Below are 57,671 nucleotides of genomic sequence, written 5' to 3' on the forward strand. Positions count from 1 at the left end.
GGAGCACCCGGTCGACACTGAAGTCGACGGTCTCGAGCAGCGCCTCGATGCAGCGCTCGAGGCCCGGCAGGTCGTCGTAGACCGGGACGACGATGGTGACCGGCCGCCGCGCCGCGCTCACCGGCGGACCAGCTTCCGGACCACGGCACCCGGCTGCGCCAGCATCCGGCCGACCGCGCCGCTGCGGGTCCGCACGCGGTTCGCGAGGAGGCCGACCGCGGCACGGGCGCTCGTCGCACCGAGCGACGCGTACGCGCCGGGCAACTCGAACCAGTACCGCGCCGCCTGGGGGAGTCGGTAGCCCTCCGTGCCGACCAGGGCGGACAGGCGGGCGATCGCGGCCGCGTTGTCGTGACCGGCACCGAGGACCGACGTGAGCCGGTCCCGGGCAGCCGCACCGTGCCTCCCGGCCGAGTCGGGGTCGGCGGCGTAGGCCGCCAGGGCGTCCGCGAGGGCCGTCGTGTCGTCCGCGTCGACGAGCGCGCCGGTGGTGCCGGGCTCGATGAGCTCGGCGCTGCCGCCGGTGCGGGTGGCGACCACGGGCTTGCCGAGCGTCATGTACTCGGCCGTGGTGCGACCGAACGCCTCGATGGTCGACGGTGTGACGCAGACGTCGGCGGCCTCGATGAACGGCGCGGGCGCGGCCTGCTCGCCGGCGAACACCACGCGGTCCGCGACGCCGAGCGCGCGGGCGCGGTCGCTGAGGCGCTGGTCCTCGCCCGGGTGCTTCCACCCGCCGACGAAGCAGACGCTCGCCGCGATGCCGCGTTCGTGCAGCCGGCCGAGGGCGTCGATGACGCGGTGCTGGCCCTTCGACTCCTCGACCCGGCCGACGACCGTGATCCGGAGGCCGGGCTCGGCCTGCGGGAACGGCGTCACCGCGGGGGAGTCGGACCGGGTGGTGAGCAGCCGCTCGGTGTCGACGGTCGGGTAGGCGACCGAGAGCTTGTCGGCCGGGATGTACTGCGCGAGGTGCGTGCGCATCGCCTCGGAGTTCGTGACGACGGCACCCGCCATGAGGCCGATGTCGCCGAGGACGCCCGCGCGTCCGGTCTGGAAGTGGAGGCCGTGGTCGAGGTCGCCGTACTCGCGGACGAACCACGCCTGCGGGATCCCGAGCACGGCGGCGGCGAAGGACGCCCACGGGGCGACGAGGGTGTTCGTGACGACGAGGTCGGGGCGCTCGCGCTCGTACAGGCGGATGATCGCGTTCACGGCGGCGTAGTCGACGGTCGCGAAGGCGGCGCGTTCCGCGGCGGGGGCCGGCTGGGGGCTCGGGAGGGCCCAGCCGCGGTACCGGAACGCGGCGTACTCCCAGCCACGCTCGTCCAGCGCGGCGGTGAACTTCCCGCGTGGCGCCTTCGTGACGAAGGTGGGACGCATCGACGGGTCAGCGGCCTGCCAGTCCTCGACGAACCTGAGCAGGCTCCGCTCCGCGCCCCCGAGGCTCACAGGCGCCGTCGAATGATTGACGAAGCTGATGAGCACCGTGACAGCCTACGCGTTCACCGAGGCTTCTTCATGCAGCCACATGAACGGACTTGCAGGCGTGGCACCCAGGGTCCGGTGCGGGCTGTGCGAGAATACCTCGTCACCCTACCGATCAGGAGCGCGGTCGAACGCGCCCCGGAGGAGCCTTCGCCCCAAGCATGTCCTACCTGAACGAGCTCGTGTCGTCACGGGAACTCTTGGCGAACCTCACAGCACGAGAGGTGAAGGGCAAGTACCGCCGCACCGTCTTCGGTCAGCTGTGGTCGCTCATCAACCCGTTGGCGACGATGCTGATCTACACCATCGTCTACTCGTTCATCTTCCGGGCGAGGCTCGAGGTCGGCGACCCCAGCGGGCTGAACATCTATCCCCTCTGGCTCATGTGCGGCCTGCTGCCGTGGATCTTCGCCAGGAACGTCATCAACTCCGGCATGACCTCGATCGTGTCGAACGGGTCGTTGATCAAGAAGGTGTACTTCCCGCGAATGACGCTGCCGCTCGCAGCCGTCGGGTCCTTCGGGTTCACCTGGGTCGTCGAGATGGGCGTCCTGCTCATCGCCCTCGCGATCGCCGGCTCCAAGTTCTGGCTGTTCATCCCGCTCATCGCGCTCACGATGGTGTTCCTCGCGATGTTCGCCGCCGGCCTCGGGCTCATCCTGTCGATCGTCAACGTGCACTTCCGCGACATGCAGCACCTCGTCGGCATCGCCCTGCAGATGTGGATGTACCTGTCGCCGATCATCTACCCGCTGTCGCTCGTCGAGGACGCTGCGAACAAGGCCGGGCAACCGTGGATCATCCACGTCTACAAGCTCAACCCCATCGAGCGGTTCTCCGAGGTCTTCCGCAACCTCATGTACGACAACCGCCTCCCGAACTGGACCGACCTGGTCGCGTGCGCCATCGCAGGCTTCGCATCGCTCGCACTCGGCTACTTCGTGTTCTCCCGCAACGAGAAGAAGCTGGCTGAACTCCTGTGACCGATGCTGCAGTGTCCGTCGAACACGTCTCCAAGCGGTTCCGCATGTACCACGAGCGGAACGACTCGCTGAAGAGCATGGTGATGCGCGGGAAGAAGTCCGTGCACGAGGACTTCTGGGCCCTCAAGGACGTCTCGTTCGAGGTGCCGCACGGCACCACCTTCGGCCTCATCGGCAAGAACGGGTCGGGCAAGTCCACGCTCCTCAAGTGCCTTGCCAAGATCCTCTGGCCCGAGGAAGGCGCCATCACCGCCCGTGGCAAGCAGGCGTCGCTGCTCGAGGTCGGGTCCGGCTTCCACCCGGAGCTGTCCGGTCGCGAGAACGTCTTCCTCAACGGGTCGATCCTCGGGATGAGCCGCAAGGAGGTCGCGCGGAAGTTCGACGAGATCGTGTCGTTCTCCGGCGTCGGCCACTTCATCGACCAGCCCGTGAAGAACTACTCGTCGGGCATGTACGTGCGGCTCGGGTTCTCCGTGGCCGTCGCGGTGACGCCGGACATCCTGGTCGTGGACGAGGTGCTGGCCGTGGGGGACGCGACGTTCCAGAAGCGGTGTCGGACCAAGTTCAAGGAGATGAAGGAGGAGGGCCGCACGGTCATCCTCGTCTCCCACTCGATGAACACGGTCAAGGACATGTGCGACGAGGTGGCTTGGCTCAACGAGGGCGAGCTGAAGATGATCGGGAAGACCGACGACGTCGTCAAGGCGTACAACGAGACCGTCTGAGCTCACGATCGCATTGCCTCGACGGTACGAACTCCCGCCGCTGGGCGGTCGCCTACCCCAATGCGCATGGCGCGGTCAAGAAGCTACGGGAACCCAACGGGCGCTGAATCACTCGATCACCCTGGTTGGGTCCGGAGCGAAAACCTTCCTAGCTGCTCTCAGATCGGTGGCTGCCGCGTCGTCGGTCGGAGCTTACAAGAGCTGCTAAGCCTCTGTCGATCGCCATACGCAGGCGGGGCCCTGCTGCTTTTTCGACTCGGTACGCGACAACGGAGACCGCGACGCTCGCTGCGAGGGCAGTGACGAGGACGAGCGGCCACGAGGCTCGGCTTTGGAGCACGCTGATCAGCCACCACCCGAGTTGCTCGTGCAAGAGGTACAGCGGATAGGTGAGAAGCCCTGCGATCGTGAGCCACCGCCATGCGACGCGACGAAGTGCTGTCAGCGTGACGGCAATCACGAGCGCAAAGCAAAGGACAGTGACACCGACCGTGACGGAGTCGTTGATGCCAGCTCCAGTGAGTCGTCGAACTGACGAAGCCGCATCGTTTCCGGCGGTGGGAATCGCCCACAAGACGTTCGCCGCAAGAACGATCCAAGATATGAGGCTTCGGCGATCGAGCGACAGGAGATAGATCATCATCCCGCCTGCAAACAAGGGTGCGTAAGTTGGTTGCAGTAAGCTCGCAAGGAAGTGTGCGTCGCTGGCACGGGCGATCACCGCGACTACGGGCCAGAGCGCGCAGACTGCCAAGAGGCGGGCACGGGTGATACCGATGAGTAAGAACACGCCAATGAGCGCATAGAAGTGCATCTCGACCCAGAGCGTCCAGAAGACGCCGTCGACGTGCCTGACACCAAACGCGGACTGCCCCATCGTCAGGTTGACCAGCAATTGCTGTCCACTGATGTCATCAGGCGCTGTCAGGAGGAGGAGCACACCCGTGAAGAAGACAGCAAACCAGTATGCGGGGAAGAGCCTGGACACGCGAGACGCAATGAACGTGTTCAACGGCCGACCCCAAGCGCTCATCAGGATGACGAACCCGCTGATCACGAAGAATAGGTCGACTCCGAAGTAGCCGAACTTCGACACGTTGAACAACACGGGGGAAATCAGTCGGAACGGTTCCCCCCACGCGCTTGTGATCGCCGTGTAGTGGAAGAGGACGACAGCGACAGCCGCGGCCAGGCGGAGAGCGTCCAAGGCAGCGTACCGAGGACGCCCGCTTCGGGAGGGCGAGGCCGTCAGTATGTTGCGTAGTTCGACCACGTGCCGGTCCTATCAGGAGTGTTGAGCCTGCCGTACTTATCCCATGAGACTGGCGCAGTCATCAGTCCGTCAACGACCGCATTGCCTCGAACACCCGCTCACTGTTCCGGCCGTCGCGGAACGGGAACGTCGCGCGCGTCCTCTCGGCGTAGACATCGGCTTGCGAGAATCCGCGTTTCGCCAGCGCGACCAGTTCGGTCACTGCTTCGGAAGCGCTCTCGGTGACGGGACCGAAGCCATCACGCTGGTAGTCGAAGTAGCCGCGGCGACCGATGTGGCTTCCGCCGAAGAACCTCTCGATGTCGAAGTGGAGGTACACGAGCGGGATGTCGAGCAGAGCCGCTTCGAAGCCGAGCGACGAGTAGTCGGTGACAACTGCGCGAGCTCGTGCGAGGACATCTTGGATGTTCTCGTCACCGAAGTCCGTGATCCTGACCTCGGGATGCAGTCGGAAGTCGTCGAGGTACGGCTTCATGTTCGGGTGCGGCATGAAGACAACCTCGCAACCTTCAGCCTTGGCGGCACTGATGAAGTCCTCGGAGGAGAGTAGGTCGCTGTACTCACGCGCGTAGTCACTGGATGCGAACGTTTCCGAGCGCGATCGGAGTCCGGTTTGCGGGTCCACTGCTCCGAGGAGGTAGTGGCGCCATGTCGGCATGACGACGACGAGCTTGCGGTCCGAATCTGCAACAGCGTCTCGTTTGGCGCGCAGTAGGTCATGCCGCGGCATGCCGGTCAGGATCACCTCCCGATCCGTGAAGGTGTAGTGGCCGTCCCCTGCGATCGAGATGCGTTCCTGCGGCGTCGTCGTCACGAACAACCGGAAGGGCTTGTTGTTCAGCCATCGGGAGAGGTCGTAGTTGATGACGCCGTGTTGCAGGAAGGTGAAGAGGTAGCGTTGCCGACCGTATCGCTGGGTCGGGAGGGGCTGGACGACGGGCTGGTCCGCGTGCGACGAGGCGTAGTGCACGGCGCTCATCAACAGGAGCTTCCAGTCCGTCGAACCGTGCTCGACGAGCCGGAATCCGTCGGCTGCCAAGCGGTCCCAGTCTCGCGAACCCCGATGGAGCACGAACCACGCGTTCACCTCCGGGTGTGCGTCACGGACGTAACGGTAGAGGTGTTCGGCGTTGTCGTTCGCTGCGTGGATCTTGTCCATGAAGATCCACGCATCGGCGAACTTGGCTCGGGCCGTCTTGCTCCTCAACTTCGCCGAGAGGCGGCGTTCCGCGAGCGAAGTACGGGAGAAGCGCCCTCGGATCTGACGAAGCTCGTTCTTCGCGTCGGCGATGGTCCAGGGAATCGACCGTTGACCGTCCTGGGTGAAACGCCGGTACACGGCTCGCCTCTGGCGCACGATGGTCGGTTCCAGTTGCGCTCGGGTGAAGCTCTCCGAGACGAGGGAGACCTCTCGTGTCGAGGCGAGGAGTGCTTTCCCTTCGACCTTGACCTCGATGCGATGCCCGTTCGGAACCCACATGTGGTGACGGTGCAGGAGCGCCCGTCCGTAGAAGGCGAGGGACTCCGTGGTGCGGTGCGCGGGGGAAACCTCGACTCCGTCGACGAGGACGGTGGTCGCGGGAGCGGGCCCGGTGTACCAGAAGGTGAGGTGGCTGAGGTTCGATCGCTCGTCGACACCCATCAGTCGCACCTCGTTGGGCAGGAAAGGAGCGTTCTCGTAGCCGACCAGGAGCGCGAACCGAACTGCGAACTCAACGCCCATGACGTCGAACGACTTGATCGCGTCCTTACTGAGGAGCTGTAGGAGCTGCGCGATCAGCTCGTGGAAGCGCGGTAGTGCGTCTGTGGGGGCACCCGCACTCGGGGAATGCATCGCTCGTTCGTTCTTGAAGTACCAGAAGACGTCGTACAGGACGGTGTACTCCACCCATCGCGGGACTGGTCCGATCTCGCGTGCGTGGCGAAGGACATCGAGGTACCCGTACTCGATGACGTCCGAGTACTTCTCTCGCATGGAGTAGCTGGTCTGGATCAGCGAGGATTGATCACCGCGACGTCGGTAGTGATACTTGGCCGAGGCCAGGAGGCCGACCTTCGGATCGTCGGCTAGGAGGAGGTAGCGAGCGATGAAGTGCGCGTCCTCGAAGTTGGGCCGGACGCGGCTGTCGAACCTCAGTCCTGCGTCCCGGACGCGCTGAGTTCGAAGGAAGGCGGACGCGGCACTGAGCTGGATCATCGGCTCTGCCACGAGGTGTGCGACGCGCGTCCCCTGTGCGAACTTCCCGCGCAGCGGGTGCTGGTCGTTCAGTTCTGTCCCCTCGTTGTCGAGGTAGACGAGGTGCGCGGAGAGCAGGGCAATGTCCTTCGCACCGTGCAGGCGGATGAACTTGAGTGCCTGCGCGAAGTAGTCGTCGTGGAGGATGTCGTCCGGGTCCGGGAAGGTCACCCACGCGCCCTGAGCCATCTCGAGCCCGGTGTTCCGAGCCTCAGCCGCGCCCATGTTCTCCTGCCGAACCAGCCGGACGGCAACCTCCGGGTGCGTCGTAGCCCATCGTTCGATCACGCCGGCGCTGTCGTCCGTCGCGCCGTCGTCGACGAAGACGAACTCGACCTGTCCGGCTGGCGCGGTTTGCCGGTCCAGCGACGCAAGGAAGTCCGGCAGCCAACGCTCGACGTTGTACGTGGGGATGACTGCTGAGATCTGGGGGCCCGTTGCGGGGGAGGACTCGTCGTGCATGAAGCTTTCTCGTTGATCGCTGGCAGAGGGCTTGGGCCGTCTTACGGGGAGCGAGTAGCACCCGACACATGAGTCTAGTTCGCCTCCACGTTCGGCTAGGCTCCCGGAGCGCGATACGTGACTCGCGCGTCACGCGCGGGAGGAGTTCGAGGCATGGTGGCGTCCGGAGATGTGACTGTTCGCGGCGCGTTCAAGATGGCCGCCGTCGTTGCGGTCTACGACGTGGCACGGTTCCTCCCGGACTTCTTCGCATCGCTCGAAGCGCAGACCTACCCGCTCGAACGGATCCAGCTCGTGTTTGTGAACGACGGTTCCACCGACGACAGCCTGGCGGTGCTCGAGAAGTGGGCGCAGCATCGCCAGAGCCACGTCACGATCGTCGACCAGCCGAACCGTTGGGTTGCCGAGGCAAGGAATGCGGGTATCAGCCGGCTCCAGGCCGAGTGGGTGACCTTCGCCGACCCCGACGACGTCTTCGACGTCAACTACTTCTCGGAGGTAGCGAAGTTCATCGACCTACACGGGGACGAGTCCGTCTCCATGTTGGTCACTCATCAGATGCGTCTCAACGAGCGCCGGGAGCTTGCGAACACGCACCCGCTTCGCACGAAGTTCGCTCGAGGCTCACGTATCGTCGACTTGGCCGTCGATCCCATCATCCAGCTCGCGGTCAACTCCGCTTTCTTCCGCGTCGCGCAGATCTCTTCCATGGACATCGCCTTCGACGATCGTGTCCGGCCGGTGTTCGAGGACGCTCATTTCATCGGGCAGTACCTGCTCTCGCTCGACGCGCCTCAGATCGGCGTCGTCGCCTCGGCCAAGTACCACTACCGCGTGCGCGGTGACGGGACGTCGCTGATGGAGTCGCACTTCGACAAACCAGCGAAGTACACAAGTGTGCTCGAACGCGGAATGCTCGACTTGCTCGAGCGGGCAGAGGCACTGCGAGGAGGTGTTCCTCGGTGGCTCGAGAACACGGTGCTGTACGACCTGTTCTGGTACTTCAAGAACGAGCGTGCGCTCAACTCGCCCTCCGCGCTTGCGCCGGTCGAGACCTTCGACGAGTTCCACGGGCTCGTCGGTCGTATCCGCGAGCGACTCAGTCCTGACGCGATCATCGCCTTCGACGTGATGGGGGTCGAGTTCGCCGTGCGGAAGGCGCTGCTCGACGGCTATGGAGACGAACCGCACCGACCGAGCGCCGTGCGGCTTGCACGGGTTGACGAGCGAGCACAGCACGTCAAACTGAGCTACTGGTTCAACGGCGACCTCCCCGTGGAGACCATCGTGGTCGATGGTCAGGAGGTGGAGCCGCTCAACCACACGGTGCAGGAGTACGTCTACTACGGTCGGCCCGTCATGAAGCAACGTCACGTATGGGTCAAGCGGGGCATCACGACCACCTTCGCACTCGATGGCGACTTGATGCCGATCGCAACCGAGGAGTCCCTGGGACTTGAGCGGCGACTGACGCGACACCAACTTCACCCGCTGATCATGCAGCAGCGGGACCGAAGCGCTCGTCGCTGGGACGACCTCGATGTTTCACCAGCGCGCCACCTCCGAAGGAAGGTTGGGGCGTCTCTTCGGAAGATACGGAACGGAGAGGCTCGACGCGCGGTGGACGATGCGCTCTTTGCTGCACAGAGCCGCTCCCACCGAACACGGACTGAGTTCCAGAACGCCTGGGTGTTCATGGATCGGGACACCAACGCCAATGACAACGCCGAGCACCTCTACCGATGGATCCGCAGAGCACATCCAGAGGTGAACGTTTGGTTCGTCCTGCGCCGCGAGTCCCGCGACTGGTCGCGACTCGAGCGCGAGGGCTTCAAGCTCATCGCCTACGGGACTCGTCGATGGAAGCGCCTCCTGCTGCACGCCGCCCACTTCGCGTCCTCCCACATCGACCAGTACGTGGTCGCACCGCTGCCACGGGAACGGTACGGCACGCTTCCGTTCACGTTCACCTGGCTCCAGCACGGCGTGACGAACTACGACATATCCCGATGGGTCAACCAGAAGTCGATCGACGTCTTCGTGACGGTGACCCCGCAGGAGCAGAAGGCGATAGCCGGCGTCGGGCCTTATTCCTTCAGCGACCGAGAGGCTGTTCGGACAGGGTTCCCTCGTCACGACGAGCTGCTGAGGAAGCGCGAAGCGGTCTCTCCCGACCAGCGCGACCTGTTGGTCATCATGCCGACATGGCGCAAGAAGCTCGCCGGCGTGCAGGTCGCGGGGAGCAACGAGCGCTTGAAGAACCCTGACTTCGCGCAGAGTGAGTATGCGCGTTCCTACAACGCGTTGACCGGGTCGGATCGGATCCGTGCTGCCGCTCGTGAGGCGGGGAAACGCGTCGTCTTCATGCCGCACCCGAACATGCAGCCGTACCTCTCGGACTTCACCGTGCCGCAGGGCGTGGAGGTCTGGGACTTCGACTCCAAGAACGTGCAGGACGTGCTGGCGCAGGCAGCACTGGTCATCACCGACTATTCGTCGCTCGGCTTCGAGGCAGCCTTCCTTGATGTGCCTGTCGTCTACTTCCAATTCGACTCGGCTTCATTCTTCGACGGCACGCACGTCGGGCGGCGGGGCTACTTCGACTACGAGCGAGACGGTTTTGGACCTGTGGCTCGTGACGTGGCTGACGCCGAGGGGGCTGTCGAGGGAATCGCTGCGAACGGCTGGACGTCGTCACCCGAACACCTCGCTCGCACAGCGGCCGCATTCACGACTCGAGACGAGCTGAATTGCCAGCGGGTGTTCGAGGCGATGGCAGCCGTCGACACCCGTGCGTGACCCGGCTCTGGTCCATCCAGAGGAGAGCCGTGTTCAGAGAACTCGAGGTACGTGCAGGGTTGCCGCGATCATGTTGTGGTCTGACGGGATGACTGCGGTGCCGGGATTCCACATGTTGGTGAAGTCGTCGCTGCCCTGAAACCCCTGAGTCAGGATGTAGTCAATGCGTTGACCGTCCTTGTTGGGGTCGTCGACCTGCTTCGACGGGGGCTGGTAGTTGTTGTAGGTCGCCTTGGCCGTTCCATGCCGATGCTGCGATGCGGAAGCGTCGTAGAACCCGCCTCTGATGAGCGTGGGTTGTGCGCCGTCGGTCGCGTCCTCCGGGTACCGGCTGTCGTTCAGATCGCCGCCGAGGACGACTGGCAGCCTCTTGCCTGCGGCATTCGGGACGTTGATACGGTTCAGTGCCGCCAGGAGCTGAGCCGAGTTATGCCCGAGAAGTGTCTTCCGAGGTTGACTGTAGGAGTTGGACGGTATGCCGTAGTGCGCGGCGACGACGTAGAACGTCGTGTTGCTTCCGTCCTTCGATTGCAGCTTCGCCCATGGGGTGTTCGTGTCTGGAGCAGCCGCCGCCGGATAGACCTCGTAGTCCTTGACACCGGGGAGCACCCCGTGGTCGATCACTCGGTACTTGGCGGGATTGTAGAGGATCCGGTTCCCCTGATGTGAACTGCTCACGGTCATCGGCTCGCGGTCGACCAGCTCGAGGTTTGGGAGACGCCGGTCGAGATCGAGGTACGCCTCCGCCGAACCGGTGCCCCCGGAGCGACCGCTTGCCTCGAGCACGGTGAGGACGTCCGGATCTCCCTCGTTGATCGTGCTCGCGATGGCAGGAGCTCGGGTGGCCCATCCGGGCGCACCGCCGACCTCGCAGCCGGAGCAAAGCACGTTGTAGCTCGCGAAGTCGACTCTGAGGTCCGAGGCAACGGGCTTGGCCGGCGTCGGCCATGCGCTCACCTGCGCCGACTTCCGAACGTAGGTGGAGTTGTAGTAGGTGTTGCGCGCGAACGCCCTGACGTAGATCGGGTTGCCGTAGGCAACTGCGGTGAGATCGGCGTCCGATCCGGGGAGGGTCCAAGTCCGAGTGGCGGGGTCGAAAGCCGACGACCACGGTGTCCATCTCGGCGTCCAGCGGTCGGGAGTCCGGTTCTCGTTCGGGCCGGCCGACCATCGCACCTGGTAGTCGCTCGCGTTAGTCACTTCGGGGATCGAGACCGTCACACTGTTCGCTGAAGCCTTCGCCGTGATGGTCCCGAAGGTCCCGACAGCGTTCGGCTGCAGCTTGGTCGTTGTCGGCTTCGCCCATGCACCGGCAGTCGAGCCCTTTTTCGCCGCCACGGTCACGTAGTACGTCGTGCCCGGGCGGAGTTTCGTCATCCAGGCGCCGACGACTGTGGAGTCCTTGTACGTCGGGCTCCCGAGGTCTGCCCGAGTCGACCACTTCACGACGTAGCTCGTCGCCCCGGAGACAGCATTCCACTTCACCTTGACGCTCTTGCCCGCCCAGTCCTGCGTGGCCTTCGCCACACCGGTGACCTGAGCAGGTTTCGTCGCGGCATCCGCAGGCACCGCGACGCCGACCCACAACGCAACGAACGCACCGAGAGCAGCGATCCGAGCGATCCAACGACGTGACATGCGGCCCCCTGAGTTGTTCCACCACCGACGCTAGACTTCGTGGCTGCCGGTCGGTAGCCGCCGAACGGGGGACAAGGGTGAACGAGGGGCCTCGAAACGTGACAACTCCGGTGCTCTCGGTCGTCGTTCCGGCCCATGATGCGGGTGCTTGGCTCGACGAGCTGCTCGGCAGCGTGCTGGAGCAGGGCATCGATGACATGGAGGTGCTCGTCGTCGACGACCGTTCGTCCGACGAGACCGTCGGAGTGGTGGAAGCTGTTCAAGCACATGACGCTCGGGTGCGGCTCCTCGCGGCCGACACTCCCGGCGGAGCCGGCGCCAGGAACACGGGCGCGGCCGCGGCTCGAGGCAAGTACTTGGTCTTCGCCGACGCAGACGACCTCGTCCCGCCGGGCGCCTACCTGGCAATGATCGCTTCGCTCGACCGCTCTGGCTCAGACCTGGTCATCGGTGACCACCTCAAGTTCTCACCGACAGCCACGTGGAGTCCCACGGCGCGCTGGCATGCGTTCGACGCCGCGCGCTCGGGGACGACCATCTCGGCTGCACCGGCGCTGCTGACGGGTCGCGCATGTTGGAATCGCATGTTCCGACGTGCCTTCTGGACGGAACAGGCGATGACCTTCCCTGCAGTCGGGCACGCCGACGACATCGTTCCGATGACCCAGGCGGTCCTGCGTGCACGGACCATCGACATTGTTCCGGATTGTGTCTACCTGTATCGAGATCAAGCCGGCGGACCGGCCGCGTCGATGTCGCGACGCGCTGACGAGACGGCGCTGCTGGAGTACCTGCAGGAAGAGACGGCCTGCGTGCAACTGGTTCGCGCCCTGGCCCCCGACCTCTTGGAGCAGCAGTCGATGCTCGTGCTCGATGCGGACGGTTGGGTACACATCGACAGATACTTCGAGCAGCTCGACGAAGCCGAAGCGCCGACTCCCGCGGTGATCACCGCGCTCCTCGACCTGCTCTGGCTGCTCGACATCTCGGTCATCAACGACGTCGCGGCCGAGCGGAGGTGCTTGTTCGCGCTGCTCCTGATCGGTCGCTACGACGTCGCGGTGCGTTTCGCCACAGCAACCCGGCTCGGCGGGAGCGCCGACGGGGCGCGGCTCGTTGCCTGGGCCGAGGCGATGAACGCGCTCGTAGCGTCGATGGTTCTCCCTGACCTCGACCGGCCGACCCTCATCGCGGACGGACTGCTCAAGTCGATGCTGCACGACGCGGAGAGCGTCGCCTTGGACCTCCTCACCCCGGTCATGCGGGGATCGAGCACGCTGGCGGACCGTGCACCCCTACAGACGCGCCGGCGATCAGAGCTCGAAGAGGGGATACGTGCCGCCGTTGCTGCCGATGATGCCCGGGCCGTTCGTCTGCTTTCGGAGCTCCGCCACCACGCGCCTGTCGTCGTCGACAGGGTGACCACGATGCCACGCGACCTGGAGCTGAGTGGTCCGGCGAGAGCGCCACACCTCCTTGACGGAGCCACACTCTCGCTGCGGTCGGACGGCTCGACCGTCTCCTCTGTGGTCGTCGTCGCAGGCAACCGATGGTCCGCGCAGATCAGCGGTGACGACCTCGGCGCGGGAAGGTGGTCAGTGTCGATCGGTCTCCACGTGGGAACCGTCGAGGTCCGAATTCCCCTGGTCACTGCGAGGATGCCGCTGCCCCCGGTGCCGGCCGACCATCTGCTGCAGCCGCTGAGCGACCGCAAGGACGGCTGGCGATTCCTGCTCGACCGGCGGAACCCGCCGGGCCTTCTCGGTCGGATCACGAGCCGCATCCGTCCTGGACGAGCTCCTCGGAGCTGAGCTGCTCCGGTAGCATCGGCGGGTGCATCGGGCGAGAGGCGACGCTGAGAGGCCGCAGCGAGGGTTTCGCGCTGACATCCAGGGGTTGCGGGCCGTCGCGATCGCGCTGGTCATCCTGTACCACCTCTGGCCCAACCGGCTGCCGGGCGGCTATGTCGGTGTCGATGTCTTCTTCGTGATCTCCGGCTTCCTCATCACGGGCCATCTCCTGAAGGCGGCTGAGCGTGAACGACCGGTGCCGATGCTGATCGGCTTCTACGGTCGGCGCATCCGACGGCTGGCCCCGGCTGCCGTGGTGGTCCTGGTCTTCGTCCTGGCCTTCACGCTGGTACTCCTTCCGGTCTCCTCCTGGGCTGCGACCAGTTCGCACGTCCTTGCGGCGTCGTTGTTCTCCGAGAACTGGTTCCTTGCCGCGCAGTCAGTGAGCTACCTCGATGCCGACGCGACGCCGTCGGCGCTCCAGCACTTCTGGTCACTGTCGGTCGAAGAGCAGTTCTACATCGTCTGGCCGCTCCTGCTCCTCGGCGCGATCATCGTGATTGGACGTCGTCGAGGGACGTGGCTCGTGGGGTTCGTTGGGGCCGTCTTGGTGTTGAGCTTCGCGTGGTCGCTCCTGCACACGCAAACGAATTCAGACGTGGCGTTCTTCGACACGGCGGCGCGCGGGTGGCAGTTCGCCGTCGGTGCCCTGGTGTCCTTCATGCCCGCGTTCCGCGGCCGGCTGCGGCTGGTGCTGCCGTGGCTCGGATTGGCGGCGATCGGGGCGCCCGCGCTGGTCTACTCCGAGACGACTCCGTTCCCGGGCGTTGCCGCGATCCTCCCGACACTCGGCGCCGCGGTGATGATCGCCGGGAGGGCGCCGGTGGACGCACCGTGGTCCTTCGGCTTCCTTGCCTCGTTCGGTCCCATTCGCTGGTTGGGCGACGTCTCCTACTCGGCGTACCTCTGGCACTGGCCGTTGATCATCTTGGTGCCGCAGTGGCTCGGCGTCGAACTCGGAACGCGCCTGAAGGTGCTGATCCTCGCAATGACCCTCGTCATGGCATGGGTGTCCTATCGGTTCGTAGAGACCCCGGTTCGGCGCAGCGCTGCGCTGGCGAAGCGCCGGCGGCGGAGCTTCGTCGCCGGTACGGCCGCGCTCGCGGCGCTCGCGGCTACGTGCTTCGGAACCGTCGGCGTCGCGAACGCCAAGATGGCGGCCGAGGACGCTAAACTGCTCGCACAGGTCACCGGCGGCCAGCGCTGTTTCGGCGCGACGGCCATCTCCGACCGATCTTGCGATGATCCCTGGGGAAAGATCGAGCGCGCGGACGTCCCCGCACCGCTGGCCGACAAACCAGCGGTCTGGAAGGACGACTGCATCGACGACATCACCGAGAACACGGACAAGTACTGCACCTACGGGGACAAGACTGCTTCCGAGACGGTGCTCCTGTGGGGCGATTCCCACGCGGGAGCTTGGTCCAGCGCCTTCGATGTGGCCGGCAAGCTCGACCACGTCAAGGTAATCGTCGCTGCCCGAAACCGGTGCCCCTCGAGCATGGAGGCACCCACCGGTACCACGTTTGGAGACGTCATCCCGTCAGATCAGCGGAAGTGGTGCGACGCGCGGAACAGATGGGTGATGTCCGAACTCGTTCCACGCGCCGACCGTGTGGTCCTGGCCGACCTGTGGGCGAACTACCGGTTTGCCGGTGATCACGCCACACAGGCCGACGGGTACGCGGCACTCATCGACGGCGCACGGCAGCTGGGCGCGACCGTCACGATGATGCAACACGTTCCCCTGACGGGTCCGACACTCGAGAAGAAGGTCATCGGGCCGCAGTGCCTCGCCGCAGAGCGCGACTGCAGCAACGACATCGAACACGGGCTGCCCCCTTCGACGTCGCTGCCGCAACGCATCTTGGTGGACGGCGGGTACGGCGACTCTGTGCGCTGGATCTCGGTACAGTCGCGGTTCTGCCACGACGGTCGCTGCTACTCGGCGATCGGGGGAGTGTCGGTCTACTTCGACGGCTCGCATCTGTCGAACGCGTACAGTGCGTCGCTCGGGCCATGGCTCGCGGCGGCGTTGCACCACACCGATCCGCTGCGTGCATCGTCCTGATCGGCTCCGGCCATCGCTGGTCGGTGCACCTCGATCGGGACCGAGACGTCAGTACCATGAGACATGCTCTCGACGCCCTTCGTCCCGCAGGCTCGCTCAGGAAGCGGCGTTGTCGGGGACCGCTCGGTCGCAGTCGACCTGGTCCGGGTGATCGGTGTCATCGCCATCGTGGCGGGGCACACATGGGACCAGCGACACTTCGCGCAGGCCGGTATCTACACCTGGCACGTTCCGGTGTTCTTCGTGCTCACCGGGTACCTTTGGAAGTCGGGGCGGAGCACTCGCGTCGAACTCGCTCGTCGTACACGGACACTGCTCGTGCCGTACGTCAGCTGGCTCGTCCTCGTGACGGTCATCTGGTTCGGCTTCCGGGCCGCGGTCGGTGACTCCTTCGACTCACACACGCTGAAGCTGCTGCTCCTCGGCGGTAACTGGATCTCCCGTCCGTACTCGGCCTTCTGGTTCGTCACATGTTTGTTCGCCGCAGCCGTCCTCTTGCGATGGCTTGAGCACGTGCATCGTTTCCTGCCATGGTTCGCGGCGGGCATCGGGCTCGCCTGGTGCATCGGCGACCGCTACCCGCTGGCGATGATCCCGGAATCGTTGGGGGTGGCGTTGCCCGCGATCTTCTTCATGTTGATCGGCGTGCTGCTGCGGCGGTTCAGGCACACGATCGACCGCCCGGTCCTCGTCGGGTCGTTGCTCCTCGTGCCCGCGTGGTGGCTCGGCTGGTCCGGGGCCCTGGACACACTGAACATGAAGGGAGCCAATCTCGGCACTCCGGTGCTGAGCGCACTCATGGCGGGAGCGATCTCGTGCGGCCTGCTCCTCGTGGTAGAGGGGACGGAGCACCGTCTGCCGGCCTGGGCACGTCGGCTGGTGTTCGTCGTCGCTGCCTGCGCGATTCCGGTCATCCTCACGCACACGCTCTCGCTCGCCATCACCGAACGGCTCGGGCTGCCGTCGTCCAAGTGGACATTCCTCATCGCGTACTTCGTTCCGCTCGCCCTCGCCTTGGTCCTGCGCATGACTCCCGCCAAGCGCGTCCTCTTCTGAGGCGGCCGAACTCCTCGAGGCGCCGCTCGCCACGAACCGGTTTCGGCGTACCGCACAATAGGAGGGTGCGGCGCGTCCTCCCTCTCTTGCTCGTCCTCGGCTTGCTGGCTGTGCTGGCAGGTGCCTTCGTGATCGTTCCGGCATCCGAGGCGACGGACTCCCCGCGGGCCGCAGAATCCGACGCGCGGGTCGCACCGCTACGAGTCGCCGTCGTCGGTGACTCGCTCTCGGCAGGTCGGTCGCGGTTCCTCGGCAACGGGCTCGACGATGAGGCGTGGATGGCCTACGCCGACGGCGACGGCATCGAGTACGTCGGCGGGTGGGCGCGCTCAGGTGCCACACCGGACGAGATGGCGGAAGCCGTGCAACCGATCGACGCCGTCGATGTCCTGGTGGTCCTCGCCGGCACGAACGCCGTCCGCACCGGCCGGACGATGGCGCAGGAGACCGCCGCCTACGAACGGATCGTCGAGGTCATCCGGCCGAAGCGCGTGCTGGTCTCGTCGATCCCGCCGTACCGTGCGCACGCAGCGGCAGCGCTCGTCTACGGCAAGGAGTTGCGGAACGTCGTGGCCGAGCGCGGCTGGACCTGGGTCGACCCCTGGGCCGCCGCGCGCGATGGCGACGACTGGGCACCCGGCTTCAGCACCGACGGGACCCACCCGGCAGGCCCGGAGCAGTACCGCATCCTCGGCGAGTCCTTCCGTCGGATCATCCTCGAATCGCGGACCCTGCCGTCCGCTCTTGGCGCCTGATCAGCGCGCGGTCGCTCCGACCCCAGCCACCTCGTCGAGCAACCCCGCGTACTCCCGCGACCGCCCGAACGGCGCCAGCCGCCGACTGAACCCAGTGGCTCCCTCCGCAGCACCCACCGGCCCGGCGAGCACCCCCGCGAGCGACGTCACCGCGTCGGCCGGGTCGAACCACCGCACCCACCCCTCGCCGCCGAACTCCGCGCGCAGGTGCGGCTCGTCCGGCAGCACGGCCGGCACCTCGAACGACGCGGCGAGGTGCAGCGCGCCCGAGTTGAGGACGCGTCGGTAGGGGAACACCGCGACGTCGGCGGCCCGGAACCACCGCTGGACGTCGACGTCCTCGACGTGGTCGTGCTCACGGACGGCGCGGAGGTCGTCGCCGAGCATCGTGTCGATGGTCGCGCGGTCCTCGTCAGAGGTCCGGCCAGCGAGCAGCAGCACTGGACGCTCGGCGGGTGCGAGTGTCCGCACGGCTTCGATCAGCAGGTCGAGGCCCTTGTACGGGCGCATCTGCCCGAAGGCGAGCACGGCCCGGTCGTCGGGCGCGAGCCCGAGGGCGTCCCGTGCGTCGTCCCGCGACGAGGAGGCCGGGTAGACGCCCTGGTAGCTCGGGTGGGGGATGCGCACGACGCGCGATGGGTCGAGCCGGTAGTACTCCGAGACGGCTGCGGGGGTGTCGGAGTTCATCACGTGCACCACGTCGGCTGTGGCGGCGAGGTACCGGTCCAGTTCGAGTTCGAGGTCGAGGTGCCGTGCGTCGTGGGGGAGGACGTTGTGGATGGTCCAGACGAGTCTGGCGCCGCGCGAACGGGCGGCATCGACGGCGGTCCGGAAGCGGTCGAGCCGCGCCCGGGCGGCCTCGTGGTCGTCGTCGGCGCGCTGCACGATCGGTGACGTCCAGTGCATGTGGAACACGTCACCGCCGCCGAGGTGCCCGAGGTGCCCTTCGAGCTGTTCGAGCCGCAGTGTCTCGACGACGTTCCAACCCGCGGCCCGGGGGGCGAGGAGCATCAGGTTGAGGTAGGGGTTGTCCCGGTAGGCCGGGAACACCACGAGGGAGCGATCGGGCACCGCCCGATCCTACGGGGCGCTCAGTCGAGCGTGGCGACGATGTACTCGGCTTCGTGCAGGACCGAGCAGAACGCCAGTCCGTCGTGGTCGAGTGCAGCTCGCTTGCTGATGACGGCGCCGCAGACGACACACCTGACGGTGAACGTCGAGCGGATGGCATCGGAGAGGAGCGACATGCCTCGATCGTCCTCCGCCGTGGTTAACAGATGGCTGCGGAAGCCTCGGAGAACCGTGAACGAACCCACTGGATCAGCGGACTGTCGGCTGGCTAGCCGATTGCTGTGATCGACTCCAGGATGGCCGCTGCCGGACGATCGGACGGCAGGACGACCGCGTAGTCTTCCTCAGCTCTGACGGCGCCCCAGGCGGCGTTCAGTGCCCCGGGCTGCGGCACCCAGTTGCTCGTACCGGACGCGACCAGCACGGTCACGTCGTCGAGCCCACTCGAACCGCGGTACCAGGCGGACGGGATGTCGACCTGCACGAGGTGACCCAGTGCCTCCAGGCCGGACACGAGGGCGGCGACGTCCTGCGGACGCGACCCGTCGTGTTTCAGCGCCACGCGCAGCGAGGCGCCGGCGTGAGCGGCAGGCGACACGACAGGATCGGGTGCCCGCACCACGACCGGTCGCGACGACCGCACCATGACCGCGTGCCCCTTCGGCATCCCCGGCGCGACCCCGGCGTACTGCAGGCCTGCTGCTTCGTACCGCCATGCGGCGTCGGCAGCCGGGTAGCGTCCGCGCCACCGCTCGTCGAACACCCGACGGTTCTCGATGCGGGCGTCGTCCCGGCCCTCGGTGCGGCTCTCGTGGTGGACGACGACGGACGCGGGCTCGACGAGGAAGGCCGACCCGTCGGGGGAGTCGGCGAGGGCGCGGAGGCAGAGGTCGACGTCCTCCAGACCGTTCGCGTACACCGGGTCGAAGCCGTGCCAGCGGAGGAGGTCCGCGGCACGGAAGGCCGCGGCGGCGGCCGTGATCGCCGAGAAGCGACGGGCAGTCGCGTCCGACAGAGCAGCGGTCGCGTCGTACCGCGGGTGCTCGCCGAGGAAGTGCCACGGCAGGACCTTGTCGCCGCCGAACACGGTGCCGGCGGCCTGCACGATGCCGTCCGGGTAGAGCAGCAGCGGCTGGACGCCGAGCACGGTCGGGTCGTCGAGCGCGGTGACGAGCGGTCGGAGCCACCCGGTGGTCACCTCGGTGTCGTTGTTGAGCATCACCACGACGTCGCCGGTGGAGCGGGCGAGCCCGAGGTCGCTGCCGAGCGCGAAGTTGCGGTTGCGGTCCTCACGCTGCAGCACGACGCGGGGTTCGTCGCGGAACCAGGCGTCGAGCACGCCGGAGACCGAGCGGGGCGAGCCGTTGTCGACGACGACCACCTCGACGTCGTCGCCGTCGTGGTCGGCGGCGCCGAGGACCGCGTCGACGGCCCGGCGGGTCATCGTCCAGTCGCGGTACGTCGGGATGATGACGGACACGCGGCCCGTGGTGCGCGGTGCGGCGGCGAGGGCGTCCCAGTCGAGGCGGTGGCGCGCGAGGGCGACCTCCTGCCACGACGCCGGCTGCCCGGAGGACACCCGGCGGACGTCGCGGACGTTGTCGTAGTCGACGCCGATGACCGGCACGTACACGGGCATGCCCGCGTGCCGGGCGATGCGCAGCAGCCACTCCCAGTCGATCCAGCGGCGGAGCGTCTCGTCGAAGGGCCCGACGGCGTCGGCGACGTCGCGCCGGACGACGAGTGCGTTGAGGTCGATGAAGTTGCCGGCGAGGAGGTCCTCGACGGTGCCGTCCTCGCCGCGGAACGTCTCGGTGGGCGCGGTCGCGTCGTCGTCGTTGTTCGCGCCGACCATCCGCAGGCCCGTGTGCGCACCGGGCGCGTCGGTCTCGAGGACCCCGGCGACGGCGGCGGCGAGGTGCTCCGGCCGCCACGTGTTGTCGGCGTCGAGGAACGCGACGAGCTCGCCCCGTGCCGCCGCCAGGCCGGTGTTGCGGGCTGCCCCGGCGCCGCCGTTCGGCCGTTCGTGCACGTGGACGCGGTCGTCGCCCTCGGCAGCGGCGCGCACGACGTCGAGCGTGTCGTCGCCGGAGCCGTCGTCGACGACGAGCAGCTCCCAGTGCGTGTACGTCTGCGCCTGCACGGAGCGGATCGCGGCCGTCACGACGTCGGGTCGCCGGAACACCGGCATGACGACGGACACCAGGGGGCGTTCCGTGTCACGGCGGGCGGCCCCGCGACGGAGCGCCGCGAGCGCCTCGTCGGTGCTCGGCCCGTCCCACTGCTGCCGGTAGCGGCGGCGCGTTCGGTGTTGTGCTGCCGCGTACGCGCGTGCGTTGGTGAGGGCGACGTCGCGCGCAGCGGCCCACGTCGGTGCAGCACCGCGTCGGCCGGGAGGCACGGGGAGCGCGGTCTCGTCGGTCGCCTCGCGCAGGAAGTCGCGGAGGGCATCGAGCGTGGTCGCCGGTCGGCGACCCTCCGGCCGCGACGCCGCCCAGACCCCGGCGTCGAAGAGCGGACCGGTCTGGAAGAGCTCGGGCCCCTCCTGGTGGAGCGCGTCGTACCAGGACATCCGGGCGTCGGGCTGGTGCTCGCGCATCCACTCGGGTTCGACGAGCGGGCTGAGCGACAGCCCGCGCCGACCGTCGTTGTGGACGTAGAACGACACCGCCTCGGCGTCGGTCGGGAAGGTCCGGCCGGTCTGCGCCTCGAGGTACGCGCGGTCGACGATGCCGAACTCGACGATGCGGGCGGCCCAGCGGTCGAGCCGGTCCGTCACGGTCAGGGGACGTTCCGGACCGCGGAGTCGTCGGGCGAGGCCGCGTGCGATCCGGCCGAGGCCGTCCTGGCCGTTCCTGCCGCCGGGCATCAGCGGCGCCCCGGGAGGCGGGACGCGACCTTGGCGATGGCTTGGCCGGTGCGGAACGAGCGGCTCGCGCGGAGGTCGTCGAGCTCCCGGCGGAGCCGCGTGACCTCGTCGGACGACGACACCGCGCTCGCCTGCGCCGCGGCGAGGTCGAGCGGCAGGAACGCGGCCCAGCGTCGTTCGAGCGCGGCCGAGGTGCCGTCGAGCGGGGCGAGCATGCTGTTCTCCACGCCCTCCCGCGCGCTGTCGAGCTCGTCGGGGGTCACGACCTCCGCGAACGGCCGGACGAGGTCGGCGACCCGAGCCGATCCGGCGCGGTACTGCGCCGACGACCAGGGGACGTCGGCGGCGCCGGTGTCGACGACGACCCAGTGGGCTGCGCGGCGGTTCGCCGTCACGAGGTCGGCCGGGGTCGGGTCGACGAGCAGCTGGACCGTGACGAGGTCGTCCGGGTTCGGCTCGTCGGAGGTGACCGTCCACGAGTCGGGGGCCGACGTGCCGGAGGGGAGCCGTGCCTCCAGGGCGAAACCGTCCCCGAAGGCCGCGTCGATCTGCCGGACCAGCGCGTCCGCGTCGGCGACGTGCCGTAGGTCGACCGCCAGCCGCGCTGCCGGACCGGCCGGGACGAGCACGTCGGCGAAGCGCTCCGTCGCCGTCGTGCCGTGCCGCTGGTAGGCGGCCACCGCGTCCGGGAAGAACGGCCAGCGCCGCTCGAGCTCGCGCTGGTGGGCGGCGCGGAGCGCGTTCCGGTTGCCCGAGAAGCTCTTGCCGCCGGCGTGCAGGACGAGGGCGTGGTTGGCGATCTTGGCGAGCCAGCCGTGTGCGGCGATGCGGAGGCAGTAGTCGTTCTCCTCGCCGTAGCCGGGGGCGAACGTCTCGTCGAAGAGGCCGTGCTCGGTGACGAGCTCGCGGCGGGTCAGGAAGCAGAACCCCATCGCGACGGGGAGGACCTGCGACGCGGGCAGGAGCGGCGCGATCGCGGACCAGACCTCGCGCGTGCGTTCCTCGGTGCGGGCCGCGCCGCGGTTCGTCAGGCGGTAGGGGATGCTCGCGATCGTGGCGTTGTCGCTGCGGGCGGTGACGACGCCGGTGCGGTCCTCGTCGAGGACGGCGAGCATGGCGTCGAGGAACCCGGCCGTCGGGACGGCGTCGCTGTTGAGGAGGAGGACGGCTTCGTCGGCGTCGTGCCCGCTTCCCGTGTCGAGCTCCGTCACGGCGCGGTTGCACGTGCCGACGAAGCCGAGGTTGTGGTCGTTGCGCTCGTACCGGAACCCCGGGAGGCCGGCGGTGCGGTCGAGGAGTGCACGCTCGATGGTGTCGGCGTCGGGGCCGCAGTCGTTCACGAGCAGGACGCGGTGGCGGTCGGTGTCGAGGTGCTCGACGAGGCCGTCCACGCAGCGGAGGAGCGATTCGAGGTCGCCGTACACCGGCACGACGACGAGGGTGGTGCGGGTCATCGGGGCTGCTCCTCGGCGGGGTCGGTGGTGCTCTCGCTGGTCGTGGCGGCTGCACTGTGCGCTCCGGCGGCTGCCTCGCCCTGCTGCAGCGCCGTGGCGAGGGCGTCGACGGCGGCGTCGAGCGGCCCGCCGAGCGCACCGTCGGCGACGGGTGCGAACGGGGTCGGCCCCTCGGCTGTTGCCCGCCGGACCGCGTCTGCCACGGCGAGGCCCAGGGACCGTGCGTCCGCCGGCACCGCCGTCAGGTTCGGGTGCAGGTGCCCCCGGGTGTCGCGGAACTCGTTCGTGACGACGCGCGCGCCCGAGATCGCCCCGTCGAACGGCGGGTGGCTCGGGTGCGGGCTGTGCTGCAGCGACAGCACCACGTTCGTCGACGCGATGAAGCGGAAGTAGTCGTCCCACGGCATCGTCCCGTGCGACACGAGCTTCACGTCGCCGGCACCCCCGTCGAGCTCCACGTCGCCGTGCTGCTCGCCCGCGGAGTGGAACTCGACCCGCAGCCCGTCGGCCTCGAGTTCCTGCACCGCGACACGCAGGGCCGCGACGCCGAGCCGGAACAGGTTGCGGTGCTTGCTCGGACGCCCGTAGAAGAGCACGCGCACGGTTTCCTCGTGCTGCCGGGCCGCTGCGACGCGTTCGAGCAGCTCGAGGTCGAGGTGCGGCGCGAACGACCGGTCACGGGGGACGTCGACGTCCTCGACCTCACCGAGGTACTGCCGGAGCGGCTCGGAGTTCACGAGCATCCGGAAGCCGGCACGGTAGGTCGAGGCAGCGACCGCGTACTCGGTCGACCACGGGCTGAACCCGGGCTCGTAGTCCTGCACGAGGTAGACGACGCGGTCCCGCGACACGACCCCGGCGGTGACGGCGACGTCGAGCGGGTGCGCCGTCTTCCAGTGCGTGGCGATCCACACGTCGTCGCGGCCGAACGTCTCGTCGAGGACGTCCTCGCGCCGCACGACGCGGACGCCTGGGCGACCGTCGACGCGGGACTCCGGGAAGCGCTCGGCGACCAGGGCCTCGGCCGCGGCGGCGCTGTTGCCGGGGGTGGTCCAGCGCACCATCACGACGCGGACCCGGCGGCCGGTGCGCTCGCCGAGTGCGAGGGCGACCGCGAGGGCGGTCTGGACGCCGGCGAACGCCGCCCCCTCGCGCAGCTCGTCGACGACGAGGACGACCTCGGGGTCCCGGTCGACGGTCCGGATGCCGGCGATCGCGAGGCTGGTCTCGACGAGCCCCTCGAACGGCCGGGCGGCGAGCGGAGCACGGTCGCGCTCGCGTCGCGCCACGCGGACGTCCACGCGGGAGACCGTGCGTCCCAGCCGCTCGCGGACGTCGTTCCGGTAGTGGCCGTCGCGTGCGTACCGTTCGTTCACGCGCACGAGGTCGGTGACGAGGCGTCGCGCCTTCTCGAAGTTCATCGACCCTCACGTTAGCGGCCGTCCACAGGCCGCAGGGGCCGGTCGGGGGTGCTCGGTAGGCTTGGCGACCTGATGATGCAGCGAATCGACCTCCGCGGCGGCCTGCCCGCCCGTGCCGAACTCCTCCGACTCATGCCCCGCGCCGCCGGCGACGTCTCGCACGCCGTCGATGCCGCACGCGAGCTCGTGGACGCGGTGCGGGAGCACGGGGCCTCGGCGTTGCACGAGCAGGCGGAACGGTTCGACGGGGGAGCGCCGTCGCACGTCCGGGTCCCCGCGGCGGAGATCCACGCCGCAGTGGCCGGGCTGACCCCGGCCCTGCGGGAAGCGCTCGACGAAGCGATCCGCCGCGTCCGTGCCGCGAGCGCCGCACAGGTGCCCGCCGGCTCGGTGACGACCCTCGCCGACGGTGCCGAGGTCCACCAGCGCTGGCAGCCGATGCGCCGCGTCGGGCTCTACGTCCCGGGCGGCAAGGCCGTGTACCCGTCGAGCGTCGTCATGAACGTCGTGCCGGCGCAGGTCGCCGGTGTCGGGTCGATCGCGCTCGTGTCCCCGCCGCAGCGCGACCACGGCGGACACGTGCACCCGACGATCCTCGCGGCGGCCGGGCTCCTCGGCGTCGACGAGGTCTACGCGATGGGCGGCGCCGGGGCGATCGGTGCGCTCGCGTACGGCGTGCCGGAGATCGACCTCGAGCCGGTCGACCTCGTGACCGGGCCCGGGAACAACTACGTCGCGGCGGCGAAGCGGATCGTCCGCGGTACCGTCGGCATCGACTCCGAGGCCGGGGCGACCGAGATCCTCGTGATCGCCGACGACACGGCCGACGCCGGCTACGTCGCGGCCGACCTCGTCAGCCAGGCCGAGCACGACGAGCAGGCGGGCGCCGTCCTCGTGACCACCTCGGCGACGTTCGCCGACGCGGTCGAAGCGGCGATCCCGGAACGCACGGCGCGCGTCGGGACCGCCACGCGCCTCCAGGTCGCCCTGGACGGACCGCAGTCGGCGGTCGTCCTCGTGGACTCGCTCGCGGACGCCGCGACCGTGAGCAACGCGTACGGGCCGGAGCACCTCGAGATCCAGACCGCCGACGACGACGCGGTCCTCGCCGACATCGACGCTGCCGGGGCGGTGTTCGTCGGGCCGAGCACGCCGGTCAGCCTCGGCGACTACCTGGCCGGGTCGAACCACGTCCTGCCGACCGGTGGGCAGGCCCGCTTCGGGTCAGGGCTCTCCGCGTCGACGTTCCTCCGGCCGCAGCAGGTCATCCGGTACTCGCCGGAGGCCCTCGCCGAGGTCGCGCCGCACATCGTGGCGCTCGCGACGGAGGAGCAGCTGCCGGCGCACGGTGCCGCCGTGACGGAGCGCACGAGCCGGTAGCCTGGGTCCGACATGTTCTGCCCCTTCTGCCGCCACCCGGACTCCCGCGTCGTCGACTCCCGCACGAGCGACGACGGCACCTCCATCCGTCGCCGTCGCCAGTGCCCGAACTGCGGGCGCCGCTTCTCGACCACCGAGACCGCGTCGCTCAACGTGGTGAAGCGCAACGGCGTGACCGAGCCGTTCAGCCGCGACAAGATCGTCTCCGGCGTGCGGAAGGCGTGCCAGGGCCGCCCCGTGACCGACGGCGACCTCGCGGTCCTGGCGCAGCGGGTGGAGGAGACCGTGCGCTCGTCCGGGTCGAGCCAGATCGACGCGAACGACATCGGGCTCGCGATCCTCGTCCCGCTCCGAGAGCTCGACGAGGTCGCCTACCTCCGCTTCGCGAGCGTGTACCAGGCCTTCGACTCCCTCGAGGACTTCGAGGACGCCATCGGGCAGCTCCGCCTCGACCACCACGCAGCCTCCCGCGCCGGGGGTGCTGACGCGTGAGCGTCGGCGTCGAGCGGGCGATCCGCGGCGGGTACGAGGTCGTCTTCCGCTCGGTGTTCGCGAACATGGACCCGGAACGGGCCCACCACCTGGCGTTCGCCGTGATCCGGGTGATCCCGCACGTGCCGTTCATCGGCCGGCTCGTCGAGCGGTCCTCGCGCCCGTCGGCGGCGGACGGCATCACGACGATGGGGATCCACTTCCCGTCGCGGTTCGGCCTCGCCGCCGGGTTCGACAAGGACGCCAAGGGCATCCGGGGGCTCGGGGTGCTCGGATTCGGGCACGTCGAGGTCGGCACGATCACGGCGAAGCCGCAGCCGGGCAACGAGAAGCCCCGGCTCTTCCGGCTCATCCCGGACCGCGCGCTCGTCAACCGCATGGGGTTCAACAACCACGGCGCTCCCGCGGCGTCGCGCCGGCTCGAACGGGCCCGGCGCAACCCCGGCCGCCCGGTCATCGGCGTCAACATCGGCAAGAGCCGCGTGGTCGACGTCGCGGACGCCATCGACGACTACCTCGAGTCCACCCGGCTCCTGGCGCCGTTCGCCGACTACCTCGCCGTCAACGTCAGTTCGCCGAACACCCCGGGGCTCCGTGGCCTCCAGGAGCTGGACCAGCTGCGGCCGCTCCTGACCGCCGTGCGGGACGCCGCCGGCCGGACGCCCGTGCTCGTGAAGATCGCGCCGGACCTCACGGACGAGCAGATCGACGCGATCGCCGGGCTCGCGGTGGAGCTGGGACTCGCCGGGGTGATCGCCAACAACACCACGATCGACCGCCCGGGGCTGAAGACACCCGTGGCCGACGTCGAGGCCATGGGCGCCGGGGGACTCTCCGGCGCGCCCCTCGCCGCGCGCTCGCTCGAGGTCCTGCGCCGCGTCCGTGCGGCCGTGCCCGAGGACTTCTGCGTGATCGCGGTCGGCGGGGTCACGAGCGAGCGGGACGTGCAGGACCGGATCGACGCGGGGGCGACGCTCGTGCAGGGCTACACGGCGTTCCTCTACGAGGGGCCGACCTGGGCAGCGCGGATCAACCACCTGCGTCGTCGTCGGCTGCGGCGCGCCGCGCGCTGACGCCGCATGGTGGGGTCGGCCCGCAGAGGTCAGACACCCCGCTCGGTTCCGTCGAGTGGTCGCGCAGTGTCGCTCTCGGCGTGGTCAGGCGACGGTTCGTGACCGTCGGCCCTCTCGGTGACGGGGAGTCGCGACCGTCCGGAGGGCGACCGTCCCGGGGCGGCCATGCGGCCGCGTGGACGAAAGACGTCGTGCTCGCTGGCGGTCTCGTGGACGGCGAGTCGAGGGCCCGCACCGACGGACCACCGGTCGGGAGGCACGGTGCCGGTCCGCCCCGCGCCTCCCGTCCGGTGTCGGGTCGTGTCGTGTCGTGTCGTGTCGTGACGTGACGCGTTGTCTCGTGTGTCCCCGCCGTTCGGTCGCACGACGTGCCGTGCGCGGGTCGAGTTGGTCGCACGATCGGTCGGCCCAGCCGAACGTGAGCGGCATGTCGTGCGACCAACCCGCGTCCCCCGCCGGGTGCGTCCGGGCCCGCGCACGTCGCGCCGCGCCACGCCGCGCCGCTCTGCGCCACGCCGCGCCGCCCTGCGCCGCGCCGCCCGCGCCCTCGCCCCACACGCAGGAGCGCCGCCCGACCGAGGTCGAGCGGCGCTCCGCGGGGGACGAGCCAGGTCAGACGGCGGGGTACTGCCCGCGGCGCACCTGCGGCTTCGGCAGGCGGAGGAACCGCAGCTGCCACGCCCGCGTGAGGATGTAGAGGAAGGTCCCGCGCTGCATCGAGCCGAACTTGTTCGTGAGCTTCTTGCGGAGGGACAGCCACAGGACGACGCAGTCGATGACGAACAGCGCCACGAACGCCCACACCAGCAGCAGCGCGTACGAGGCGAGCACGGTCTGCGCGGCGGCGAACCCGAGGATGAGGAAGATCACGAGCACGGGCATCATGACCTCGCCCACGTTCCAGCGGGCGTCGATCCAGTCGCGCACGAACCGACGCTGCTCGCCGCGGTCCTTCGCCGGGAGGTACCGTTCCTCGCCGTTGGCCATGCCGACGCGGGCCTTCTCGCGCTCGGTGTTCAGGCGGGCACGCGCGGCCTTCTTGTCGGCGGGGGAGTTGCCGACGAGCGGGCGACGGTTCGCAGCCTCACGCTCACGACGGCTCGGCGTCGGCCGGCCCTTGCCCTGCTCGCTGAGCTCGTCCTCGGCGGGGTTGACGGTCGTGTTGGTCTTGGGGGCTGCCTTCGCCACGGTGCGTTCCTGACTGCGGTTGCGTGCTGGATCGTCCTCTAGATTACGGGACATGACCGACACCGACCAGCACGCAGCAGCCACCGACCCCGCACTCCTCAACGCCCTGCGCGAACACGTGCAGGGGGCGCTGCCGGCGACCATCGCCGACCTGTCCGCCCTCGTCCGCCTGCCCTCGGTGTCGTGGTCGGCGTTCGACCCGGCGAACGTGCGGGCGAGCGCCGAGGCCGTCGCGGACCTGGCCCGGTCGACCGGGGTGTTCGCCGCGGACGACGTCCGGATCGTCCGCTCCGCGTTCGAGGGCACCTCGTCCGACGTCGCCGAGGAACACGCGGACGAGCAGCTCGGCCAGCCCGCCGTCCTCGCCGTCCGCCCCGCCCGGAACGGCAAGCCGACGGTGATGCTCTACGCCCACCACGACGTCCAGCCGCAGGGCGACGACGCACTCTGGGACACGCCGCCGTTCGAGCCGACCCTCCGCGGGGACCGCCTCTACGGCCGCGGCGCCTCGGACGACAAGGCCGGCGTGATGACCCACATCGCCTCGCTCCGCGCCCTCCACGCCCAGTTCGGTGACGACCTCGACCTCGGTGTCGTGCTGTTCGTCGAGGGTGAGGAGGAGTTCGGCTCCCGGTCGTTCCGCACCTTCCTCCGCGAGCAGAAGGAGCACCTCGCCGCCGACGTCATCGTGGTGGCCGACAGCGACAACTGGTCCGCCGAGGTCCCGTCGATCACGGTGTCCCTCCGTGGCAACGTCACGTTCAAGCTCACCCTGACGACGCTCGAGCACGCGAGCCACAGCGGCATGTTCGGCGGAGCGGCCCCCGACGCGATGATCCCGATGGTGCGCCTCCTCGCCTCGCTCCACGACGACGACGGCTCGGTCGCGGTCGAGGGGCTCACCTCGTACGACGGCCCGGTCCCCGAGCGCTCCGACGAGGAGCTCGCGTCCGACGCCGCCCTGCTGCCGGGCGTCCGTCCGGTCGGCACCGGTCCGGTCCTCAGCCGGATGTGGTTCCAGCCGTCGATCACCGTGACCGGCATGGACGTACCGAGCGTCGCGAACGCGTCGAACACGCTCCTGCCCACGGTCTCGGCGCGCGTCTCGGTCCGGATCGCCCCCGGTCAGTCCGCGGCCGACGCGTACGAGGCCGTCGAGCGCCACCTCCGGGCACACGTGCCGTTCGGCGCCCGCCTCGAGATCAGCGAGCCCGACGCCGGTGACGGCTTCCTCGTCGACACCGCCGGCTGGGCCGTGCAGGACGCGCGGACGGCGATGCGCGAGGGATGGGGCGCCGACGCCGTCGAGCAGGGGATCGGTGGGTCGATCCCGTTCGTCTCCGACCTCGCTGCGGAGTTCCCGGACGCGCAGATCCTCGTCACGGGCGTCGAGGACCCGGACACCCGCGCGCACAGCCCGAACGAGTCGCAGCACCTCGGCGTCCTGCACCGCGCGATCGCGTCCGAGACGATCCTGCTGGCACGGCTCGCGACGCGCTGACGCGCTGCAGGACGGACGGGAGGCCCGTGGCGGCGCCGCCACCGGGCCCACGCCCGCCGGTGCCGGCGTGACGCGCCAGCGGCGCGTCGGCCGTCCCGGGTGGGGAGCCTCCCGTCCGTCCGTGCTCTCTACGGGGCTGCGTCCCTCCACAGCGCGCACCCGCCTGCTGCGCGCGTCGGTGGCGCGTGCTTACAATCGTCACGAGGCGCGGTGATCCGCACCGCCCGGAGGGAGACGCGCGATGAGCGACACCATCACCGAAGCGCAGACCGCCACGGCGACCGAGACGCCGACGCACGGCGTGCAGCTGAGCGACGCGGCCGCGGCGAAGGTGGCGAGCCTCCTCGAGCAGGAGGGCCGCGACGACCTCCGCCTGCGCCTCGCCGTGCAGCCCGGTGGCTGCTCGGGACTCATCTACCAGCTCTACTTCGACGAGCGCATGCTCGACGGTGACACCACCGCCGAGTTCGAGCCCGGAGTCGAGGTCGTCGTCGACAAGATGAGCGTCCCGTACCTCGACGGCGCCACGATCGACTTCGAGGACACCATCCAGAAGCAGGGCTTCACGATCGACAACCCCAACGCGCAGGGCAGCTGCGCGTGCGGCGACAGCTTCCACTGACGCCCACCAGCCGACACGCGAGCGGGGAGTGACCGGACAGGTCGCTCCCCGCTCGCGTTCGTCCCGGTCAGAGCGGCGTCGACGGCTGCGGATCGGGGCCACGCGGGACCCGGGTTGGCACGAGCTGTCCCCGGCTGCGAGTAAGCTAGGAGTGTTCCAACCAAGCTGGGAGCGGGCCATGAGCGACCTTCGTGTCGCGGCCGCTCCGGGTTCACGTCTTTGCGAGAGGTCATAGTGCGTTCGAATCGCCGTATACGTTGGGCGGCCATCCCGGTGGCCGTCGGTCTGGTCGTCGCACTGGCTGGCTGCACGCAGCAGCAGCTCAACGGATGGCTCCCCGGCACGGAAGAGACGCGCGACGTCACGAACCACACCAGCCGCATCGTCGGTCTGTGGACCACCAGCTGGGTCGTCCTCCTCGCGGTCGGTCTGATCGTCTGGGGCCTGATCATCTGGGCCGCCATCGTCTACCGCCGTCGCAAGGGCCAGACCGGCCTGCCGGTGCAGATGCGGTACAACATGCCGCTCGAGATCTTCTACACGATCGTCCCGCTCATCCTCGTGCTCGGCTTCTTCGCCTTCACCGCGAAGGACCAGGCCGCGATCGAGCAGCCCTTCGCCAAGGCCGACGCGACGATCCACGTCTACGGCAAGCGCTGGGCGTGGGACTTCAACTACATCAACGAGGACGACAAGTCCAAGAGCGTCTACTACCAGGGCATCCAGGCCCAGGAAGAAGAGAACGCCAACGGCGCGATCGACGAGTCGCAGCTCCCGACGCTGTACCTGCCCCAGGGCAAGAAGGTGCACATCGAGCTGTCCTCGCGCGACGTCAACCACTCCTTCTGGGTGATCGACTTCCTCTACAAGAAGGACATGATCCCCGGCAAGCAGAACGACGAGTACTTCATCCCCGAGAAGCTCGGCACGTACCAGGGCAAGTGCGCGGAGCTCTGCGGTGAGTACCACTCCCTCATGCTCTTCCAGGTGAAGGTCGTCACGCCGACCGAGTACCAGAAGTACCTCGACTCCCTCGCGGAGCAGGGCAAGACGGGGCTCCTCGGCGACGAGTACAACACCAACACGAACGAACCGAACAACAAGGCGCCCGTGACGGCGTCCGAGAACGATTAGGGGCTCCGTCAGATGACCACGTCGCTCGTCGGCCAGCCGGCGGCAGGCACCACGACCCTGGACTTCCAGGCGTCGAAGGTGGGCCGCAAGGGCAACATCATCGTCCGGTGGATCACCTCCACCGACCACAAGACCATCGGGTACATGTACCTGATCGCGTCGTTCATCTTCTTCCTGCTCGCGGGTGTGATGGCGCTCGTCATCCGCGCCCAGCTCTTCGAGCCCGGCCTGCACGTGGTCGCGACGAAGGAGCAGTACAACCAGCTCTTCACGATGCACGGCACGATCATGCTGCTGCTCTTCGCGACTCCGCTCTTCTCGGGCTTCGCGAACGCGATCATGCCGCTGCAGATCGGTGCGCCGGACGTCGCCTTCCCGCGACTCAACGGCTTCGCCTTCTGGCTCTACGTCTTCGGCGCGCTCATCGCGGTCGGCGGCTTCCTCACCCCGCAGGGTGCGGCCTCGTTCGGTTGGTTCGCCTACGCGCCACTGAGTGACACGACGTTCACACCGGGACTCGGTGGGACGCTCTGGGTCTTCGGTCTCGGCATGACCGGCTTCTCGACGATCCTCGGCGCCGTGAACTTCATCACGACGATCATCACGATGCGCGCCCCGGGCATGACGATGTTCCGCATGTCGATCTTCACGTGGAACACCCTCGTGACGGCGCTCCTCGTCCTGATGGCCTTCCCGGTCCTCGCGGCGGCGCTGTTCGGCCTCGGCCTCGACCGCGTGTTCAACGCCCAGATCTTCAACCCTGCGAACGGCGGGGCGCTCCTCTGGCAGCACCTGTTCTGGTTCTTCGGCCACCCGGAGGTCTACATCATCGCGCTGCCGTTCTTCGGCATCGTGTCCGAGATCTTCCCGGTGTTCAGCCGCAAGCCGATCTTCGGGTACAAGACCCTCGTCTACGCGACGATCTCCATCGCGGCCCTCTCGGTCACGGTGTGGGCGCACCACATGTACGTCACCGGTGGCGTCCTGCTCCCGTGGTTCTCGCTCATGACGATGCTCATCGCGGTCCCGACCGGCGTGAAGATCTTCAACTGGGTCGGCACGATGTGGCGCGGCTCGGTGACGTTCGAGACGCCGCTGCTCTGGTCCGTCGGCTTCCTCATCACCTTCACCTTCGGTGGTCTCACCGGTGTGATCCTGGCGTCGCCGCCGCTCGACTTCCACGTGTCCGACTCGTACTTCGTCGTCGCGCACTTCCACTACGTGGTGTTCGGCACCGTCGTGTTCGCGATGTTCGCCGGGTTCTACTTCTGGTGGCCGAAGTGGACCGGCAAGATGCTCAATGAGCGCCTCGGCAAGATCCACTTCTGGCTGCTGTTCATCGGCTTCCACACGACGTTCCTCATCCAGCACTGGCTGGGCGTCATCGGCATGCCGCGTCGCTACGCGACCTACCTGCCGAACGACGGCTTCACGTGGATGAACCAGCTGTCGACGATCGGCTCGATGATCCTCGCGATCTCGTTCCTGCCGTTCATCTACAACATCTACGTCACCGCGCGGAACGCGCCGAAGGTCGCCGTGAACGACCCGTGGGGCTACGGCCGCTCGCTCGAGTGGGCGACCAGCTGCCCGCCGCCGCGCCACAACTTCACGTCGATCCCGCGGATCCGTTCCGAGTCTCCGGCGTTCGACCTGAACCACCCCGAGGCCGGTGTGCCGATCGGTGTGGGCCCGGCGAAGGACGCCCCCGACGCCCCGACCTACGACGCCGCGAAGGGCGAGGTGAAGTAACGCCATGCGCGCCAACAAGAACCTGTTCTGGATCCTGTTCGTCTTCTTCATCCTCGCGGATGCCGCGTACACGATCTGGTCGATCATCTACTACAACGGTGTCGTCGAGTGGGTCGGCACGGTGTCGATCGGTCTCACCGGGATCATGTCCGCGTTCATCGCGTTCTACCTCGGCAAGGTCATGTCCTCGCAGGGCGGTGTCCTCCCCGAGGACCGCGCCGACGCGAACATCGAGGACGGTGACGCCGAGCTCGGACACTTCAGCCCGTGGTCGTGGTGGCCGATCCTCCTGGCCTTCGCCGTGGGCATCTGCTTCCTCGGCGTCGCAGCCGGTCTCTGGCTCGTCCCGATCGGCATGGCGTTCGTTGCCGTGACGCTCGTGGGCTGGGTCTACGAGTACTACCGCGGGAACTTCGGACACTGACCTTCTCCAACCCCTGACGGACTTCGGGCGGCACCACATCCGGTGCCGCCCGAAGTGCGTCCGGACCACGGCCGACGGTCGCTCGACCGAGCGGCAGCCCCACCCGGGCGACACACCAGAACGACTCCCCGGCCCCGAACCGGGAACAACCCGGCCCGCAAGCGGCTTGACTCGAAGCGGACCACCCCCACCACAGCGAAAGGAGTCACCTCAGGTGACCGACAAGCGCACCCTCATCATCTTCGGCGCGACGGGCGACCTCGCCTCCCGCCTGCTGCTGCCGGGCCTCGGCACGTTCCTGCAGAGCGGTCGAGCGGTTCCCGTCCAGCTGATCGGTACGGGCCGCAGCGCCCGGAGCGAGGAGCAGTGGAAGGACGTCGTCACGAAGTCGTTCGCGTCGCAGGACGTGAAGGGCCCGGAGGTCGACGCGACCCTCGAGTCGACGCAGTTCATCCAGGGCGACCCGACCGACCCGAAGCACCTCGAGGCGCTCCTCGCGGCCGCCGACGCCGAGCCGATCCTCTACTTCGCGCTCCCGCCGCAGATCGCCTCGGACATCTGCGAGGCGCTGCAGGAGGTCGAGCTCCCCGAGGGCACGACGCTCGCGTTCGAGAAGCCGTTCGGTACCGACGTCGCGAGTGCCGAGGCGCTCAACAAGACCGTCCTCGAGCTCGTCCCCGAGGAGCGCGTGCACCGCACCGACCACTTCCTCGGTCGCACCACGGTGCTCAACATCATCGGCCTGCGGTTCGCGAACCGCCTCTTCGAGCCGATCTGGAACGCGGACAACATCGAGAAGGTCGACGTCTTCTACGACGAGACCCTCGGCCTCGAGAACCGCGCGCAGTACTACGACGAGGCCGGCGCCCTCGTCGACATGATCCAGTCGCACCTGCTGCAGATCCTCGGACTCGTCACGATGGACGCTCCGGCCGCCATCGACGCCGTCGAGTTCCGTTCCTCGCTCGCCCGTGTGCTGCGGTCGACGCGGCTCAAGGGCGACGACCCCAAGGTCGCGTCCCGCCGTGCCGTCTACACCGAGGGCACGATCGACGGCAAGGAACTGCCGTCCTACCAGGACGAGGACGGCGTCGACAAGACGCGCGGCACCGAGACGCTGGCCGAGATCGAGGTCGAGGTCGACACCGCCCGCTGGGCCGGCGTGCCGTTCACGCTCCGGTCCGGCAAGGCGCTCGGCGCCAGCCGCAAGGAAGTGCTCATCACCTTCAAGCCCGTCACGCGCCTGCCCTCCGGTCTGACCGGTCGGCCGAAGCAGGACACGCTGCGCATCGTCCTGAACCCGGACGAGATCGAGCTGAGCGTGTCGGCGAACGGCGGCGGCAACCCGTTCGAGATGGGCCAGGTCACGCTGTCCTCGTCGTTCGACGACGGTGAGCTCACGCCCTACGGCGAGGTCCTCAACGGCATCTTCCACGACGACCCGCTGCTCTCCATCCGCGGTGACGTGGCCGAGCGCTGCTGGGAGATCGTCGAGCCGGTCGTCGACGCCTGGAAGGCGAACGACGTCCCGCTCGAGGAGTACCGCGCCGGTTCGCGCGGCCCGGCGGACTGGGTGAGCTCGTCCTGACGGACGCCCCTGTCGTGCCCTGAACGGGCGCAGGAGACGGACGGGAGGCACGGTGCCAGCTGGCACCGTGCCTCCCGTCCGTCTCGTGCGGTCTCAGGACGCGGTGCCGGCGCGCTCGCCCTCACCGGTCCAGGAGCGCGTGCCGCCGTCGTGGACGGCGAGGCGCGTGCGGTGCCCCGCCGACGCGCCGCGGGCGCGCGCGATCGCGTCGGCCGCCGAGACGAGCGTCAGGTGCGACAGCGCCTGCGGGGTGTTGCCGATGTGGTGCCCCGTCGCGACGTCGATCTCCTCCGACAGCATGCCGACATCGTTCGCGAAGCCGACGAGCACGTCCATGAGGCGCTCGGCGTCCTCGATCCGGCCGGAGGCGGCGTACTGCTCGACGAGCCAGAACGAGCAGGCGAGGAACGGGTGCTCGCTGCCGGACAGGCCGTCGAACCCGGCCTCGGTGCGGTAGCGGAGGACCAGTCCGTCCTCGCCGGTGCGGAGGTCGTGCTCGATCGCGGCGACCGTGCCCGTCATGCGTGGGTCGTCGGCCTTCACGTAGCCGATCTGCGGGAGCACGAGCAGGCTCGCGTCGACCTCGTCGGTGTCGTAGTGCTGCCGGTAGCTGTTCCGCTCCGGGTTCCAGCCGTGCTCCTCGATCTCGGCGCGCACCTGTTCGCGGAGCGTGCGCCAGCGGTCGACCGGGCCCTCGAGGCCGAACTCCTCGACGGCTGCGACGCCGCGGTCGAACGCCGCCCAGATCATCGCGCGGGAGTGCGTGAAGTGGCGCCGGGGTCCCCGCATCTCCCAGATGCCGTTGTCCGGCTCCTGCCAGTGCTCCTCGACGTACCCGAGCAGGGCCCGCTGGAGCGCCCAGGAGTCGGCGTTCTCCTCGACGCCGAGCTCGCGGGCGTCGTGCAGGGCCGCGAGGACCTCACCGAACACGTCGCCCTGGTACTGCGTGTACGCCCCGTTGCCGATCCGGACCGGCGTCGAGTGCGCGTACCCGGGCAGCTCGTCGAGGGTGCGCTCGGGCAGGTCCCGCTCGCCCGCGACGCCGTACATGATCTGCACGTCGGCCGGGTCGCCGGCGATCGCGCGGAGCAGCCAGCCGCGCCAGTGCGCGGCCTCGTCGCGGTACCCGTGCGCGATCAGCGAGGCGAGGGCGAGCGAGGCGTCGCGCAGCCACACGTACCGGTAGTCCCAGTTGCGTTCGCCGCCGGGGTCCTCCGGGAGGCTCGTGGTCGCGGCCGCCACGACGCCGCCGGTCTCACCGTGGGTCATGGCGCGGAGGAGGAGCAGCGACCGTCGCGTCGCGTCGACGTACCGGCCGTGGGTGCGGACCGGCGTCATCCAGTCCTCCCACCAGCGCGTGGTCCGGTGCAGTGCCGCGGTCACGTCGAGGGGCTCCGGCGGCTCGCGGTGGGACGGGTACCAGGTCAGGACGGTGTCGAGGACCTCGCCGTCCCGCACGGTCGTGGTCGCCCGGTGGTGGCGGTCGTGCGAGCGGAAGCGCGGACCGCGCACGACGACCGAGCCGGGGCCGGCCGTGGCGAGGAGTGCGGGGTCCTCCTCGCCGCCGATCTGCCGCACCCACGGCAGGGCCCTGGCGTAGTCGAACCGGATCGTCAGGACCTGCTCGACCTCGACCTCCCCGCGGAGTCCGCGGACGCGACGCACGATCGAGGCCCGGTGTGCGCCCATCGGCATGAAGTCCGTGACCTCGACGACGCCGGTGCTCGTCGTCCAGACCGTGGAGAGGACCAGGGAGTCACCGACGTAGCGACGGTGGACGGTGGCGTCCTGGTCGGTGGGACGCAGTGACCAGCCGCCGTGCTCGGCGGACCCGAGCAGCGCCGCGAACGTGGACGGGCTGTCGAAGCGGGGGAGACAGGCCCAGTCGACCGTGCCGTCCCGCGTGACGAGTGCCGCGGTGTAGGTGTCGCCGATCAGGGCGTGGTCCTCGATGCGCGCAGAGTGCATGCCCCGATCGAACCACGCCACCGCCCGGCGGACGCTGCGCTGAAGAGGTGCTCAGCCGGGTGCGCCGCGTCCCGGGAACTGGTCGGCTGCCGCGGGCTCGCCCGGGAGCGTGTCAGTCGGCCTCGACGACCCCGACGCGCTGCAGCTCCGTCCAGAGTCCGGCGCCGTCCGGCGCGAACACCCACGGTGCCGCCGAGTCACGCGACCGCTCCTGCGCCTTGGAGCGGCCACCGGCGAGGACGGCCTCGCTCGTGGAGAGCTGCCGGATCGCCACCGCGGCGACGTTGTCCGGGTGCTCCCGCGAGAACTCGCCGTACAGCGACTCGTCGTGCTGGCCGTCGTCGCCGACGAGCAGCCACTGCACGTCCGGGAAGTCACGGGCCAGACGCCGGAGGTTCTCCTGCTTGTGCAGCTGTCCGCTCCGGAAGAAGCGGTCGTGCGTCGGCCCCCAGTCCGTCAGCAGCAGGGTGCCGGTCGGGTACATGTTCCGGGTGAGGAAGCGCTGCAGGGTCGGCGCGACGTTCCACGCGCCCGTGGACAGGTAGACCGTCGGGGCACCGGGGTGCTGCGCGAGCACACGTTCGTAGAGGACGGACATGCCCGGCACCGGACGTCGTGCGTGCTCGGTGAGGACGAACGAGTTCCACGCCGCGAGCATCGGGCGGGGGAGGCTCGTCACCATCACGGTGTCGTCGATGTCGGAGAGCAGCCCGAAGCGGGTGTCCGGGTGCACCACGAAGACGTCGGCCTGGACGGCCCGCGTGCCCCCGGCGGAGAGCTCGATCGTGCGCCACCCGGGCTCGAGGTCGATCGGGACGATGGCGTCGACCACACCGCCGCGGTCCGACTGGACGACGTGGCTGCGACCGCCGGCCGTGATCGTGACCTCGGCCGAGTCGACCGCCACGCTCGTGAAGCTGCGCCACCCGCGGACCCCGATGTACGAGGCGTCCGAGGCGAGCCCGCGGCGGGTGAGCAGCACGCGCGCGAGGACGCGGACCCAGCCCGGGGCGCCGTACCCGGTGTAGGGGATCACGGTGGGGACGAGTCCGCGGCGACGGGCGCGCTGCTCGCGGAACTCCTGTACGGCGTCCTCGATGCGTGCCGCTCGGTGCAGGATCGGCTCGGCCAGCGACGGCTCGTGGGGAGTCGGGTCGGGCATCGCCCCATCATTCCACGCCGGGGCGTCGCCGGACCCGAGGTCGCTCATCCTCGACCGGGAGAGTCGCAGCCGAGTTCCAGACGAAGTCTGCGACCATGGGCCGGACACCACCGCGCACCTGTCGTGTGGACGGTGAAACACAACGCACCGCGCGGGCCACCGCGTGGGGAGCGCGTCGAGGACGCGAGAAGGAGTACACGTGCTCGTCACCGAGGTTTCGAACGCACTGCCGGGGGGATCATCACTGCTCAGGAACGAGCCGGTCCAAGCCCGCAGTTCGGCGCGCCTCGCCGGTCTCCTCGACGCCGCCGCCGCGGTCATCGACGAGATCGGGTTCGAGCGCCTGACCACGGCCATGGTCGCGGAGCGCGCCGGGGCGTCGATCGGCACCGTCTACCGCTACTTCCCGGACCGCATCGCCGTGGTCGAGGCCCTGGCCATCCGCTGCACCCAGCGTCTGGCCGCACGCTTCGTCGACGCGCTCGAGTCCAGCGGCGCGACCGACTGGAAGGCCGGCTGCGACGCGCTCATCGACATGACGGCCGAGATGTACCGCACCGAGCCCGGGTTCCGTGCGATCGGCTTCGGCGACACCGCCGACGCCGGCACGGGGGACGACGAGGACCGGATGGCCGCGCTCGGGGGCGCCGTCGGCCAGGTCATGCGTGAGCGCTTCGACCTGCCCGCGGGCGAGGCGGTGGACCGGGCGTGGACCGTCCTCGCCGAGTCGGGGCACGCCGTGCTCGCGCGGGCGCACGCCGACCGCGACCAGCCCGACCGGGCGCTGGTCGAGGCCTACCGCACGATGACGCACAGCTACCTCGAGACGGTCCTCCGCGACGCCTGAGTCGCAGCCGCCCATCCGCCGACGCCCGCGCTCCGAAGAGGAGTGGCGGGCGTCGTCGCGTCGGCGTCCCGGTCGTGCTCGCTGTCCCTGAGGCGACACGGGGCGTCACGACGGAACCCGTGTCGGTCCTCGCGGGTACTCTCGTGCGGAGTCGGGCTACCTCCGAACAGAAGGGCACCCATGATCGAGTTCCGCTCGGTACGCAAGACGTACCCGGACGGCACCACCGCGGTCGAGGACTTCCACCTCGTCATCCCCTCCCGGACCACCACGGTCTTCGTGGGGTCGAGCGGTTGTGGCAAGACGACGCTCCTCCGGATGATCAACCGCATGGTCGATCCGACCTCGGGCTCGGTGTCCATCGACGGCGAGGACGTCGCCTCCGTCGACCCGGTGCAGCTCCGCCGCCGCATCGGCTACGTGATGCAGAACGCCGGCCTCCTGCCGCACCGACGCGTCGTCGACAACATCGCGACCGTGCCGCTCCTGACCGGCGTGTCCAAGGCGAAGGCGCGCGAACGTGCCCTCGAACTGATGGACACCGTCGGGCTCGACCGCGCGTTCGCCGACCGGTACCCGTCGCAGCTCTCCGGTGGCCAGCAGCAGCGCGTCGGCGTCGCCCGCGGGCTCGCGGTCGACCCGAACGTCCTGCTCATGGACGAGCCGTTCGGTGCCGTCGACCCGCTGGTGCGGAACGACCTCCAGGACGAACTCATCCGCCTGCAGCGCGAGCTCGGCAAGACCGTGGTCTTCGTCACGCACGACATCGACGAGGCGTTCAAGCTCGGCGACCAGGTCGTCATCCTGAAGAAGGGCGGCGAGATCGCGCAGCAGGGCACCCCGGCCGAGATCCTCGCCGAGCCCGCCGACGACTTCGTCGCGAACTTCATCGGTGCCGGCCGTGGTCGTCGCGCGCTCCGGGTGGAGCAGACGCCGACCGGGCCGATCGTCGTGGACGGCGACGGCCGCGCTGCCGGGGTCCTGACGGGCCCGGTGCAGGTGGTGGACGCCGCGGCCGCCGTGCCGCAGTCCGAGGGCGAGCGGTGAACTGGATCCAGGGCAACCTCGACACGATCACCTCGAACCTGGTCGCACACGTCTGGTTGTCCATCCCCCCGATCGTCATCAGCTTCCTGCTCTCGGTGCCGATCGGGCTGCTCGTGTCGCGGCTGCGTCGTCGACGTGGTGCTGCTGCACGCGCGACCGGCTCCACGATCGTGGTCGTCGCGAGCCTGCTGTACGCGATCCCGTCGTTCCCGTTCTTCCTCGCCCTGCCGGCCATCCTCGGGACGAGCATCCTCGACCCGGTCAACGTCGTCATCGCCCTCACCGTCTACGGCATCGCGCTCATGGCCCGGTCGGCGGCCGACGCCATCGACGCCGTCGACGTCGAGGTCGTCCGCGCATCCGAGGCGCTCGGCTACTCACCCGCGCAGCGGTTCTTCCGCGTGGAGCTGCCGCTGTCCGGCCCGGTGCTGCTCGCCGGCATCCGCGTCGTCGCGGTGTCGACCGTGAGCCTGGTGACCGTCGGCGCGCTGCTCGGCATCCCCAACCTCGGCTTCCTGCTGACCGACGGCCTCAAGCGCGGCATCAGCGTCGAGATCATCACCGGCATCGTGCTCACCATCGTCCTGGCGCTCGTCATCGACGGGCTGCTCGTCCTGATCGGCCGCCTGGTCATGCCCTGGACCCGCGGCCCCGGCCGTGCAGCGCGGTCCGTGCGCCGCGCCGCCGCTCGTGAGGTCCGCACCGAGGGGGCGTCCGCATGAACCTCTTCGCACAGGGCGTCGCCTGGATCTTCGCGCCCGAGAACAACACCGGGTCGAACGCGATCCTGGTCCGGCTCGGCGAACACCTCGGGATCACCTTCGTCACCGTCCTCATCGCCATCGTGATCGCCGTACCGCTCGGGCTCGTGATCGGCCACACCGGCAAGGGCCGCTCGCTCGCGGTCGGCATCTCCGGCGGCATCCGCGCGCTCCCGACCCTCGGCGTGCTCACGCTGTTGGCGCTGTGGATCGGGCTGGGACTCGAGGCGCCGATCATCTCGCTCGTCATCCTCGCGATCCCGTCGATCCTCGCGGGCACCTACTCCGGGGTCGAGGCGATCGACCGTGTGACCATCGATGCCGCGCGTGCCCAGGGCATGACGGCCTGGCAGGTCCTCGGCCGGGTCGAGATCCCGCTCGCACTGCCGCTCATCGTCGGCGGCATCCGCGCTGCGGTCCTGCAGGTCATCGCGACGGCGACGCTCGCCGCCTACATCAACTCCGGTGGCCTCGGCGGGTACGCCTTCTCCGGCCTCGCCAACTCCGACTACGTCGAGGTCCTCGGGGGATCGCTCCTCGTGATCGCCCTCGCCATCGTCTCCGAGATCGTCTTCGCCGCGCTGCAGCGGCTCGCCGTGCCCGCGGGTGTCTCCGCAGGCACGTCGGGTGATGCGCGCCGGAGCACCCGTCGCTCGGGCAGCCGAGCACAAACCCCTGTGGAAGGAACCACCCCGTGATCACAGCAACGACCCGGCGCCTCGCCGCGACCATCGCGGTCGCGTCCGCGGCGGCCATCGCCCTCGCGGGCTGCTCCTCGAGCGACCCGCTGTCCTCCGGCTCAGACGGTGGGTCCTCCAAGACCATCACCGTCGGCTCGCAGGCCTACCCGTCGAACGAGATCATCGCGGAGCTCTACGCGCAGGAGCTCGAGCACGAGGGCTTCACCGTGAAGCGTCAGCTCAACATCGGGCAGCGCAAGGCGTACTGGCCCGAGATCGAGAAGGGGAGCATCAACGTCTTCCCCGAGTACAACGGCAACCTCCTCAACTTCCTCCTGCAGGAGGACGGCAAGGACACGACGACCGAGACGACGACGGACGGCATCAACTCCGCCCTGTCCGACGCCCTCCCGTCGGACGTCAAGGCCCTGCCGTCGGCTGATGCCTCCGACGCCGACACGTACACCGTCACGCAGGAGCTCGCGGACAAGTACGACCTGAAGTCCATCGCCGACCTCAAGAAGATCGGGGGGACGATCTCGATCGCCGCGAACCCCGAGTTCGCGACGGCGGCGTACGGGCCGAAGGGGCTCAAGGCCAAGTACGGGATCACCGGCGAGGTCAACGCGCAGAACGACTCCGGTGGTCCGCTCACGATCAAGGCGATCACGAGCGGCCAGTCCCAGGTGGCGGACATCTACTCGGCCAGCGCGAGCATCAAGACCGAGAACCTCGTCACCCTCGAGGACCCGGAGCACCTGGTGCCGGCGAACAACGTCACGCCGATCGTCTCGAAGGACCTCGACTCGAAGGCGGCCGACGCCATCGAGAAGGTGAACGACAAGCTCACCCAGGAGGCCCTGATCGACCTCAACAAGCAGAACTCGGTCGACCAGAAGTCGGCTGCGTCGGTCGCCAAGGCCTTCCTGCAGGACAACGGTCTGCTGTAACACCGCGGTACGGGAAGTGACAGGCGTCGGGCTTCGGCCCGGCGCCTGTCGTCGTTCCGCGAGACATCGTCGCAGCACGCTTGTTCCGCACAACCGTGCCGTGCAGATCTCCTGCACGTTCGTGCAGAGGGTGGTTCTACAACTTGTCGAAGCAGGTGTCCGGACGGTAGCGTGGAGGTGTCCCAACGGCCTGTGACACCAGAAGTTCCCCCTTCCACAGGAAGCAACTGACGTGCACCAACAGCGCGCGGCGACCCGGCTCGGAAACGCCGCATGAACGACATCCTCGATCCGCTCATCCTGTCGCGGTGGCAGTTCGGTCTGACGACGATCTACCACTTCCTCTTCGTGCCCCTGACCATCGGCATGGCCGTGGTCGTCGCCGTGTTCCAGACCGCCTGGGTCCGGACGGGCCGGGCGCACTACCTGCAGCTCACCCGGTTCTTCGGGCGCATCTTCCTGATCAACTTCGCGATGGGTGTCGTCACCGGCATCGTGCAGGAGTTCCAGTTCGGCATGAACTGGTCGAACTACTCCCGCTTCGTCGGTGACGTGTTCGGTGCGCCGCTCGCGCTCGAGGGCATCCTCGCGTTCTTCTTCGAGGCGGCGTTCATCGGCCTCTGGATCTTCGGCTGGGACCGCCTGCCGAAGAAGGTGCACCTCGCGACGATCTGGTGCGTGAGCATCGGCACCATGCTGTCGGCGTACTTCATCCTCGCGGCGAACGCGTTCATGCAGCACCCGGTCGGCTTCGCGATCAACGAGGCCAAGGGCCGCGCCGAGCTCACCGACATCTGGGCCGTGCTGACGAACAAGGTCGCCCTCGCTGCCTTCCCGCACACGCTGTTCGGGGCGTTCATGGTCGCGGCGTCGGTGATCATCGCGGTCGCCGCCTGGCACCTGGCGCGCAACCAGAACCTCGAGACGATGATGCCGGCGCTCAAGTTCGGCATGTGGACGATGCTGGCGTCCGGGGCGCTCACGGTCCTCACCGGCGACCAGCTCGGTCTGACGATGGTCGACACCCAGCCGATGAAGATGGCGGCGGCCGAGGCGCTCTACAACACCTCGACCGGCAAGGACGCCTCGTTCTCGATCTTCACGCTCGGGACGCCGGACGGGGTGCACGAGCTGTTCTCGATCCGCATCCCGTACCTGCTGTCGTTCCTCTCGACGCACACGTTCAACGGCACGGTCGAGGGCATCAACGACCTCCAGGCGCAGTACTCGCAGGTGTACGGCGCCGGCGACTACAAGCCGATCATCTGGGTCACCTACTGGGCGTTCCGCTGGATGATCGCCCTCGGCGTGGGTGCCGTCCTGGTCTCGCTCGTCGGGCTCTGGCTGACCCGTAAGGGCCGCTTCCCGCAGCAGCGCTGGGTCTGGCGGATCGCCACCTGGGCGATGCCACTGCCGATGGCCGCGATGATCATGGGCTGGATCTTCACCGAGATGGGTCGCCAGCCGTGGCTCGTCTTCGGGCTGCTCAAGACTGCGGACGGCGTCTCGCCGAACGTGACCGGGCTCGAGGTCCTCATCTCGCTCGTCGTGTTCACGCTCATCTACGGCGCCCTCGCGGTGGTCGAGTTCCGGCTCATCAAGAAGGTCGCACAAGAGGGCCCCGCCGCCCCGGCGGAGGTCGACGAGGAGACCGGTGAGGTCAAGCACGAAGTGACGGTCTACTGATGGATCTGCCGGTTCTCTGGTTCGCGATCGTCGCGCTGTTCTTCGTCGGCTACTTCGTCCTCGACGGCTTCGACTTCGGCGTCGGGATGTCCCTGCCGTTCCTCGGCAAGGACGACACCGACCGTCGGGTGCTCATCAACACGATCGGCCCCGTCTGGGACCTCAACGAGACGTGGGTCATCGTCGCGGGCGCCTGCCTGTTCGCGGCCTTCCCCGAGTGGTACGCCACGATGTTCTCCGGGTTCTACCTGGCGCTCCTGCTCATCCTCGCGGCGCTCATCGCCCGCGGCGTCTCGTTCGAGTACCGCCACCAGGAGAAGCACCTGGAGTGGAAGCGCCGCTTCGACCTCATGATCATCGTCGGCAGCGCGCTCCCGTCGTTCCTCTGGGGTGTCGCGTTCGGCAACGTCGTCCGGGGCATCCCGATGGACACGGGCCACAACTTCACGGGCACGTTGTTCGACCTGCTCAACCCGTTCGCGCTGCTGACCGGCCTCGCGACCCTGATGGTGTTCTTCACGCACGGCGTCGTGTTCGTCGCGCTGAAGACCGAGGGCGAGATCCGGGTCCGCGCGAAGCGCCTCGCCACCCGCGCGGGCATCCTCACGATCGTCGTCGGCGCGGCGTTCCTCGTCGCGATGGCGTTCGTCCGAGCGACGCCGGCGAGTCTCGTGCTGTCCGTGGTGGCGGCGCTGGCCCTCGTCCTCGCGGTCCTCTGCAACGTGTGGGGCAAGGAGGGGCGGGCGTTCACACTCATGGCGGTGACGATCGCCGCGGTCGTCCTGGCGATGTTCACGGCGATCTTCCCGAACGTGATGCCCGCGTCGAACGACCCGGCCAACAGCCTGACCGTGGTCAACGCTGCGAGTGGGCAGTACACGCTGACCGTGATGAGCTGGGTGGCGCTGATCTTCGTGCCGCTCGTGCTCGCCTACCAGGCCTGGACCTACTGGGTGTTCCGCAAGCGCGTCTCGCGGGCACACATCGGCCAGGCGGCCCACTAGCCGGCAACCCGGACGAAGCACGCAGACCAGGAGGACGCTCGTGAAGCCGCTCGACCCGCGACTGCTGCGACTGTCGCGCACGGCGCGCGGCTTCATCGTCGCGGCCGCGGGCACCGGTCTGCTCCGGACCCTGGCGACCATCGCGATCGCCTGGGGCATCTCCGCTGCCGTCACGATCGGGGTCGACGCGGTCCGTGACGGTGCGCTGCCCACGACGTTCGCACAGGCGCTCGGCCTGCTCGGCGCAGCGTTCGTCGTGCGGGCACTCGCCGCGTGGGCGACGGACGACCTCGCCGCCCGTGCCGCGGCGCGCGTGAAGAGCGAGCTGCGCGCGACCGTCCTCACCCGGGCCGCCGAGCGCGGTCCGACCTGGCTCGCCGAACGGTCGAGCGCCGGGTTCGCCACGACGCTCGGGCCGGGCCTCGACGCCCTCGACGCCTACTTCGGCCGCTACCTGCCGCAGCTCGCCCTGACGGCCGTCGCGACCCCGGCGCTGCTCGTGGCGATCGGCATCGGAGACCTCACGAGCGGGCTCATCGTGTTGTGCGCGCTGCCGGTCATCCCGGTGTTCATGATCCTCATCGGCCTCGCGACCCAGGCACTGCAGGGGAAGCAGTCGGACGCCCTCGCGACCCTCGGTGGCGCGTTCACCGAGGCCGTCGAGGGCCTCGCCACGCTCAAGGTGTTCGGGCGGGCGCGGCGCCAGGTCGCACGGATCGGGACGCTCACGGACGCGTACCGGAAGCAGACGATCGGCGTCCTCAGGCTCTCGTTCGTCAGCGGGTTCGCCCTCGAGCTCGCGGCGAGTCTCGCGGTCGCGCTCGTCGCCGTGTCGATCGGCGTCCGGCTCGTCGACGGGTCGCTCGGGCTCGGCGCCGCGATGTTCGTGCTCGTGCTCGCCCCGGAGGCCTTCGCTCCGATCCGACAGGTCGGCGCCGACTTCCACGCGGCGCAGGACGGTGTCGAGGCCTCGGCAGAGGTCCTCGACGTCCTCGACGACGACACGGCCGGTGACGTGCACCGAGCACCCGCGATCGCCACCACGAAAGCGGCCGCCCTCGTCCTCGACGGGCTGACGATCCACCGTCCGGACGTCGTCATCGGGCCGATCGACCTCCGTGCCGAGCCCGGCACCGTGGTCGCGCTCTCCGGCCCCAGCGGCTCCGGCAAGTCCAGCGTCATCGCCGCGATCCGCGGCGCGCTCCCGCACGAGGGGTCCGTGACGCTCCCCGGACCGGCCGGGAGCACCGCCGCGGACCGCACGGCCTGGGCGGACCAACGGCCGCGCCTCGTCCGCGGGACCATCGCGGAGAACGTCGCGCTCAGCGCGACCCCCGACGGAGCAGCCGTGGGGTCCGCGCTCGGTGCGGCGGGGCTGGGACTCGACCCGAGCCTCCCGGTCGGATCCGGCGGCACCGGCCTGTCCGGCGGGCAGGCGCAGCGGGTCGCCGTCGCGCGCGCCCTGTACCGCGTCGCCCGCGCGGACACGCCGCTCGTCCTGCTCGACGAGCCGACGTCCGCGCTCGACGCGGACGCCGAGGCGCACGTCGTGGCCACCATCCGGCGGCTCGCCGCCGACGGTCGCATCGTGGTCGTCGCCAGCCACCGGCCGGCCGTCCTGGCCGCGGCCGACGTGCGCGTCGACGTTGGCAGCGCGTCGGTCGCCGCGACGAGCGGGGCACGAGCATGAGCCGGGAGGCCCGACCCGCGTCCGTCCTGCGGCTCGCCATGCCGCGCGGGTCGGGTTGGGGCAAGGCCGTGGCGGCCGGTGCGCTCAGCGCACTGTGCGCCGTCGCGCTGCTCGCCGCGAGCGGCTACCTCATCACGCGGGCGGCGGAGCACCCGCCGATCCTGTACCTGACGCTCGTCATGGTCGGCGTGCGTGCGTTCGCGCTCGGCCGTGCCGCGCTGCGCTACGTCGACCGGCTCGCCGGGCACGACGCGTCGTTCCGGCAGCTCGCGGTCGTGCGCACGGAGATGTACCGGCGGCTGTCGTCGGTCGCGCCGGCGGGGCTCGGGTCGACCGGGCGCGGCGACCTGTTGACCCGTCTCGTCACCGACACCGACCGGCTGCAGGACCTGCCCATCCGGGTCGTCGGCCCGCTCGTCTCCGCCGGGGTCGTCGCGGTGCTCTCGGTGGTCGCGGTCGCGCTCGTGTCGGTGCCCGCGGCCGTCGTGCTGCTGGTCGGACTCGTGGTCGCGGCGCTCCTCGGCTCGGTCGTGACCGCCGCGGTGGCCCGGCGCTCCGACGAGCGGACAGCGGCGGAGCGGGGTCGGGTCGCGGACCTCGTGCTCGACACGGTCCGCACCCTCGACGTGTTCGCCGCGTACGGCACCCTCGGCGAGCGGCTCGACCACATCGCACGGCTCGACGCCCGCGTCACCGCAGCCGTGCGTCGTCGCGGCGCCGTCGAGTCGCTCGTGGGTGCACTCGTCGGGCTGATCGGCGGCGGTGCGGTCGTGGGGATCCTCGCGGTCGGGGCGCCCGCCGTCGTGTCCGGCGCGCTCGACGGACCGCTCTGGGCGCTCGCGGTCTTCGTCCCGCTCGCCCTGTTCGAGGTCGTCGGGGGCGTGCCGCTGGCGGTCCTGACCCTCCGCCGGGTCCGGGCGGCAGCGGACCGCGTCGAGCAGGTCGTGCCCGCGACCGTGCCGGACGGCATCGTGCCGGAGCCCTCGGCGCCCGCCGACCCCGCCTCGCTCGAGGTCGACGGCCCGGTGTCGGTGTCCCTGCGTGACCTCTCGGTGCGCTGGCCGGGTGCGAGCGTCGACGCCGTGTCCGGGGTCTCGCTCGACCTGCGGCCCGGCGAGGTCGTCGTCCTCGAGGGGCCGAGCGGCGCGGGCAAGAGCACGCTCGTGGACGCCCTCGTGCGGTTCGTCGACCACCGCGGGTCGTTCACGATCGACGGGGCGCCGGCGAAGGACCTGCACCCCGACGCGGTCCGTGCACGCATCGGGCTGATCGAGCAGGACCCGTTCGTCTTCGACCAGTCCGTGCGGCAGAACCTGCTCTTCGCGCGCGACACCGCCACCGATGCCGAGCTGCTCGACGTGCTCGACCGGGTCGGCCTCGGGTCGTGGGTCGCTGCCCGTGGCGGTCTCGACGCCGGCGTGGGGGAGCGCGGCGTCCTCGTCTCCGGTGGTCAGGCGCACCGGCTCGCCCTCGCACGGGCGCTCCTGCACGCGTTCCCCGTGCTCGTGCTGGACGAGCCCACGGCCGACATCGACCCCGACCTGGCGGACGCGCTGCTGCGCGACCTCGTCGGTGCGGCCCGGCGGGGCGGCCGGACCGTCGTCGTCGTGTCCCACGTCCCGGTGGCGCCCGACCTCGTCGACCGGACCCTGCGGATGCGGGACGGACGACTCGTCGGCACCTGACGCGGTGCCGGCCCGCCACCTGGCTGGCCGGTGCCGGCGTCACGGGGCCGGGCCGTGCCTCCAGGCCTTGTAACCTTGGTGACCGTGACCACCGAGCAGTACGCCGAGGACCCGAACGCCTACGACTTCCGTCGTCTCCAGGAGAAGTGGCAGCCCCGCTGGGAGGAGCTCGGGCTCTTCACCACGGACCTCGACGACACCCGGCCGCGGAAGTACATCCTCGAGATGTTCCCGTACCCCTCCGGCGACCTCCACATGGGGCACGCCGAGAACTGGGCGCTCGGCGACTTCGTGGCGCGGTACTGGCGGCAGCAGGGCTTCAACGTGCTGCACCCCATCGGCTGGGACTCGTTCGGCCTGCCCGCGGAGAACGCGGCGATCAAGCGCGGTGTGGACCCGAAGGAGTGGACCTACGCGAACATCGAGCAGCAGAAGGCCTCGTTCAAGCGGTACGCGCCGTCCTTCGACTGGACGACCGAGATCCACACCTCGGACCCCGAGTACTACAAGTGGAACCAGTGGCTGTTCCTCAAGATGTACGAGAAGGGCCTGGCGTACCGGAAGGACAGCTGGGTCAACTGGGACCCGGTGGACCAGACCGTGCTCGCGAACGAGCAGGTGCTGCCCGACGGCACATCCGACCGCTCCGGCGCCGTCGTCGTCAAGAAGAAGCTGACGCAGTGGTACTTCAAGATCACGGAGTACGCGGACCGGCTGCTCGACGACCTCAACCAGCTCGAGGGGCGGTGGCCGGCGAAGGTCATCGCGCAGCAGCGGAACTGGATCGGCCGGTCCGTCGGTGCCGACGTCGACTTCGTGATCGAGGGGCGCGACGAGCCCGTCACCGTGTTCACCACGCGGCCGGACACGATCCACGGGGTGACGTTCCTGGTCGTGGCGCCGGACTCGGACCTGGCGGCGTCGCTGGTCGCCGACGACTCGGTTTCGGCTGAGGTCCGTGCGGACTTCGACGCCTACCTCGTCGCCACGCAGAAGACGTCGGAGATCGACCGGCAGAACGCCGACCGACCGAAGACCGGCGTTCCGCTCGGCCGCTTCGCGATCCACCCGCTGACGGGGGAGCGCCTGCCGATCTGGGCCGCCGACTACGTCCTCGCCGACTACGGCCACGGTGCCGTGATGGCCGTGCCGGCGCACGACCAGCGTGACCTCGACTTCGCGCGGGCGTTCGACCTGCCCGTGAAGGTCGTGGTGGACACGAATGCTCCGGTGACCGGGGCGATCCCGGTGATCCCCGACGGCGCGACGCTGGAGGACCTGCCGGCCCTCGATCCGGTGTCGACGGGCGAGGCCCTGACCGGCACCGGTCGGATGATCAACTCCGGGCCGCTCGACGGCATGTCGAAGCAGCACGCCATCACGGCGGCGATCCGCCTGCTCGAGGAGCGCGGCACCGGCCGTGCTGCCAAGACCTACCGCCTGCGCGACTGGCTGATCTCGCGCCAGCGCTTCTGGGGCACCCCCATCCCGATCATCCACGGCGCCGACGGCACCGAGCACCCGGTGCCGATCGACCAGCTGCCGGTGCGGTTGCCCTCCACCGAGGGGCTCGACCTCAAGCCGAAGGGCACCTCGCCGCTCGGCGGTGCGACCGACTGGGTGAACGTCCCGAACCCCGTCGACGGGACCCCGGCGACGCGTGACACCGACACGATGGACACGTTCGTCGACTCGTCGTGGTACTTCCTGCGCTTCCTCGCCGCGAACGACGACACGCAGGCGTTCGACCCGGCGATCGCGCGGAAGTGGGCGCCGGTCGACCAGTACATCGGCGGCATCGAGCACGCGATCCTGCACCTCCTGTACGCACGCTTCGTCACGAAGGTCCTGTTCGACCTCGGCTACCTCGACTTCACCGAGCCGTTCACGGCGCTGCTCAACCAGGGCATGGTGCTGTCCGGCGGCTCGAAGATGTCGAAGTCGAAGGGTGGCGTCTCGCTCGGCGACGAGCTCGACGCGAACGGTGTCGACGCGATCCGCCTCGTGATGGGCTTCGCCGGCCCGCCCGAGGACGACATCAACTGGGAGGACGTCTCCCCGTCGGCGTCCGCGCGCTTCCTGGCCCGCGCCTACCGGCTCGCGCTCGACGTGACGAGCACGAAGGACGCCGTGTGGGCAGACGGCGACCGGGCGCTCCGCCAGGTGACGCACCGGTTCCTCGCGGACGCGCCGGGGCTCATGGAGTCGTTCAAGTTCAACGTCGTGATCGCGCGGCTCATGGACCTCGTGAACGTGACGCGCAAGGCGATCGACAGCGGCCCCGGCGCGGGTGACCCCGCCGTCCGCGAGGCCGTCGAGACCATCACGCTCGGGCTCGCCGTGTTCGCGCCGTACGTCGGCGAGGAGATGTGGGAGAAGCTGGGCTACGAGCCGACCGTCGCCACGTACGGGTGGCGCAAGGCCGACCCGACGCTGCTCGTGCAGGACACCCTGACGGCCGTCGTTCAGGTGAACGGCAAGGTGCGGGACTCGTTCGAGGTGTCGAAGTCCATCGAGCCGTCCGAGCTCGAGGCGCTGGCGCGGGAATCGGCGAACGTGCAGCGGTACATCGGGGACCGGGAGATCGTGAAGGTGATCGTGCGGGCGCCGAAGCTGGTGAACATCGCGATCAAGGGGTAGCGCGGGACTGCACGCGTTCCCGCATGCGTTCCTGCACTGCGGGGCGTTGCGGTGGGGTTGTCCACCGATCGAACTGACGGAGCCCGGCCGGACGGCCGGGCTCCGTAGCGTTCCGGCATGTCTTCGTCGCCGGGTCCTCAGTCGCCGGGGCCTTCGTCATCGCCGGGCTCGGGCTCGGGCTCGGACCGGGGCTCGGGCTCGGGCTCGCGCTCGTGGTCGTCGCGTTTCTCGTTGACGCCCCGGGCGGCGGTGCTGCTCGCCGGTATCGTCGCCGCGGTCGCGCTGGCGGTCGTCGTCCTCGGTGGCGGTACCGGTGGGGGAGCGGGGCCGACGGAGGTCGTGGTGAGCGGGGCGTCCGGGGAACCTCCGGCATCGGATCCGGCGGCAACGGGATCGGGGGCATCCGGCTCGGCGGGATCGCCGGGGTCTGCGTCCGTTGGGGTGTCGGCGTCGGTCGTCGTCGTGCACGTCGCCGGCGCGGTGGCCGATGCGGGCATCGTCACCCTGCCCGCGGGCAGCAGGATCGCCGCAGCCGTCGAACGAGCGGGAGGGGCTGCTCGTGACGCCGACCTCGGGCGGCTGAACCTCGCCCGACCAGTCGTCGACGGGGAGCGCGTGTACGTGCCGCGGGTGGGCGAGGACGACCCGCCGCCCGAGGCCGCACCGGGAGTCGGCGCGGCGAGTCCGGCGGCCGGTGGCTCGGGCGCGGCGCCGGGTGTGGTCGACCTGAACAGCGCCGACGCCACCGTGCTCGAGACCCTGCCGGGGATCGGTCCGGCGCTCGCGGCACGGATCATCGCCTGGCGGGCGGAACACGGGCGCTTTGCTTCGGTGGAGGACCTCCTCGACGTCAGCGGCATCGGCGACGCGAAGTTCGCGGACCTGCGAGAGCGCGTCCGTGTCTGACGTCGTCACGCGTGTCGGGCGAGCAGTCGGCGCGCGGGTCGCTGACCTGCGCATCGCGGTCCCCGCGGTGTCCGCCTGGGCTGCGTCGGCGCTCCTCGTCGGCAGCCCGGACCGGGCCGTCATCGTGGCGGTCGCCGCGGGGGTGGTCGCGGCCGTCGGGATCGTGATCCTGTTCGTCAGGGGCCCCGGGGGCGGCGGGGCCGTGTCGCTCGCGGCCGTGGTGACCGTCGTCGTGACGACCGCCCTGCTCGTCGCCCTGGTGTCGGTGGCGGTCGCCGTCGGGCAGGAGCGCCGGTCGCCGGCCGTCCTGTCCGACCCCGGCGGTCGGCGTACCGTGCAGGTGACGCTCGACCGTGACCTCGAACGGGGCGCACGATCGGTGACGGGGACGCTGACCGCAGCAGACGGCGCGACGTCGCTGCGCGTCCCGGTCCGGGTGGTCCCGGACGGCGACGCCAGCGCGTCGGGCCGACTCGCTGCCGGCAGCACGGTCCACGGGACGGCATCGGTCGAGCAGGACGACCCCGGATCACCGACCGCCTTCGTCGTGTTCCTGCGCGGCTCGGTGCGGGTGGACCGACCCACGGGCCTGCTCGCGGGCACCGATCGTTCGCGCCAGGCCTTCGTCGCCGTCACCGCGGACCTGCCCGAACCCGGGGCCGCGCTGCTCCGGGGCATGGCGATCGGCGACCGGAGCGGGCTCGACCCGGCGACCGAGGCCGCGATGGAGACCGCTGCGCTCACCCACCTGACGGCGGTGTCCGGCGCGAACTGCGCCGTGATCGTCGGCCTCGTGGTGCTGCTCGGTCGGGCGCTCGGGCTGCTTCGGCTCGTCCGGGCCGTCATCGCCGTGGGCTTCCTGCTCGCCTTCGTCGTGCTGGTACGCCCCGATCCCTCGATCGTCCGCGCCACCGTGATGGCGGTCGTCGTGCTCGTGGTGCACCTGTCGGGGCGTCCGGTCCGTAGCGTCCCGCTCATCGCCCTCACCGTCGTGGGGATGCTCGTCGTCGACCCCTGGTACGCACGGTCGTTCGCCTTCGCGCTGTCGGTCCTCGCGACGGCCGGGATCGTCGTCCTCGCACCGCCGCTGACGGAGCTGCTCGCCCGGCGGGTCTGGCCCCCGGTGGCCGCGGCGGTCGCGGTCCCCGTGGCCGCGCAGGTGGCGTGCTGGCCGGTGACGATCCTGCTGGCCCCGCAGCTGCCGACCTACGGGGTGCCGGCGAACCTGCTGGCTGAGCCGCTGGCCCCGATCGTCACGGTGGTGGGCCTCGGCGCGTGCGTCGTCGCGCTGGTGTGGCCGGGCGGAGCGGCGGTCCTCGCCGCGGTGGCGTGGGTGCCCGCGAGCATCGTCGGTCAGATCGCCCGGACGGCCTCGGCGTTCCCCGGGGCCTCGGCGCCGTGGCCGGTCGGACCGGTCGGGGTCGTGCTCGCGGTGCTGGTGTGCGCGGGCGTCGCCGTCGCCGTGTTCGTCGGGACGTCCGTGCGCGTCCGGCTGCTGCTCGTGTCGGCCGTCGTCCTGGTCGTCGGAGTCGGTGCCGTCGGCGTGCCGCGGCTCGTGGTGCGGGGGAGTGTCCCCACCGACTGGACGACGGCCGCGTGCGACGTCGGGCAGGGAGACGCGGTCCTGCTCCGTTCCGCCGGGGCGGTCGCGCTGGTCGACACCGGCGACGAACCGGAACTCCTGCGCGCGTGTCTCGAGCTCTTGCGGGTCGACCGGATCGCCCTGCTCGTGCTGACGCACTTCGACCGTGACCACGTCGGAGCCGTGACCGAGGTGCAGGCTGCGGTGACCACGGCGCTCGTCGGACCGGTCGGACGGCCCGCCGACGGCCGTGTCGTGCGGGGGCTGCGACAGGCCGGCGCCGAGGTGTTGCGCGCCGCTGCCGGGACGTCCGTCGACCTCGGAGGCGTCCGCGCCGACGTCGTCTGGCCGCTGCCGACGTCGTCGGAGTCCGGGAACGACGCGAGTCTCGTCCTGCACGTCCGGGCGAGGGACGGCGACGCCGCGACGCTGTCCGCGCTGCTCCTGGGGGACCTCGGCGAGGCGGCGCAACGTCGGATGCGGGCGTCGTCCAGCGGGGGAGCCGGGGCCGCGCCGGTCGACGTCGTGAAGGTGTCGCACCACGGGTCGGCCGACCAGGACGCCGGGCTCTACCGGGCGCTCCGGGCGCGCGTGGCGCTGATCGGCGTCGGCGCGGACAACTCGTACGGCCACCCGACCCGTCGTGTGCTCGACGTGCTCGCCGCGACCGGGACCGCCGTCTACCGCACGGACGTCCACGGCACGGTGGTGGTGGCGCCGGGCGCCGACGGGCCGCGCGTCTGGACCGAGCGGTCGCCCGGCGGCGCGTCGGGGGCGCTACCGGGCACGTGGTCGGACGGTACCCCCGGAGGCCGCGTCCGCGCGTCGCCGACGGGGTCGCTCGTCGGTCGGTCTCGGACGTCGCCGGTCGGCCGTAGGATCGTCAGCGCGACCGGAGCTCCGCCGCTCGCAGCACCGGAAGGACCGCATGCCCGCCAAGAAGCCAGCGCGCGCCGCAGCGAAGATCGACCAGGTCCCGTGGTCGGGCGTCCGACCGGCATCGGTGGTCCTCGTGACCGGGCCCGAGGCGTTCCTGGCAGACCGCGCCATCGGCGTGCTGCGCGACCTGCTCGTCGGCGAGGACCCAGCGCTCGAGATCCACGACCTCGAAGCCGACCAGTACGCGCCCGGGCTCCTCGCGACACTGGCCAGCCCGTCGTTGTTCGGCGAACCCCGGCTCGTGCGGGTGACCAACGTCGAGAAGTGCACGGACGCGTTCATCACGGAGACGATCGCGTACCTCGAGGGACCGGCGGACGACGTCACCCTCGTGCTCCGGCACGGCGGTGGCATGCGCGGCAAGAAGCTGCTCGACACGATCCGCAGCGGGGTCGGCGGCGGCGTCGAGGTGCAGTGCGACGAGCTCAAGCGCGAGACCGACCGCATCGACTTCGTCAACGCAGAGTTCCGGGCCGCCCGTCGCAAGATCGCGCCGTCAGCGGTCCGGACGCTCGTCGCGGCCTTCGCGGACGACCTGGCGGAACTCGCTGCGGCGTGCCGGCAGCTGCTGGCCGACTCCGCCGAGGAGATCACGGACAAGGTCGTCGACAAGTACTACGGCGGGCGCGTCGAGACGAACGCCTTCAAGGTGGCGGACATCGCCCTCGCCGGTCGGTCGGCTCCCGCGATCGTGGAGCTCCGGCACGCCCTCGCCACGGGTGAGGCGCCCGTGCCGATCGTCGCCGCGTTCGCGAGCAAGATCCGGACGATGGCGAAGGTCAGCGCGTTCCGCGGGCCGAGCGGGCAGGCCGCATCCGCGCTCGGCATGGCGCCGTGGCAGGTGCAGCGTGCGCAGCGGGACGTCGCGGGCTGGAGCGAGGCCGGGTTGGCGAACGCGATCCTCAGCATCGCCGCGGCCGACACGGCGGTGAAGGGCGGCTCGCGCGACGCCCACTACGCGCTCGAGGTCATGGTCCGCACGATCGCCCGGCGCGGCGAGGACCGCTGACCGGTCGACCCGGCGCACGTCCATCGGTGGGGGTCCTGGCCCGCTGACGTGGTGATGCTCGCCCGTGGCGCGGGTGTTCGGGGTCGGGCGCCCGGCGTCTCGGAGGTTCGTCGGCGTCGCTGTCGGACGTCCGTTCCGCGGTCATGCGGCGTCGGCGTGGTCGGTCTTCGCGGCCGCTGGATTGCCGCATGCGCACCAGACGACGGCGCCGCTGTCGTACGACGTCGACCACGTCGTGCACCAGTCGACTGCATCATCCGACACGTGCCGTCCGGCGCCGGACCCCCGGCGGCGTCCGCCCGACCTCGCGCGACGACCTCGAAGCCGACGATGCGCGTGTCGATCGACGCCCGGAACGTCGCGGCCGATCATCCCCGGTCAGCACACACCATGCATGCGACCAAGCACGCGTCGATCGACCCGGTGCGCCGTCGAAGCGCGCGCGTGTCGTCGCCCCGCCCGAGCCCCGCCCGCCCGAGCCCCGCGAACGACGAAGGCCCCACACCGAACGGTGCGGGGCCTTCGAGCAAGAGTCAGTCTCAGAGAGCAGATGTCCTAGAGAGCGGAGACCTTCTTCGCGATGGCCGACTTGCGGTTCGCGGCCTGGTTCTTGTGGATGACACCCTTGCTCACGGCCTTGTCGAGCTTCTTCGACGCGAGGGCCAGTGCCGCGACGGCCTTGTCCTTGTCGCCCGAGGCGATCGCCTCGTTGGTGTGGCGGATGTGCGTCTTGAGCTCCGAGCGGTACGCCTTGTTCCGCTCGGTGGCCTTGAGGTTGGTCTTGATGCGCTTGATCTGCGACTTGATGTTCGCCATGCGTGTTGCTCCTGTTCGTCTCTACGGGTGGTCGCGACCGCTGGGTAGAGGGGCCCTTGGTCGCATCGCGTTCCACCCGTGGGCGGGGAACGCGGAAGCCAGCCACCAACACTACCAGGAGCAGGCCCAGCGGCCAAAGCCCGACAGGCCGCGAACCGCTGTACGACGACCACGACGACACGGCACCCGGACCGGCCGAAACCGCCCGGCAACACGCGGTCGCTACCGTGGCGAGCATGCCGTCCCTCGCACCACGCATCGACACCGTCCCCGCCTCCGGCATCCGGAGGGTCTTCGAACAGGCCGCACTGCTCCGCGCGGACGGCACGGACGTCACCATGCTCGTGATCGGCGAGCCCGACGTCCCGGTCGCACCGCACATCGGCGAGGCCGCCCGTCGCGCGTGGTCCGAGGACCGGACGGACTACACGCCGAACGGCGGCATCGCCCCGCTCCGGCAGGCGATCCGCGAGAAGCTCCTCCGCGAGAACCGCATCGAGGTCGACCTCGAGCAGGTCTGGATGACGATCGGCGCGACGCAGGCGCTGTTCCAGGCGATGACGCTCGTGCTCAGCCCGGGCGACGAGGTCCTCGTGCCGGACCCCGGCTACACGACGTTCACGATGAACGCGCACATCCTGGGCGCGACACCGGTGCCGTACCAGCTGACGCCGCAGCACGGCTTCGAGCCGGACCTCGCGGCGCTCGAGGCGAGCATCACCGAGCGGACGCGGGCGATCATCGTGAACTCGCCGTCGAACCCGCTCGGCTCGGTGTTCGGGGAGGACACGCTGCGCGAGCTCCTCGCACTGGCGAAGCGGCACGACCTCTGGGTGATCAGCGACGAGGTCTACGAGTACTTCACCTACGGCACCCGCCACGTGAGCATCGCTGCGCTCGACGACGACGACCGGGTGTTCTCGGCGTTCTCGTTGAGCAAGACGTACGCGATGACGGGGGTCCGGGTGGGGTACCTCGTGACGCCGAAGGGCCT

General features: G+C 69.6%; 43 protein-coding genes and 1 pseudogene (2 of these 44 running past the window's edge). 30 read left to right on the plus strand and 14 right to left on the minus strand.

Annotated features, from left to right (window positions below):
* Window positions 1–121 carry the beginning of a glycosyltransferase family 2 protein gene (locus tag ACIPYW_RS15340; RefSeq protein ID WP_400415019.1) on the minus strand. Its footprint begins 1,334 nt before the window's first position, so only the first 121 of its 1,455 coding nucleotides appear in the window; it begins with the start codon at window positions 119–121; its stop codon lies beyond the left edge, outside the window.
* On the minus strand, window positions 118–1,488 hold the full coding sequence (locus tag ACIPYW_RS15345) for a glycosyltransferase (protein ID WP_400415020.1): 1,371 nt from the start codon (window positions 1,486–1,488) through the stop codon (window positions 118–120). Before ACIPYW_RS15345 ends, ACIPYW_RS15340 begins: the two co-directional genes overlap by 4 nt.
* 161 nt (window positions 1,489–1,649) lie before the next feature.
* On the opposite strand from ACIPYW_RS15345, the gene ACIPYW_RS15350 reads away from it, so the two are divergent.
* Window positions 1,650–2,471: an ABC transporter permease gene (locus ACIPYW_RS15350; protein WP_400415022.1), complete on the plus strand. Its 822-nt coding sequence runs from the start codon at window positions 1,650–1,652 to the stop codon at window positions 2,469–2,471.
* Window positions 2,468–3,196: an ABC transporter ATP-binding protein gene (locus ACIPYW_RS15355; RefSeq protein WP_400415024.1), complete on the plus strand. Its 729-nt coding sequence runs from the start codon at window positions 2,468–2,470 to the stop codon at window positions 3,194–3,196. Before ACIPYW_RS15350 ends, ACIPYW_RS15355 begins: the two co-directional genes overlap by 4 nt.
* Before the next feature lie 148 nt (window positions 3,197–3,344).
* On the opposite strand, the gene ACIPYW_RS15360 is transcribed toward ACIPYW_RS15355, so the two are convergent.
* Together ACIPYW_RS15360 and ACIPYW_RS15365 are read right to left on the minus strand one after the other, a co-directional pair.
* Window positions 3,345–4,403 carry an acyltransferase family protein gene (locus ACIPYW_RS15360; RefSeq protein WP_400415027.1) on the minus strand — a complete coding sequence of 353 codons (1,059 nt, stop codon included), beginning with the start codon at window positions 4,401–4,403 and terminating at the stop codon, window positions 3,345–3,347.
* Window positions 4,404–4,530: 127 nt separating this feature from the next.
* On the minus strand, window positions 4,531–7,167 hold the full coding sequence (locus ACIPYW_RS15365) for a CDP-glycerol glycerophosphotransferase family protein (RefSeq protein WP_400415029.1): 2,637 nt from the start codon (window positions 7,165–7,167) through the stop codon (window positions 4,531–4,533).
* Window positions 7,168–7,320: 153 nt separating this feature from the next.
* Between ACIPYW_RS15365 and ACIPYW_RS15370 the strand changes: the two genes are divergently transcribed.
* Entirely contained in the window at window positions 7,321–9,966 is a 2,646-nt protein-coding gene (locus tag ACIPYW_RS15370; RefSeq protein ID WP_400415032.1) for a CDP-glycerol glycerophosphotransferase family protein, read from the plus strand.
* A 33-nt stretch (window positions 9,967–9,999) separates the two neighbouring features.
* Here ACIPYW_RS15370 and ACIPYW_RS15375 read toward each other — a convergent pair whose 3' ends face one another.
* Complete coding sequence (locus ACIPYW_RS15375) at window positions 10,000–11,604, minus strand: fibronectin type III domain-containing protein (RefSeq protein ID WP_400415034.1); 1,605 nt, start codon at window positions 11,602–11,604, stop codon at window positions 10,000–10,002.
* Between the two features lie 110 nt (window positions 11,605–11,714).
* Between ACIPYW_RS15375 and ACIPYW_RS15380 the strand changes: the two genes are divergently transcribed.
* From ACIPYW_RS15380 to ACIPYW_RS15395, 4 genes are all read left to right on the plus strand, one after another.
* The gene (locus ACIPYW_RS15380; protein WP_400415036.1) at window positions 11,715–13,415 is read left to right on the plus strand and encodes a glycosyltransferase family 2 protein; all 1,701 of its coding nucleotides are present in this window, start codon (window positions 11,715–11,717) and stop codon (window positions 13,413–13,415) included.
* Between the two features lie 22 nt (window positions 13,416–13,437).
* Window positions 13,438–15,525, plus strand: coding sequence for an acyltransferase family protein (locus ACIPYW_RS15385; protein ID WP_400415038.1), 2,088 nt, complete (start codon window positions 13,438–13,440; stop codon window positions 15,523–15,525).
* 63 nt (window positions 15,526–15,588) lie between these two features.
* Window positions 15,589–16,581 carry an acyltransferase family protein gene (locus ACIPYW_RS15390; protein ID WP_400415040.1) on the plus strand — a complete coding sequence of 331 codons (993 nt, stop codon included), beginning with the start codon at window positions 15,589–15,591 and terminating at the stop codon, window positions 16,579–16,581.
* Between the two features lie 128 nt (window positions 16,582–16,709).
* Window positions 16,710–17,336, plus strand: a complete 627-nt coding sequence (locus ACIPYW_RS15395; protein ID WP_400415042.1) for an SGNH/GDSL hydrolase family protein — start codon at window positions 16,710–16,712, stop codon at window positions 17,334–17,336.
* On the opposite strand, the gene ACIPYW_RS15400 is transcribed toward ACIPYW_RS15395, so the two are convergent.
* From ACIPYW_RS15400 to ACIPYW_RS15420, 5 genes are all read right to left on the minus strand, one after another.
* Window positions 17,337–18,407, minus strand: a complete 1,071-nt coding sequence (locus ACIPYW_RS15400; protein WP_400415045.1) for a glycosyltransferase — start codon at window positions 18,405–18,407, stop codon at window positions 17,337–17,339. It abuts the gene before it with no gap.
* Window positions 18,408–18,427: 20 nt separating this feature from the next.
* Window positions 18,428–18,583: a hypothetical protein gene (locus tag ACIPYW_RS15405; RefSeq protein WP_176491703.1), complete on the minus strand. Its 156-nt coding sequence runs from the start codon at window positions 18,581–18,583 to the stop codon at window positions 18,428–18,430.
* A gap of 92 nt (window positions 18,584–18,675) precedes the next feature.
* Window positions 18,676–21,276 (minus strand): glycosyltransferase, encoded by a 2,601-nt coding sequence (locus tag ACIPYW_RS15410; protein WP_400415046.1) that lies wholly within the window; start codon window positions 21,274–21,276, stop codon window positions 18,676–18,678.
* On the minus strand, window positions 21,276–22,730 hold the full coding sequence (locus tag ACIPYW_RS15415) for a glycosyltransferase family 2 protein (RefSeq protein WP_400415048.1): 1,455 nt from the start codon (window positions 22,728–22,730) through the stop codon (window positions 21,276–21,278). Before ACIPYW_RS15415 ends, ACIPYW_RS15410 begins: the two co-directional genes overlap by 1 nt.
* On the minus strand, window positions 22,727–24,151 hold the full coding sequence (locus tag ACIPYW_RS15420; RefSeq protein ID WP_400415050.1) for a hypothetical protein: 1,425 nt from the start codon (window positions 24,149–24,151) through the stop codon (window positions 22,727–22,729). The genes ACIPYW_RS15415 and ACIPYW_RS15420 overlap by 4 nt, the downstream gene beginning before the upstream one ends.
* A gap of 72 nt (window positions 24,152–24,223) precedes the next feature.
* Here ACIPYW_RS15420 and hisD point away from each other — a divergent pair, with 72 nt between their 5' ends.
* The 3 genes from hisD to ACIPYW_RS15435 are packed head-to-tail and all read left to right on the plus strand — an operon-like array spanning window position 24,224 to window position 27,096.
* Entirely contained in the window at window positions 24,224–25,531 is a 1,308-nt protein-coding gene (gene hisD, locus ACIPYW_RS15425) for a histidinol dehydrogenase (RefSeq protein WP_400415053.1), read from the plus strand.
* A gap of 12 nt (window positions 25,532–25,543) precedes the next feature.
* Window positions 25,544–26,023 carry a transcriptional regulator NrdR gene (nrdR, locus tag ACIPYW_RS15430; protein ID WP_400415055.1) on the plus strand — a complete coding sequence of 160 codons (480 nt, stop codon included), beginning with the start codon at window positions 25,544–25,546 and terminating at the stop codon, window positions 26,021–26,023.
* Entirely contained in the window at window positions 26,020–27,096 is a 1,077-nt protein-coding gene (locus ACIPYW_RS15435) for a quinone-dependent dihydroorotate dehydrogenase (RefSeq protein ID WP_400415057.1), read from the plus strand. The genes nrdR and ACIPYW_RS15435 overlap by 4 nt, the downstream gene beginning before the upstream one ends.
* A 612-nt stretch (window positions 27,097–27,708) precedes the next feature.
* On the opposite strand, the gene ACIPYW_RS15440 is transcribed toward ACIPYW_RS15435, so the two are convergent.
* A complete protein-coding gene (locus tag ACIPYW_RS15440; protein WP_400415059.1) occupies window positions 27,709–28,284 on the minus strand; it encodes a DUF3043 domain-containing protein in 576 nt (191 codons plus the stop codon).
* A 52-nt stretch (window positions 28,285–28,336) separates the two neighbouring features.
* Between ACIPYW_RS15440 and ACIPYW_RS15445 the strand changes: the two genes are divergently transcribed.
* The 6 genes from ACIPYW_RS15445 (at window position 28,337) to ACIPYW_RS15470 (ending at window position 35,305) form a co-directional block, all read left to right on the plus strand.
* Window positions 28,337–29,785 carry a dipeptidase gene (locus tag ACIPYW_RS15445; protein WP_400415061.1) on the plus strand — a complete coding sequence of 483 codons (1,449 nt, stop codon included), beginning with the start codon at window positions 28,337–28,339 and terminating at the stop codon, window positions 29,783–29,785.
* A gap of 241 nt (window positions 29,786–30,026) precedes the next feature.
* Window positions 30,027–30,407: an iron-sulfur cluster assembly accessory protein gene (locus ACIPYW_RS15450; RefSeq protein ID WP_058725877.1), complete on the plus strand. Its 381-nt coding sequence runs from the start codon at window positions 30,027–30,029 to the stop codon at window positions 30,405–30,407.
* Window positions 30,408–30,641: 234 nt separating this feature from the next.
* Window positions 30,642–31,541, plus strand: coding sequence for a cytochrome c oxidase subunit II (coxB, locus tag ACIPYW_RS15455; protein WP_290132076.1), 900 nt, complete (start codon window positions 30,642–30,644; stop codon window positions 31,539–31,541).
* A gap of 12 nt (window positions 31,542–31,553) precedes the next feature.
* On the plus strand, window positions 31,554–33,293 hold the full coding sequence (gene ctaD, locus ACIPYW_RS15460) for a cytochrome c oxidase subunit I (protein ID WP_290132075.1): 1,740 nt from the start codon (window positions 31,554–31,556) through the stop codon (window positions 33,291–33,293).
* Between the two features lie 4 nt (window positions 33,294–33,297).
* Window positions 33,298–33,717: a cytochrome c oxidase subunit 4 gene (locus tag ACIPYW_RS15465; RefSeq protein WP_400415065.1), complete on the plus strand. Its 420-nt coding sequence runs from the start codon at window positions 33,298–33,300 to the stop codon at window positions 33,715–33,717.
* 214 nt (window positions 33,718–33,931) lie between these two features.
* Window positions 33,932–35,305 (plus strand): glucose-6-phosphate dehydrogenase, encoded by a 1,374-nt coding sequence (locus ACIPYW_RS15470; protein ID WP_400415067.1) that lies wholly within the window; start codon window positions 33,932–33,934, stop codon window positions 35,303–35,305.
* A gap of 93 nt (window positions 35,306–35,398) precedes the next feature.
* On the opposite strand, the gene ACIPYW_RS15475 is transcribed toward ACIPYW_RS15470, so the two are convergent.
* Together ACIPYW_RS15475 and ACIPYW_RS15480 are read right to left on the minus strand one after the other, a co-directional pair.
* Window positions 35,399–37,294: a glycoside hydrolase family 15 protein gene (locus ACIPYW_RS15475; protein WP_400415070.1), complete on the minus strand. Its 1,896-nt coding sequence runs from the start codon at window positions 37,292–37,294 to the stop codon at window positions 35,399–35,401.
* A gap of 91 nt (window positions 37,295–37,385) precedes the next feature.
* Window positions 37,386–38,435: an App1 family protein gene (locus ACIPYW_RS15480; protein ID WP_290132071.1), complete on the minus strand. Its 1,050-nt coding sequence runs from the start codon at window positions 38,433–38,435 to the stop codon at window positions 37,386–37,388.
* Between the two features lie 199 nt (window positions 38,436–38,634).
* Between ACIPYW_RS15480 and ACIPYW_RS15485 the strand changes: the two genes are divergently transcribed.
* From ACIPYW_RS15485 to holA, 13 genes and pseudogenes are all read left to right on the plus strand, one after another.
* A complete protein-coding gene (locus tag ACIPYW_RS15485) occupies window positions 38,635–39,282 on the plus strand; it encodes a TetR/AcrR family transcriptional regulator (RefSeq protein ID WP_400415073.1) in 648 nt (215 codons plus the stop codon).
* A gap of 180 nt (window positions 39,283–39,462) precedes the next feature.
* Window positions 39,463–40,329 carry an ABC transporter ATP-binding protein gene (locus tag ACIPYW_RS15490; RefSeq protein ID WP_400415075.1) on the plus strand — a complete coding sequence of 289 codons (867 nt, stop codon included), beginning with the start codon at window positions 39,463–39,465 and terminating at the stop codon, window positions 40,327–40,329.
* Entirely contained in the window at window positions 40,326–41,051 is a 726-nt protein-coding gene (locus tag ACIPYW_RS15495) for an ABC transporter permease (protein ID WP_400415077.1), read from the plus strand. The genes ACIPYW_RS15490 and ACIPYW_RS15495 overlap by 4 nt, the downstream gene beginning before the upstream one ends.
* The gene (locus tag ACIPYW_RS15500; RefSeq protein ID WP_400415080.1) at window positions 41,048–41,788 is read left to right on the plus strand and encodes an ABC transporter permease; all 741 of its coding nucleotides are present in this window, start codon (window positions 41,048–41,050) and stop codon (window positions 41,786–41,788) included. Before ACIPYW_RS15495 ends, ACIPYW_RS15500 begins: the two co-directional genes overlap by 4 nt.
* Entirely contained in the window at window positions 41,785–42,720 is a 936-nt protein-coding gene (locus tag ACIPYW_RS15505) for an ABC transporter substrate-binding protein (RefSeq protein WP_400415083.1), read from the plus strand. Before ACIPYW_RS15500 ends, ACIPYW_RS15505 begins: the two co-directional genes overlap by 4 nt.
* 273 nt (window positions 42,721–42,993) lie before the next feature.
* Window positions 42,994–44,406 (plus strand): cytochrome ubiquinol oxidase subunit I, encoded by a 1,413-nt coding sequence (locus ACIPYW_RS15510; RefSeq protein WP_290132065.1) that lies wholly within the window; start codon window positions 42,994–42,996, stop codon window positions 44,404–44,406.
* Window positions 44,406–45,410, plus strand: coding sequence for a cytochrome d ubiquinol oxidase subunit II (gene cydB / locus ACIPYW_RS15515; RefSeq protein WP_400415085.1), 1,005 nt, complete (start codon window positions 44,406–44,408; stop codon window positions 45,408–45,410). The genes ACIPYW_RS15510 and cydB overlap by 1 nt, the downstream gene beginning before the upstream one ends.
* Window positions 45,411–45,450: 40 nt before the next feature.
* Window positions 45,451–47,100 carry a thiol reductant ABC exporter subunit CydD gene (cydD, locus tag ACIPYW_RS15520; RefSeq protein WP_400415088.1) on the plus strand — a complete coding sequence of 550 codons (1,650 nt, stop codon included), beginning with the start codon at window positions 45,451–45,453 and terminating at the stop codon, window positions 47,098–47,100.
* On the plus strand, window positions 47,097–48,785 hold the full coding sequence (gene cydC / locus ACIPYW_RS15525; RefSeq protein ID WP_400415090.1) for a thiol reductant ABC exporter subunit CydC: 1,689 nt from the start codon (window positions 47,097–47,099) through the stop codon (window positions 48,783–48,785). The genes cydD and cydC overlap by 4 nt, the downstream gene beginning before the upstream one ends.
* Before the next feature lie 84 nt (window positions 48,786–48,869).
* Complete coding sequence (gene leuS, locus ACIPYW_RS15530) at window positions 48,870–51,425, plus strand: leucine--tRNA ligase (protein WP_400415092.1); 2,556 nt, start codon at window positions 48,870–48,872, stop codon at window positions 51,423–51,425.
* A gap of 231 nt (window positions 51,426–51,656) precedes the next feature.
* On the plus strand, window positions 51,657–52,331 hold the full coding sequence (locus tag ACIPYW_RS15535; RefSeq protein WP_400415094.1) for a helix-hairpin-helix domain-containing protein: 675 nt from the start codon (window positions 51,657–51,659) through the stop codon (window positions 52,329–52,331).
* 724 nt (window positions 52,332–53,055) lie between these two features.
* Window positions 53,056–54,123: pseudogene (locus tag ACIPYW_RS15540) on the plus strand (ComEC/Rec2 family competence protein); the annotation flags it as partial.
* A 718-nt stretch (window positions 54,124–54,841) separates the two neighbouring features.
* The gene (gene holA / locus ACIPYW_RS15545; protein ID WP_400415096.1) at window positions 54,842–55,861 is read left to right on the plus strand and encodes a DNA polymerase III subunit delta; all 1,020 of its coding nucleotides are present in this window, start codon (window positions 54,842–54,844) and stop codon (window positions 55,859–55,861) included.
* Window positions 55,862–56,416: 555 nt separating this feature from the next.
* Here the strand turns inward: holA and rpsT are convergent.
* The gene (gene rpsT, locus ACIPYW_RS15550) at window positions 56,417–56,677 is read right to left on the minus strand and encodes a 30S ribosomal protein S20 (RefSeq protein ID WP_022904294.1); all 261 of its coding nucleotides are present in this window, start codon (window positions 56,675–56,677) and stop codon (window positions 56,417–56,419) included.
* 236 nt (window positions 56,678–56,913) lie between these two features.
* Here rpsT and ACIPYW_RS15555 point away from each other — a divergent pair, with 236 nt between their 5' ends.
* Window positions 56,914–57,671 carry the 5' portion of a pyridoxal phosphate-dependent aminotransferase gene (locus tag ACIPYW_RS15555; RefSeq protein ID WP_400415099.1) on the plus strand. Its footprint extends 409 nt past the window's final position, so only the first 758 of its 1,167 coding nucleotides appear in the window; its start codon is at window positions 56,914–56,916; its stop codon lies beyond the right edge, outside the window.

Origin of the sequence: Curtobacterium sp. NPDC089689 (assembly GCF_044749145.1) — a bacterium.
In the GTDB taxonomy this organism is placed as follows: domain Bacteria; phylum Actinomycetota; class Actinomycetes; order Actinomycetales; family Microbacteriaceae; genus Curtobacterium.

Excerpts from the sequence above, each read along its gene's own strand:
- ACIPYW_RS15480 (WP_290132071.1), bottom strand. The coding sequence starts at position 38,435 with ATGCCCGACCCGACTCCCCACGAGCCGTCGCTGGCCGAGCCGATCCTG.
- ACIPYW_RS15390 (WP_400415040.1), top strand. The coding sequence starts at position 15,589 with ATGCTCTCGACGCCCTTCGTCCCGCAGGCTCGCTCAGGAAGCGGCGTT.
- rpsT (WP_022904294.1), bottom strand. The coding sequence starts at position 56,677 with ATGGCGAACATCAAGTCGCAGATCAAGCGCATCAAGACCAACCTCAAG.
- ACIPYW_RS15500 (WP_400415080.1), top strand. The coding sequence starts at position 41,048 with ATGAACCTCTTCGCACAGGGCGTCGCCTGGATCTTCGCGCCCGAGAAC.
- ACIPYW_RS15405 (WP_176491703.1), bottom strand. The coding sequence starts at position 18,583 with ATGTCGCTCCTCTCCGATGCCATCCGCTCGACGTTCACCGTCAGGTGT.
- ACIPYW_RS15420 (WP_400415050.1), bottom strand. The coding sequence starts at position 24,151 with ATGAACTTCGAGAAGGCGCGACGCCTCGTCACCGACCTCGTGCGCGTG.
- cydB (WP_400415085.1), top strand. The coding sequence starts at position 44,406 with ATGGATCTGCCGGTTCTCTGGTTCGCGATCGTCGCGCTGTTCTTCGTC.
- ACIPYW_RS15375 (WP_400415034.1), bottom strand. The coding sequence starts at position 11,604 with ATGTCACGTCGTTGGATCGCTCGGATCGCTGCTCTCGGTGCGTTCGTT.
- hisD (WP_400415053.1), top strand. The coding sequence starts at position 24,224 with ATGATGCAGCGAATCGACCTCCGCGGCGGCCTGCCCGCCCGTGCCGAA.
- holA (WP_400415096.1), top strand. The coding sequence starts at position 54,842 with ATGCCCGCCAAGAAGCCAGCGCGCGCCGCAGCGAAGATCGACCAGGTC.
- cydC (WP_400415090.1), top strand. The coding sequence starts at position 47,097 with ATGAGCCGGGAGGCCCGACCCGCGTCCGTCCTGCGGCTCGCCATGCCG.
- ACIPYW_RS15365 (WP_400415029.1), bottom strand. The coding sequence starts at position 7,167 with ATGCACGACGAGTCCTCCCCCGCAACGGGCCCCCAGATCTCAGCAGTC.
- ACIPYW_RS15510 (WP_290132065.1), top strand. The coding sequence starts at position 42,994 with ATGAACGACATCCTCGATCCGCTCATCCTGTCGCGGTGGCAGTTCGGT.
- ctaD (WP_290132075.1), top strand. The coding sequence starts at position 31,554 with ATGACCACGTCGCTCGTCGGCCAGCCGGCGGCAGGCACCACGACCCTG.
- ACIPYW_RS15410 (WP_400415046.1), bottom strand. The coding sequence starts at position 21,276 with ATGCCCGGCGGCAGGAACGGCCAGGACGGCCTCGGCCGGATCGCACGC.
- nrdR (WP_400415055.1), top strand. The coding sequence starts at position 25,544 with ATGTTCTGCCCCTTCTGCCGCCACCCGGACTCCCGCGTCGTCGACTCC.
- ACIPYW_RS15490 (WP_400415075.1), top strand. The coding sequence starts at position 39,463 with ATGATCGAGTTCCGCTCGGTACGCAAGACGTACCCGGACGGCACCACC.
- ACIPYW_RS15370 (WP_400415032.1), top strand. The coding sequence starts at position 7,321 with ATGGTGGCGTCCGGAGATGTGACTGTTCGCGGCGCGTTCAAGATGGCC.
- ACIPYW_RS15445 (WP_400415061.1), top strand. The coding sequence starts at position 28,337 with ATGACCGACACCGACCAGCACGCAGCAGCCACCGACCCCGCACTCCTC.
- ACIPYW_RS15450 (WP_058725877.1), top strand. The coding sequence starts at position 30,027 with ATGAGCGACACCATCACCGAAGCGCAGACCGCCACGGCGACCGAGACG.
- ACIPYW_RS15350 (WP_400415022.1), top strand. The coding sequence starts at position 1,650 with ATGTCCTACCTGAACGAGCTCGTGTCGTCACGGGAACTCTTGGCGAAC.
- ACIPYW_RS15415 (WP_400415048.1), bottom strand. The coding sequence starts at position 22,730 with ATGACCCGCACCACCCTCGTCGTCGTGCCGGTGTACGGCGACCTCGAA.
- ACIPYW_RS15465 (WP_400415065.1), top strand. The coding sequence starts at position 33,298 with ATGCGCGCCAACAAGAACCTGTTCTGGATCCTGTTCGTCTTCTTCATC.